The following is a 56,388-nucleotide window of genomic DNA, read 5'->3' as shown; positions in this document are numbered from 1 at the left end:
CTGCGATTCCACCGAGGGATGGTGTTCCACGGGAAGGGCCTGCAATGCCTCCAGATAGGCCTGCTCCAATGCCCGCCGTCGCCACAAGTCGACCACCAGCCCACGCGCCACGGTCGTCAAATAGCCGCGCGGTTCGCGCAGCCCGGCGGCCAGCCGCGACTGCATGAGACGCACAAAAGTGTCCTGCGCCAAGTCAGCCGCGTCATGCTGATTGCCCAGCTTGCGGCGTAACCAACCCGTCAACCAGGCGTGATGCGCTTGGTAGAGCGAGCCGACGCAGTCCGACTCGGCCGAAGTGGGTCGCATGGGAGCGGTGGACGCGGGCATGAAAGGGTCGAAACAAATGTTAATGAGAATAACTATGATTACCGATTATAGGGGCAACTGGGATTTTGTTGTTTCGATTAAAGAGTCTGAGGACGTGGCGAAGCGGCCCCAGCTTTGCTCCGCCGAGTTTGCGGCGGCTCGGACGTAACCCTGTCACGCGATGGGGCATTTGCAAGCGCAAGCACCGCAGACTGGCACAATTACGGATATGCACTAGGCCACGGGCGCTTTTCTTCATGCGCTCGCGCTGCGCTAGCCCATTAATTCTGTTGGAAGAGTCCATGTCGTCAGCATTGTTTACGCCGTTCAAGCTCAAAGACGTTACGCTGCGTAATCGGGTGGCGGTCGCGCCCATGTGTCAGTATCGCGCCGAAGATGGCTTCACGAACTTGTGGCACGAGGTGCATTACCCGGCCTTGGCCCGCGGCGGCTCGGGGCTGGTGATCGTCGAGGCGACCGCGGTGTCGCCAGAGGGCCGGATCACCCCAGGATGCACCGGTTTGTGGAGCGACCAGCAGGCCGAGGGCATGGCTCGTATTGCCGCCAGCATAAAAGAGGCCGGCGCGGTACCTGGGATTCAGCTTGGACACGCGGGACGCAAGGCCAGCGCGAATCGTCCATGGGAGGGCGATGACCATATCCCGGCGGGCGAGCCGGGTAGCTGGCAACCGATCGCTCCGTCGGCAATTGCGTTTGGCGCCGGGTTGCCGCGCGTGCCGAGCGAGATGACGCTGGACGACATTGCACGGGTCAAGGCGGATTTTGTGGCGGCGGCGCGTAGAGCGCGCGATGCCGGTTTCGAATGGCTGGAGCTGCATTTCGCGCACGGCTATCTGGGTCAGAGCTTTTTCTCCGCGCATTCGAACCAGCGTACGGATCAATACGGCGGCAATGCCGAGGGGCGCAGCCGCTTTTTGCTGGAAACGCTGCAAGCCGTGCGCGAGGTTTGGCCGGAAAACCTGCCCTTGACCGCGCGGTTCGGCGTGATCGAGTTCGATGGCCGTGACGAAGAAACGTTGGCGGAATCGATTGTCTTAACCCGTGAAATGCGTCGTAGTGGCCTGGACCTGCTCAATGTGAGCATCGGTTTTACGATCCCCCAGGTGAATATTCCATGGAAGACGCCCGCCTTGCTCGGCCCCATCGCCGAACGCGTGCGCCGCGAGGCGGAGCTGCCGGTCGCCGCGGCCTGGGGCCTGGACGCGCCGCAGATCGCGGAAGGCTTGATTGCCAATCAGCAGACGGACCTGGTGATGATGGCGCGCGCGCATTTGGCCAATCCGCATTACACGTATCACTTGGCGCAGGTGTTGGACGTTCCCAAGGCCGATTGGATTTTGCCGGCGCCGTACGCGCATTGGCTGGAGCGTTATAAAGGCGCGGGCAAATCGAAGGCCTGATCGCCAGGAGAACGGCATGACCGCTGGAGAGCGTGACCGGCCGCGCCTGGGGCGCTGGGCGCGCAGACTGTACTGGGCGCTAGGCATGTTGATGCTGGCCCTGGCAGTCATTGGCGCGGTGCTGCCGGTCATGCCCACGACGATTTTTGTCATCCTCGCGGCCGCGTGTTTCGGCCGGGCCTCGCCCCGGTGGGAGGCATACCTGCTGCAGCATCCGCGGTTCGGCCCCTCGTTGGTCGCCTGGCGAGAAGAGGGGGCAATTTCGGCGCGTGGGAAGTGTTTTGCTTGCGCGGGTATCGCCGCCGGGCTGGCGATTTTCTGGTGGAGCGCCGATCCGCCATTGTGGCTGGGTGGCCTGGTGAGCGTCTTTATGGTGGGATGCGCGCTATGGATACTCACCCGGCCAAGACCCCGGGATACACGTCGGCCGCCTCGCGCGCCCCGCACTTGAAGCGTTTTCCTCTCCAGCGATAGAGGGGAATTCGGTTCCGGCCTCTGGCTAACGTCGGCTTGACTATTTCCCGTGAGGGCCAGCCTTCGGTTTCTCATTCAACATGCGCTCGACCGAACCCACACCCAGGCCGCCATAAAATGCAGAATTCGCACCAATGATCATTGAGGCACCGGCTCGGGTGGCCGTCGACCCAATTGGTCCCGCGAAAAATCCAGTCACCGCACCAATGCTGGCTGCAGTCGCCAGATCTTTCATGTTGGCCTCGTTACCAGATGCCATTCTTTCCGCCGCATATCCGATAGAGGCCTGAGCCGCACCAAAAGCTGCGCCGGGAGGTCCAAAACCGCCGTGTGCACGATGTAGGTAAAAATTGGGGACGTTCTGCATATAGCACTCTCGCTTATTCGGAAAAAAGAAATCGGCCGACGTTATCGGACAGCGTGACCGTCAGCGTGATGAACAGAGCAAGACTTATTGGATCGAGCTGTTTCTGAACCCCCCTCCTCAGCAGAATGTGAATCAGTTGAATGAGTCCATACGCTAGGACTGCAGTCACGACCGTTGCAATCGATCCCGCTCCTATTGCATTGATGCGCTCTTCCGTCAGTGTTATTTCCAGAAAGTGGAGATCTCCGGTCACAAAAGGAAGGCGTGACATTGCCATGAGATGGGTCGATCCTGTACGAAAGAATGAGTGTGCAAGGGGCAGCCGAGCCGCCTGAAAAACAATTGTCGAATTGATTCTATGGGTCGGGCGTGCGTCGACCGCCCATTCGCCTGAAGCGTCGCACTTAAATCAGACGGAGCGAAGGTCAATTTGTTTATGATGACCATTCATGTGGCGGGGCAGCGCACGCGCGGCCTTGCTGGCTCGCGCTATATTCCTTCTACCGTCTTCCGACTCAGGTTCCACAATGAAGTCTATCTCTCACCTCGATACGCCCGCTGCGCTCGTCGATGTCGCGCGCATGCAGCGCAATATTCAACGCATGCAGAACCGCATGAACGCGCTGGGCGTGCGCTTTCGCCCGCATGTCAAGACGGCAAAAAGCGTGGATGTGACCCGGGCGCAGATCGAGGCCGGTGCGCAGGGCATCACGGTATCCACGTTGAAAGAGGCCGAGCAGTTTTACGCGGCGGGTATTGGCGACATTCTGTATGCCGTGGGCATTGTGCCCACCAAACTGCCGCAGGTGTTAGCCCTGCGAGAGCGCGGCTGCGACCTGAAGATCATTACCGACAACGTGACGTCGGCAATCGCCATCGGCGATTTTGCGAAAGCGCATCACACCGAGTTCGAGGTCTGGATCGAAATCGATACCGATGGGCATCGCTCGGGCATCAAACCGGAAGACCCCGTGCTATTGGATGTGGCGCGCGTGCTCGAGGACGGTGGCTTGCGCGTGGGTGGGGTGATGACGCACGCGGGTTCGAGCTATGAGTTCGACCAGCATGATGCGCTGGTTGCCATTGCCGAGCAGGAGCGTGCGGGTGCCGTCCGCGCGGCAGAGCGGTTGCGCGCGGCGGGTTTTGATTGCCCGGTGGTCAGTGTCGGGTCGACGCCAACGGCGCTTTCGGCAGAGCACCTCGAGGGCGTGACCGAGGTGCGTGCCGGGGTGTATGTGTTCTTTGATCTTGTCATGCGAAATGTGGGCGTTTGCACGGCTGATGACATCGCCTTGAGCGTGCTGACCACCGTGATCGGCCATCAGGAAGAGAAAGGCTGGGCCATTGTGGATGCGGGTTGGATGGCGATGAGTCGCGATCGCGGTACGCAGAAGCAGAAACAGGACTTCGGTTACGGCCAGGTGTGCGCGGAAGACGGCACGCTGCTCGATGGCTACATCATGAGCGGCGCGAATCAGGAGCACGGAATCGTTTCGCGCCTGGGCGAGGCAGACGCGGATATTGCTCGGCGCTTTCCGGTCGGGACGCGGCTGCGCATTTTGCCAAATCATGCCTGTGCGACAGCGGCGCAGCATCCGGAGTATCAGGCCGTGCTAAAGGATAGCGAACTTCAGATATGGCCGCGCTTTTACGGCTGGTAGGGCGGTGCGCTATGCCGCTCGCACCGCGGCGAACCCCGTAATCTTCGCGTCAGGGGGGGTGCGCTACAATTAGTTGACCAATCATCTAATTGTATGCTTTCTTCTTCGCCCCAATCGGGTAGCCCGGACGCCGCGCCGTCCCCGGCGGCTGCCCCTCGTACGCCCCGTCTACCCCATGTTCCGTTGTGGTTGCTGGCGCTGTTCACGTTTAGTGGCACGCTGGCGATGCACATTTTTGTTCCTGCGTTGCCGATGGCGGGCCAAGACCTGCACGCCGGCAGTGCGGCGATGCAACTGACGGTCAGTCTATACATCCTCGGCCTGGCGGGAGGGCAGTTGATATACGGGCCCCTGTCGGATCGATTCGGACGCCGGCCCGTGTTGATGGTGGGCCTTGTCATCTATACCGTCGCCGGGCTGGCGGCTGCGCTGGCGCCCCAGGTCTATGCGCTCATTGCTGCCCGTTTGTTCCAGGCGCTCGGCGGATGCGCGGGCCTGGTACTGGGGCGCGCGATCGTACGCGATACGGCTACCAGTGCCGAAGCGGCCAAGCGGCTCGCGATGATGAGCCTGATGGTGACCATTGCGCCCGGGCTGGCCCCGATTGTGGGGGGCGCGTTGGCAGGCTGGCTAGGGTGGCGGGCGGTGCTGTTTAGCCTATGCCTGCTCGGAGCGGCGAACTTTATCCTGGCGTGGCGCATGTTGCCTGAGACGTGTGGCGGTTTAGCGCGCATTTCGATGGGAACGTTGTGGCGCCACTATCGTCAGCTGCTGACGACCAGGGCTTTCGTCGGATATGCCGTCGGCGGGGCATGCGCGACAACTTCGATGTATGCATTTGTGGCCACGGCGCCCTATATCTTCGTGGGCCAGTTGCAACGGCCGCCTGACGAAGTCGGTTTCTATCTGGCGGTGTTGGTGTCGGGCGTGTGGCTAGGCAGCATGGTGACCTCACGGCTGATCGGCAAAATGCAGATGCAGCGGCTCATGCAGGCAGGAAATTTGCTGAGCGCGGTGTCGGCGTTGATCTATTTGGGTGTGGTGGTGTCGGGATCTCTCGCGGTAGCCCCGATTGTGGCTTGCATGTTCTTTTTCACGCTGGGCTGCGGCATGGCAGGACCGATCGCGCTGACCTTGTCCGTGGGCGTGAACCCGCTCATTATTGGATCGGCATCGGGGCTTTATGGCGCTATCCAGATGGTGGTCGGTGCTCTATGCGCCGCATTGCCCGGGTTAGGGTCGTCACCGGCATTGGCTTCCGCGCTGGTCATGGCGGGCGCAGGTGTGCTGGGGCAGCTTATGTTTCGCATTGCATGCAGGCCGCGTGCGACCTGAGATAATGCCCCTGAGGGCGCGATGCGTGGCCCGGTTTGAATGCATACGCACGGAGCGTGCATAAGGAGTGTCGTGGCGATGGAATCTGCAAACCCCACTGAACGTCGATTGACCGATCTCGAGATCAAGCTCGCGATGGCCGAAGACATGCTCGATCAGTTGAATCAAACTGTGTTTCGTCAGCAGCAGTTGATCGAACGGTTGGGGCGCGAAATCGTCGCGCTGCGCGATCAGGTCCCCGATAGTGCGCAAGGTGCTTTCCGTAGCCTGCGCGACGAAATCCCACCGCACTACTAAGCGCGCATGCGTATCCTCTGGAGCTATCTGCGACCGCATGCCCGCCTCGGTGTACTGGCTTTGATGCTGGCGGCGGCCAGTCAGGTATTGGCCCTGATCGACCCCATCATTTTTGGGAAGATCATCGACGAATACGCGATAAACCGCGCGAGCAAAGCCGACGATGAACTTGTCACGGGGGTATTGCAGTTACTGGGATTAGCCATTCTGATCGCAGTACTGTCACGCCTAGCCAAAGCGCTGCAGGAATATGTGACCCGTCTGATGGTGCAGAAATTCGGCACGCAGCTGTTTAATGACGGCCTTCGTCAGGCGATGCGGCTGAAGTTCCAGGAATTTGAAGACCTGCGTAGCGGCGAGACGCTATCGCTCTTGCAAAAAGTGCGCGGTGATAGCGAACGATTCATCAATACCTTCATCAACACGGTATTCGCCGCCATCGTGGGCATCGGATTCCTGATCTGGTATGCGGTCACGCGCCACTGGTTGCTGGTGCCCGTGTTCCTGATTGGCGTACTGGTGCTGGGCGGATTAACGGGCCTGCTGAGTCGGGAAATCAAAGTCCAGCAGCGTTCTATCGTGCGCGAGACGAATCGCAGCTCGGGTTTTATCTCGGAGTCGCTGCGCAATATTGAATTGATAAAAAGCCTGGGCTTGACGTTCCCAGAGATACGCCGATTGCAAGCGCAGACAGTGCGTATCTTTGAGCTGGAGATGCAGAAGGTCAAGCGCATACGGCTGCTGTCTTTCTTGCAGGGCGTGACGCTCAGTATGCTCAAACTCGGCATTCTGTTTGCGCTGCTGTGGCTGATTTTTCATGATGTGCTGAGCACCGGGGAACTGATCGCCATGCAGTTCATCTCGGTCGCCATATTCGCGCCGCTGCAAGAGCTGGGAAACATCATTCTCGCGTATCGCGAGGCCGATGCGTCCTTGTCGAACTTCGATGCGTTGATGAAAAAGCCTATCGACCGGCGACCGGAGGGTGCCCAAGATTGTGGCCCGATCACGCATGTGCGGTTCGATGGTGTGACGTTTCGCCATCGGGGCGCGCAGGACAACGCCTTGGATGGGATCTCTTTTTCGGCGGCGCTAGGCGACACGGTGGCGTTTGTCGGGCCCTCTGGGTCGGGCAAATCCACGTTGGTAAAACTGCTGCTAGGCTTATATACGCCTGCTGCGGGCGAGGTCTTCTATAACGATATCTCGACCAAAAGGCTGCGATATAACCGTGCCCGTCGCCAGGTCGGACTGGTGACGCAAGAGCCGTATCTGTTCGCCGGTACGCTGCGCGACAATATCCGGCTGGCGCGCGCCGACGCCACGGACGCGGAGATTGTCCATGCCATGGAACAAGCCGCCTGTGCATATCTGCTGGCGAAGTCGCCTGACGGCTTGGACACCACGATAGGCGAGATGGGGTTGAAACTGTCCGGCGGCGAAAAGCAACGCTTGTCCATTGCTCGCGCGCTGATACGCGAACCTAGACTATTGATTTTCGATGAGGCCACCTCGGCCCTGGATTCGCTGACCGAGGAACAGATAACCGATACGGTGCGCGGCATCTCGGCGAGTCGGCACCAGATTACGATCCTGATCGCGCATCGGCTATCGACCATCATGCACGCCGACAAGATCTGCGTATTGGAAAAAGGCAGACTCGTGGAAGAGGGCACGCACACCGATTTGTTGACCCGTCGCGGGCTGTATTACGCCATGTGGCGGCAACAGATTGGCGAGCGACCGGTTACAGAGTCGAGCTTGCCGGATACGGTGCTCGATATGACCGAGGATAGCGCCCCATAGAAAGCGAAGGCCGCCCTGCGGGCGGCCGGATCGGTCGTCACTGTGCGCTCTCATGGTCGCACGCTAGGACAATGCTATTGGCGAGCGCCCGAGGCAGCCGGGGCGTTTTTCTGCGCCAGTTCGATCACGCGTTGGCGCAATTGTGGGTCCTGTTCGACCGCCTGGCCTATGCCGTTGAACTCGTCTACCGTGAGTCCGTCGGCTTGAACGGCCTTGACCATTTTCTCGTCGGCTTCACGATATACCTTTTCGCGCGCGGGCTCGTCCTTGGCGGCGTTGAGCTTGGGACGATACTCGTCCGCGACCACGGCGACCTTTTGCGAGGCTGAGGCAAACTTTTGCAGCTGCGCCTCGCTGGGTTTTATAGCGGGCTGCGTTTGGGCAGGCGGCTGCGCGGCGGGGGCCGTTTGCGCCATGGACACGGCGGGCGACAGGCTGGCGGCAACGATGGCGGCGGCTAGCAAAGCGTGGGTGGAACGGGGCATTAAGTCCTCCTTCAAAGATTGAAATTCCAGCCCCCTCATGGTGACAAGGATCGGTCGTGGGGATCAAGTTATCGGATGTTTGAGCATGTGACATCGCCCGGGGAGGGTCACGTTACGGGCCGTTTCTAACGGGATCAGAATCGCAACGTCCCGGCAATGTTCTAATGGCAGCGCAGTGATAATCATCCGGCGTACTTGTCATGACATCCATTCAGATCAACGAAGAATTACGGACTTATATCGAGCCGCTCACCCCCGACGAGCTGGAGGCGCTTGAGCGCAGTCTCTTGGACGAGGGCTGTCGCGATGCGCTGGTGTTGTGGGGCGATGTGTTGGTCGATGGTCATAACCGATATGCGATCTGCACCAAACATGGAATTCCGTTCAAGACTGTACAAAATCCGCGCTTTAAATCGATGGACGATGTGCGACTGTGGATGATCGAGAACCATTTGGGTCGTCGCAGCGTGTCTGACTTCCAGCGCGGCGTGTTGGCATTGCGCAAGAAGGAAATCCTCGAGCAGCGCGCACGCGAGGCGCAGGAGCAGGCGAACGCCCTGGCCGCGCAAGCAGAGGCTGAGTCATCCTTGCCACCAGCCAATATCGAACCCGTGACGATCCCCAATCGCCAGACACTCGCGCGTGCAGCGCGCTTGAGCAGTAATACCCTGGGCCAGATCGAAAGAATCCAAAAGGCAGCCGCGCCCGAGGTGGTGCGTGCCGTGCAATCGGGCGAGATTTCCATCAACGCGGCGGCGGCCGTGGCGGCCTTGCCGGTAGATCAGCAGGTCAGCGCCGCGGCCGAGGGACGCAAAGCGCTCAAAGAACTCGCTCGCCAGGCCCGCGAGGCCAAGCTGCGTGCAAAACCCACGCCAGAGGGCGAGCAAACGCCGGAGCCGCCGGTGGAAGAGATCGAGGACTATCCCGCCGAGGTCCTACGCCTGCGCGAGCTGGTCAAAGCCTTGACCCACGAGCGCGACGCCTTGAAGAAAAAGGTCATGCAGCTGACCGTGGCGTTGTCAGAAGCCCGTCGCGACTAACCCGCGCGACGAAACGTCAAGTTCACCCGGACAGCTCCCAAACTGGGGTGGGTCGCGTCTTTAAGGGGCGCCACACCGTGATAGCGCAGCCGATCCGCGCCGCCCCAGACGGCGACATCGCCGTGTTGTAACGCCACACGCTGCACCGCGTCGCTGCGTTTCATGCCGCCAAATAAAAATATGGCGGGAATGCCGAGAGAAACGGAGACGATGGGAAACTTGAAATCCCTTTCGTTTTTGTCCTGATGCAGACTCATGCGCGCCCCGGGCAAATACCGGTTGATCAGACACGCATCGGGCTGAAAATCAGGAAACCCGGCCGCTTGCGCGGCCCGTTGTGCGAGCGCCAAAAACGACGCGGGCAGGGCGGGCCACGGTTGCCCGGTCAAAGGGTCAAGGCGCGTGTAACGATAGCCGCGTTCGTCGGTTGTCCAGCCCAGTGTGCCGCAATTGGTCAGCGCCGCTGACATCCGATAGCCGCCCGGCGTCACCATATGTCGGGCAGGCGCTTGCCCCCAAACCCGCGCCAGTTCACGCAGTAGCCGTCCTTCTTCAGGCAGCGCGAAGCCGCGCAGCACGACCGCCTGAGGTGCCAAACGGACATTGGCTGGTGTCAGATCGTCTGGCGCGAACAGGTCCAGGTTCATGAGACAGTGTCGGCGCGGCGGGAGCTCACGCGTTCAGCAGGGTCACCGAGCAGCGCGCGCCGCGCTCAACCGCAACGCAGTGCGCTGATCGAACCGTCTTTTTCGACAATGACGTTCAGGCGCACAGGGTTATATTCCAGCGTCATGACCTGTCCCGGCTTCAGGACGCGCAGCTGACTAGCACCGGCCTTGGATTGCAATTCGCGGTCCAGAGACTGCGAATATGGTTTGCCGACCAGTTGCTGCACCGCTTGCGAGTCGCATTCGCCGCCTGCCGACGTACCGGTAAAGGACGCGCTACCGGCCGAGCTGGATGAGGTCGTATCGGAGGAGGCGTTCTGGGTTCCGGAGGACGCGCACGCGGTCAGGCCCGCGACGAGAAAGAGGGGAAGCAGTTTACGGATCATGGCAACTCCTACTTGCGTTGGGCTCTTAATGATAGACCAGCTTGGCGGCGTGCTTTCAACGTACACGGCGGGCGCGCACGGCTTGGGCCAGCTCGGTCAAGACGGGCTCGGTTTGCGGCCAGCTCAGGCAGGCGTCGGTGATCGACACGCCGTGACGCAAGGGAACGCCAGGCTTGAGGTCCTGGCGACCGGCTTCGAGGTGGCTTTCGATCATGACCCCCATGATGCGCCGTTCGCCATTGGCGAGCTGCGCGGCGATGTCGCGCGCCACATCGACCTGGCGTTCGTGCGACTTGTTGGAATTGGCGTGTGAACAGTCGATCATGACCTGTTCGCGCTGGCCGGCCGCCTGCAGCGCGGCGCAGGCCTCTTGCACGCTGGCGGCATCGTAATTGGGGCCTTTCTTGCCACCGCGCAGGATGACGTGGGTGTCGTCATTGCCGCGCGTCTCGAAGATTGCGGCCGTGCCCATCTTGGTCATGCCCATGAAGGCATGTTTGGCGCGGGCCGCGACAATCGCGTCGGCGGCGACTTGCATGCTGCCATCGGTGCCATTTTTAAAACCCAGCGGGCAGCTCAGGCCCGAGGCCAGCTGGCGATGGCTGGGGCTTTCCGTCGTGCGCGCGCCAATCGCGCCCCAGGCGACGAGGTCGGCGATGTATTGCGGGCTCAACAGATCTAGGAACTCGGTCGCGATCGGCAAGCCAAGCTCGCTGATTTCCAGCAAGAGCTGACGCGCGCGGCGCAGGCCTTCGTTGATGCGGAAACTGCCGTCTAAGCGCGGATCGTTGATGTATCCCTTCCAGCCCACGGTGGTGCGCGGCTTCTCGAAATACACCCGCATGACGATGAGCAGATCGTTCTTGAGCGCCTCGGCGGCGGTTTTCAGATGGCGCGCGTATTCCAGCGCCTGTTCATGGTCATGAATGGAGCAGGGACCCACCACGACGACCAGACGATCATCGCGGCCGTGCAGCACGTCGGCGATGCGCGCGCGGGCGTCCTCGACCAGCGCCAGCGTAGCGGGCGGAATAGGCAATTCGTCTTGCAGTAACGCGGGTGAAATCAGCGGGCGCACCGCGCCGATGCGCACGTCGTCGATGCGAGTGGTGTCCAGGGTGGAATCGGCGGAGACAACTTCGCGGTCGCGCGTCGTCGGTTCAATAGGGGTCATACGTTTCTCGATGTAGGGGCGTGACGAGGCTGGCGCCGTGTTCAATCTTGCAGGGGCGTGCGCATGGTGACGAATTCCTCGGCGGCCGTGGGGTGGATGCCGATGGTGTCGTCAAACACTTGCTTGGTGGCACCCGCCTTGAGCGCGACGGCCAGCCCTTGCACGATCTCGCCTGCATCCGGGCCCACCATATGGCAGCCCAGCACACGATCCGTGTCGGCGTCGACAATCAGTTTCATCAGGGTTTTTTCCTGCGCCTCGGTGAGGGTGAGCTTCATCGGGCGGAAGCGGCTCTCGTAGCGCTTGATGCGATGGCCGGCGGCCAGCGCGGCCTCGGTGGTCATGCCCACGGTGCCGATGTTCGGCAGGCTGAAGACGGCGGTGGGAATCAGGTCGTAATCGACCTTGCGGTATTGCTCCGGCTTGAAGAGCCGACGCGACACGGCCATGCCTTCGGCGAGCGCGACGGGGGTAAGCGCCGGGCCGCCGATCACGTCACCGATGGCCAGGATGGACGGCTCCGTGCTGCGATATTCCTCATCGACTTGCACGAATCCGTCGTCGTTCAATTGCACGCCGGTGTTTTCCAGACCCAGATTGTCCAGCATCGGGCGGCGGCCGGTGGCATAGAACACGCAGTCGGTTTCGATCACATCGCCGTTTTTCAGCGTGGCAAGCAGGGCGCCGTCCTCGCGCTTGTCGATGCGGGCGATGTCGGCGTTAAAGCGCAGGTCCAGGCCTTTCTTGACCAGCTCATCACGCAGGTGTTCGCGCACGCTGCCATCAAAGCCGCGCAGGAACAGTTCGCCACGGTATAACTGGGTCGTCTGCGCGCCCAGCCCGTTAAAAATCGAGGCGAACTCCACCGCGATATAGCCGCCACCCACGACAATGATGCGGCGCGGCAGTTCGGGCAGGTAAAACGCCTCGTTCGAAGTGATCGCGTGTTCCTTGCCGGGAATGTCCGGGATCTGCGGCCAGCCGCCGGTGGCGATCAGAATGTGCTCGGCCGTGTGGCGTTCTCCATTGATCTCCACCGTATGCGCATCGAGCAGGCGCGCATGGCCTTCGTGCAGCGTGACGCCGCTATGGACGAGCAGATTGCGATAGATGCCATTCAGGCGCTCGATCTCGCGGTTTTTGTTGGCGATCAGCGTGGGCCAGTCGAACGTCGGGGTGCCAACGGTCCAGCCGAAACCCGAAGCCTGTTCGAACTCTTCGTGATAGTGCGCACCGTACACCAGCAGTTTCTTGGGCACGCATCCGACGTTCACGCAGGTACCCCCAAGATAGCGGCTTTCCGCTACCGCGACGCGTGCGCCGAAGCCCGCGGCAAAGCGCGAAGCTCGCACGCCGCCCGAGCCCGCGCCTATCACGTATAAGTCGAAATCGAATGCCATGGTGAATCCTTATTCTGAGGCGGCCAGCCGGCGAAAAACGACGCCAGGCTGCCCGGAAGTATCTTTCAACCCGTAATCTTAAACCGGCGCGCGCGGGGCAGATGCGATACATTCTTGCGAAAGCAGGCGGCCGCGATGGCTCCCTGGAGAAGCGTTGGGCAAAAACTATGCAGAATGAGAGCGGATTCTTTGGTTCGGCAGGCGCGGTTCTGGGCGAAGTGATTCGCGCCATCGTCTCGGGTATACGCTACGTGTTTGGCGGCCTGGGATCGGCGATCGGGGATTTTTTCTCCGGCTTGGCGGGCGCGCTGGACATGAGCCCGTCGGTATTTAATTTCGCTTTGCTTATTCTTGGGTTGCTGCTGCTCTGGGCCGCGATCAAGTCATTTGCCCGCCGCGGCATTATTGCGGGTATCTTTTGGTTGTTTCTGGCCACGCTGCTGCTAAGTGGTCTGATTGGATAGCTCCTCGGTATAAGCCCACGCCAAACCGGCCCCTCTCCTCAGGACTTCACTATGTCGTCTGTGCGTTCTCTGACCCAGCAACCCGTTGGTTTTCCCATGCCCGACTGGCAGCCGCGCTCGTGGCCGCCGCAAGAGGCGATGTCTGGCCGTTATTGCCGGCTGGAACCCTTGGATGCGCAGCGCCACGGTGCACAGTTGCATGCCGCCTTTGCGCTCACGCCGGACGAATCAGACTGGACGTATATGGCAGTGGGGCCTTTTGCTACCGAGGCCGCCTATCTGGACTATGTGCGCGGAGTACAAGACCGCCAGGACCCACAGCATTTTGCCGTCATTGATCTGGCCACCGGTCAGGCTGTCGGCACCCTGGCCGCCATGCGGATTGACCCCGTCAACGGCGTCATGGAGGTCGGCAGTGTGACGTTTTCGGAAAAGCTTAAACGCACGCCCGCCGCCACCGAGGCGCAGTTTTTGATGATGCGCCGCGCGTTTGACGAGCTGGGTTACCGCCGCTACGAATGGAAGTGCGACAGCCTGAACGCACCCTCCCGGGCGGCGGCGCTGCGGCTGGGGTTTCAGTTCGAGGGGATATTCCGTCAGGCCGTGGTCTATAAAGGGCGCAACCGGGACACCGCCTGGTATTCCATCATCGATAGCGAGTGGCCGGCGTTGAAGACGGCTTTCGCGCAATGGCTGGCGGAGGACAATTTCGATGATCAAGGCCACCAGCGTCGTCGTTTAAGCGAGCTGATCGCCGCCTGCCGTCAGGGCAGTTCGGCCGGGTAGCTGTCTAGCGCCAGACTGATTTGCTGGCGCACATCCCATTCGGACAATGAGGCATTGACGGGGCCGTAAAACGCCCCGTCGCGCGCCACGAAGAGCGCGGGCAAGTGAAAGACTTCGTACCTTTCGACTAAGCCGCCGTTCTCACCCGCGTCGATCCAGCAGATGCGCTCGACTGGCAGCGCCATCTGGGGCAATTGCTCGCGAGCCACGCGGCACGTTCCGCAGGTGCGGCTGTGGAACGCGATCAGGGTCAGTCCCGGGGCGTCGAGCAGGTATCGGTCGGCGCTGCTGTCGTTCAAGTCGATCTGCTGCATGGCGTCTGTATAGAGTGGTTGCATACATCATATCGCTTATTGGGGATTACCCTGGAAATGCATTCCATGACCTTGTGAATCCAGTACGCTCCCATTCTTTCGATCTCGCGGCACAGTTGCGTTCGCGGTTGCACCTGCAAATTTGTGTTGCATTCCTGAGGCCAAATGCCGCAATCGCGCGTTGGATGCAAGTAATATGGCGGGGTCGGCGGGTCCTTGAGGCCCGCATTGCTTTTTTACTACTAGGAGAAGTTCCAGATGGATAAACCGTTCGACGGAGATCTCGCGTCGCTTAACGTGCCCGAGTACGTCAAGCATCAGCGATTGGTCGAGTGGGTGGGGCGCGTGGCAGCGCTGACCAAGCCTGAACGCGTGGTGTGGTGCGATGGGTCTCAAGAAGAATACGATCGTCTGTGCGAACAGATGGTGCAAGCCGGCACGCTGCGTCGCCTGAACCCCGAAAAGCGTCCGAATTCCTATCTGGCCTGGTCGGATCCGTCCGATGTGGCGCGTGTTGAAGACCGTACGTTCATCTGTTCGGAACGTGCCGAGGATGCCGGCCCCACCAACAACTGGTCGGATCCCGCCGAAATGCGCGACCGCTTGAATGGTCTGTTTGACGGCAGCATGCGCGGTCGCACGATGTATGTGGTGCCGTTCTCGATGGGCCCGTTGGGCTCGAACATCGCCCACATCGGCGTGGAGTTGTCCGATAGCCCCTACGTCGTGGTGAACATGCGCATCATGACGCGCATGGGCCGTGGCGTGTTCGACGTGCTGGGCACCGACGGCGAGTTCGTGCCCTGCGTGCATAGCGTGGGCAAACCGTTGGCCGCCGGCGAAGCCGATGTGGCCTGGCCGTGCAACCCGACCAAGTACATCGTTCACTACCCCGAAACGCGCGAAATCTGGAGCTTCGGCTCGGGTTATGGCGGTAATGCGCTCCTGGGCAAGAAGTGCTTCGCGCTGCGTATTGCATCGACGATGGGCCGCGATCAAGGCTGGCTGGCCGAACACATGCTGATCCTGGGCGTGACCTCGCCCAAGGGCCGCAAATACCACGTCGCCGCCGCGTTCCCGTCGGCTTGCGGCAAGACCAACTTCGCCATGCTGATTCCGCCCGAGGGCATGGACGGCTGGAAGGTCACCACCATTGGTGACGACATCGCCTGGATCAAGCCCGATGCGGATGGCCGCCTGCGCGCGATCAACCCCGAGGCGGGTTATTTCGGTGTGGCCCCTGGCACCAGCGAGAAGACCAACTTCAACGCCATGGCTACCTTGCGCTCGAACGTGATCTTCACGAACGTGGCGCTGACCGATGACGGCGACGTCTGGTGGGAAGGCATGACCGACACGCCGCCGGCGCACCTGATCGACTGGCAGGGCAAGGACTGGACCCCGGAAACGGCCAAGGAAACCGGTCGCAAGGCCGCGCACCCGAATGCCCGCTTTACCGCCCCGGCTTCGCAGTGTCCGTCCATCGATCCGGAATGGGAAAACCCGCAAGGCGTGGTCATCGACGCGTTTATCTTCGGTGGCCGCCGTTCGACCACCGTGCCGCTGGTGACCGAGGCCCGCAACTGGGTCGAAGGCGTCTACATGGCCGCCACCATGGGTTCCGAAACCACCGCTGCCGCGACTGGTCAGCAAGGCGTGGTGCGCCGTGATCCGTTCGCCATGCTGCCGTTCTGCGGCTACAACATGAGCGACTATTTCGCGCACTGGCTGAAGATGGGCAAGCGTCTGCAAGACGCGGGCGCCACGCTGCCGCGCATCTACTGCGTCAACTGGTTCCGCAAGGGCCCGGATGGCAAGTTCGTGTGGCCCGGCTTTGGCGAGAACATGCGCGTTCTGAAATGGATGCTGGCTCGTATCGATGGCACGGCCAATGGTGTCGATCAGGTGTTCGGTGTGTCGCCGACCTACCAGGACATCGACTGGACCGGTCTGGAATTCAGCCCGGATCAGTTCGAACAAGTCATCTCGGTAGACGCCGATTCGTGGCGCGATGAGCTGGCGCTGCATGACAGCCTGTTCGAACAGCTGGCTACGCGCCTGCCGGGCGAATTGCCGGATGTGAAGTCGTCTATCGCGACTCGCCTGGCGGCCTGAGCGGTCGTCGCGCCCCAGCGTTAAAAGCGCGGTAACCGGAGTAAAAGACGGTTGCCGCGTTTTTCCTTTGGGATGTTTATTTCGTTGGAACGAGTTGTTATGGCCACGTGTGCCCGCGTGATGGGGTTCGCGCCGCTGGTCAGCCCGTGTGCCCGAGTCCTCGTGCTGGGCACGATGCCAGGCGTTAAGTCGTTGCGGGAGCAACAGTATTACGCGCATCCGCGTAATGCTTTTTGGCCCATCGCGGCGCAAGTATTGGAATTTGATGCGCACGCCGATTATGCCGCGCGCTGCATGGCGTTGACCAACGCCGGCATCGCGTTGTGGGACGTGTTGCAGGCGTGCGAGCGTCAGGGCAGCCTTGACGCCAACATACAGGCAGAAACCGCCGTGCCCAATGATTTCCAGGCCTTTCTGCATGCCTACCCGGATATTGAACGCGTTTGCTTTAACGGCGGCAAAGCCGCGGCTCTTTATCGACGTCATGTATTGCCCACCCTGGCTGTCACGCGCGAGTTGCAATACTTTGATCTGCCATCCACCAGTCCCGCCCATGCCGCGATGAGCCAGCAGGAAAAATTGGCGCGCTGGCAGCGCGCCTTGTTGGCTTGATGGCGCGAGTCCTGCTCAACGTAAGCTGGTTGGAGTGCGGTTTTCCGCGCGTCGCCCTCAATCTCGCGAGATCAGGCGTGGGCGGGATGCGTTCGAATATGATCCTACCTCGACGCGCGTCCCGCGTATATCCGGCGGCTAATCCTCGGATTTCGCGGCCGGCACGCTGCCGCGGTTCTCGGTCGCGCGCAGGAAATCGAAGTCCACGCCTTTGTCCGCTTGGGTCACGCTTTGCATGTAGAGCTTGCGATAGCCTCGATCGCCACTGGGGCGCTCGATAGGTTGTTCGGCCGCGCGGCGGGCGAGCTCTTCATCGCTGATCAACAATGCGATCTCGCGGTTCTTGACCGACAACCGAATCCGGTCGCCCGTGCGTACATAGGCTAGAGGCCCCCCTACTGCCGCCTCGGGCGTGACATGCAAAACGATGGTGCCCGCGGCGGTACCGCTCATGCGCCCGTCGGAGATACGCACCATGTCCTTGATGCCCGCGCGTGCGAGCTTTCTGGGGATGGGCATGTAGCCGGCCTCGGGCATGCCAGGGCCACCGGTGGGTCCAATGCGTTTGAGCACGAGCACATCGTGCGCGGCCACATCCAGGGCTTCGTCATCGATGCGGTTCGCCATATCCTCGGCGTCTTCGAACACCACGGCACGGCCTTCGTGTTCCATCAGCTCGGGATTGGCGGCGGACTGTTTGATAATGGCGCCGCCCGGTGCGAGGTTGCCGCGCAAGACTGCCAGACCGCCAACCGGATAGATCGGCGAGTCGAACGGGCGTATCACATCCTGCACGAAAGGCGGAGGGGCGGCGTCGAGCTCTTCGCCCAGCGTACGGCCCGACACCGTCAAGGCGTCCAGATGCAAGAGCGGGCGCAGTTCGCGCAGCAAGGCAGGCATACCGCCAGCCTTGTGGAAGTCTTCCATGTAGTGCTGACCCGAAGGTTTCAGATCAACCAGCACCGGCGTGTCGCGGCTCATGTGATCCAGCCCGGCGAGGTCGATGTTGAAGCCCAGACGCCCGGCCATCGCGGTCAAATGCACGATGCCATTGGTCGAGCCGCCGATGGCCAACAACACGCGCATCGCGTTTTCAAAGGCTTTCTGGGTCAGGATCTTGTCGGGCGTCAAGCCACTGGTTGCCATGGCAACGGCCGTCGCGCCGGTGCGTTCGGCCACGCGCATGCGATCTGCCGTGACCGCGGGCGCGGACGCACCGCCCGACACCATGATGCCCAACGCTTCGGCGATGCATGCCATGGTGCTGGCCGTGCCCATCACCGAGCACGTGCCTACGCTGGCCACGAGTTGGTTATTAACGTCGGTGATCTCTTGATCGTCGATTTCCTCGGCGCGATAGCGGCCCCAATAGCGGCGGCAATCCGTGCAGGCGCCCACGCGTTCGCCACGATGCGCGCCCGTCAACATCGCGCCGGTGACCAGTTGAATCGCGGGCACGCCCGCCGAGGCTGCGCCCATGAGCTGCGCGGGAACCGTCTTGTCGCAACCCCCAATCAGCACGACGGCATCCATCGGCTGCGCGCGTATCATTTCCTCGGTGTCCATCGACATGAGGTTGCGCAAATACATACTGGTGGGCTGCGAGAAACTCTCGTGCACCGAGATCGTCGGGAAGTCGACCGGCAAACCCCCCGCGAGCATCACGCCCCGCTTGACCGCCTCGACGAGCTGCGGCGCGTTGCCATGACAGGGGTTATAACTACTGCCGGTGTTGACGATGCCGATCACCGGGCGCGACAGCGCGTCCTCGGTGTAGCCAGCACCTTTGATAAAGGCTTTTCGCAGGAATAAAGAGAAGCCAGTGTCGCCATAATTGGTCAGCCCCTTGCGCAGACCGGTCGGGGGTGTTGCGGGTTTCTTCGGATCGGGCACTGTTATTCCAATAATATTATTGATAATCTGCCCAGATAATATCCGGCCCCTATGACTCACGCAAGCGCGTGCCTGGCACGCGCCTAATGTTCATGACTTCTACACCACGCGCGTAATCACCTCGCCACGTTGGAACCAGCTATCCAGGTTGTTGATCACCAGATCCGCCATGGCTTGACGGGTTTCTTCGGTGCCGCTGGCCAGGTGGGGCAATAGCACCACTTGATCCATTTCCATCAGCGCCTGCGGCACCTGCGGTTCTTCTTCGAACACGTCCAGACCAGCGCCCGCGATGCGATGTTCTTGCAGTGCCTTGACCAAGGCGGCTTCATCGACGACGGTGCCGCGCGCGACGTTGATAAGGTAACCACGCGGACCTAACGCGTCGAGCACGGCATCATTAATCAAATGCCGGGTCTGCGCGCCACCGGGGACGACCACCACCAGAAAGTCGCTGTCTTGCGCCAGCGTGATCAAATTGTCGTAGTAGCGATAGTGTGCCGGCACGTCGTTGCGGGCACGGCGGTTGTAGTAGGCCACGCTCATGTCGAAGGCTTCGGCGCGCTTGGCGACATCCAGGCCAATGTTGCCCAGGCCGACGACGCCGCAGCGCTTGCCACTGGGCTTGGTGGTCAGCGGAAAGGCTTCCTTTGCCCAGCGACCCGCGCGCACGAACCGATCTGCCTCGCAGTATCGGCGCGAGACATTCAGAATCAAGGCCAGTGCCGTATCCGCCACGCAGGCGTTCAAGACGCCGGGCGTATTGGCCACTGCGACTTCACGCGCGCGTGCTGCGTCAATATCGATGGAGTCATAGCCCACGCCTTGGCTAGAGATGACCTCCAGATTCGGCAGGCTTTCCATCAGCTGGCGCGTGGCGCCATGGCGTCCACTGGTCACAATGCCGCGCACGGTGCGCCCTTGGGTTTTCAAGAAGTTCGCCTGATCTTTGATTTCCCACCAGCGATGCAGGCGATAGTGGCGCTCGACGTGTTCCGTGATGATGGCGGGCATGGGGCCCACCATCAGTACATCGATGGGATCCGTGGCGGCAGTGTGAGTCATGACTAAATTTCCAGCCTGTTTAAAGAGGTCGCGTTATTGCGCTTGCAGTCCGCGCGCCTTGATGATTTCGCCATAGCGGGCACGTTCGCGGGCGGCCAGATCCGCCAACTCTTGAGGCGTGGAGGCCTTCGCGCCCGCGCCTTGGGCCACCAGCTTTTGCTTGATGCCTTCGTCGTCGGCCACGGTGCGGATTGCTTTGGCGAGCTTGTCGATGATGGGCTGCGGCGTGCCTTTGGGCACCAGCACGGCGGTCCACGAGCCGCCTTGGGCGTTCTTCACCCCGGCTTCATCGATGGTGGGGACATCAGGCATAGCGGGCGAGCGTTTGTCGCCCGTGACCGCCAATGCGCGGAGCTTGCCGGCTTGCACGAACGAGTTGGTCTCCAAGACCGAGGCGAACAGCATGTCCACGCGTCCGCCCATCAGATCGCCCATGGCCGGGCCGCCGCCCTTGTAGGGCACGTGCAGCAAGTCGGTGTCAGTGGCAATCTGGAAGATTTCCGCCGTCAGGTGAGGCGCGCCACCCACGCCGGAACTTGCGTAAGTGCGCTTGCCGGGCTCGGCTTTGGCCAGCTCGACCAGTTCTTGCACGGTCTTGGCGGGCAACGAGGGCGGCACCACCAGCACGAAAGGCAGATCAGAGAACATCGACACTGGCTCGAACGCGACGGCGGGGTCGGTGTTCAGCTTGTAAATCCACGGATTGATGGCGAGCATGCCCGAGTTCGCGAACAGCAACGTGTAGCCGTCAGGATCCGCGCGCGCAACGAGATCGGCTGCGATTTGTCCGCCCGCGCCGGCTTTGTTGTCGACCACAACGGTTTGACCCAGGGTCTGACCGAGTTTCTCGGCCAAAATCCGCGCCGAGATGTCGGTACCACCGCCGGGCGCGAAAGGCACGACCAAATTCACCGGTCGCGTGGGATAGTTGTCGGCGGCGTTAGGCGCTGCTTGGCTGCAAGTGGCGATGGCCAGGGCCATTGCGCCCAGAATGTGGGCGCGAACGCGAGATAAGGGATTGGTTTTCATGCTCGTGGTGTCTCCGCAATACAGATTTTGAATAAATCGTTTGGGCCCGTTTGAACTAGCGTCACGGGGCCAGAGTTATGGATAGCGCTTGCGATACGCTGCGGCGAAAGTATAGGGTCGCCACCCCACGGCGATACCAATTAAGCTATAAATAACATTGCCCGATACCAATATTGAATGGATAGAAACGCGGATGGAATTGCGTCAACTAGAGTGTTTTGTGGCCGTGGCTGAAGAGCTGCATTTCGGTCGCGCGGCAGCGCGATTGCGCATGACGCAGCCGCCACTGAGCCGTCAGGTGCAAATGCTAGAACAGGATCTGGGCGTGACATTGCTGGAGCGTCATAGCCGGGTCGTCAAACTGACTGCGGCGGGTCACCGGCTGCTGCAGGACGCGCGGCATTTGCTCGACTACGCCGCGCGCGCCGCTTTGGCCGCGCGTCGTGCGGCCAATGGAGAAGCCGGGCATCTGACCCTGGGCTATACCGCGGTGGCGGCCTACCGATTGATGCCCGCGTTGCTGATGCGAGCGCAGGCGGTGTTGCCCGAGGTGGATATTCAGTTGCGCGAGATGGTGTCGGCTGACCTGGCGAGGTTGCTGCAAGCGGGCGAGCTCGACGTGGTGCTCACGCGGCATGTGCCCATGCATCAGGGGCTGCAAAAGCGGCTCATCGATCGGGAAGCGTTGATTCTGGCACTACCGGCCGGATCGCCCTTGACGGCGATGGAGTCAGTGCCATTGCGAGCGTTGCACCAGCAACCCTTGATTCTGTATTCGCCTTCTGACAGCCGCTATTTTCACGACCGTATCGTGGGGGCAATGGGTCTGGCCAATATCTCGCCCCGCTACGTGCAACGCGCCAGTCAGACGCATACGTTGGTGGCGTTGGTGAGAGCAGGGCTGGGGTATGGCATCGTGCCAGACTCGGCGCGCGAACTGCATTTCGAGGGTGTCGAATATCGCCCGATCTCGCAAAAGAACTTCTACGCGGATATTTATCTGGCCTGGCGTCAGCAATCGGATAACCCGGCAGTGGAGGCGTTCTTGGATCGGGTAGCGGGTCGCAAGGATCAAACCGAGGATGCGGAGGCCTTGTTCGAGTGAACTGCCCTCGCGAACCCATGGATGGCGTTCGCGCGATGTGAAATCACGCGAACGCCATCGCGTCAGGCCTTGGGCGCCTGTGGCGTGCCATCGACCAGGCGCCACAGGTTCAACGGATTGCTCTGTTGCAATGCTTCGGGCAACAACGCATCGGGCACGTCTTGATAGCACACCGGACGCAAGAAGCGATCGATAGCGCTGGCGCCAACCGAGGTCGTCATGGCGTTCGAGGTGGACGGGAAGGGGCCGCCGTGCACCATGGCATGGCAGACCTCCACGCCGGTCGGAAAGCCATTGGCCAGGATGCGGCCGGCCTTGCGTTCCAGCGTAGGCAACAGCGCGCGGGCCGCAACGATGTCGCTGGCCTCGATCTGCAAGGTGCTGGTCAATTGACCTTCAAGATGCTCGGCGATCTCGCGCATTTGCTCGACATCACGTACACGCACCAGCAAAGATGCGGGACCAAACACCTCGGATTCGAGGGCGGAATCGGCGAGGAACCGTTCGGCGTCAGTGCTGTACAGCGCAGCCTGGGCGCAATTCGGGCGGCCGTCGGCGGACAGTCCCTGCGCGATGCACGCAACGCCTTCCACGCCGCTGAGCTGCGCGATGCCGGATTGATAGGCGTCGGCGATGCCCGGCGTCAACATGGTGCCGGCCGGCACGCTTTGCAATGCCTCTTTAGCGGCATCCTCGAAACGCTGGAGATCGGGGCCGTCGATAGCGATGATGAGGCCCGGATTCGTGCACAGCTGGCCGACACTGCCGGTTAACGAAGTCGCGAAACCTTGGGCGATGCTTTCGGCGCGTGCGGCCAGCGCGCCCGGGAACAGGAACACGGGGTTGATGCTCGCCATCTCGGCGTAGACGGGGATGGGCTCCGGACGCGCGTTCGCGGTGCGTACCAGCGCCAGGCCGCCTTGGCGGGAACCGGTGAAGCCGACGGCCTTGATCGCGGGGTGCGACACCAGCGCATCGCCCAGCGTGCGGCCCGCGCCAAACAGCAGCGAGAACACGCCTTCGGGCAGGCCGTTGTCCTTGACCGCTTGTTGAATCGCGCGACCCACCAGCTCGGACAGACCTGGGTGGCCGCTATGCGCTTTCACGATCACGGGGCAGCCAGCGGCGAGGGCCGAGGCGGTATCGCCGCCGGCGACCGAGAACGCCAGCGGGAAATTACTCGCGCCAAACACGGCGACGGGTCCCAGCGGCACGCGCGCCAGGCGCAGGTCGGAACGCGGCATGGGTTTGCGATCCGGTTGCGCCGGATCGATGGTGGCGTTCAGAAACAAGCCATCGCGTACCACCCGGGCAAACAGGCGCAGCTGGCCGACGGTGCGCGCGCGTTCGCCTTGCAGGCGTGCTTCGGGCAATCCGCTTTCGGCCATGCCGCGCGCGATCAGCTCGTCGCCCAGCGCCATGATGTTGTCCGCGATGCTTTCGAGCAAGGCGGCGCGCTGGGTCAGGGGCGCGTTACGGTATTCGTCGAACGCCGCCGCCGCGAGTTCGCAAGCGCGATCGACCTCGGCTTGGCCACCGAGACCGAATTCCGGTTCGATATATTCGTTGCGGGCGGGATCGAAAGCGCGTTGCGCGCCCTGGGTTCCGCGCACCGCGCTGGCGCCGATGAGCATGTCGCCGGTAATGGGCATGAGTCGTCTCCTGATGCTTGAACGGATTCCTCGCGGAATCTGATTAAAAAAGCAGTATAGGAAAGAACTCGCCCCGACTAGTGGGTCTTTTCGATTTGAACCAAAAAGAACATCAAACGATACAAATTCTGTATTGCTCTCAAGCGGAAGCTGCTTGCCGGCTAAGATGGCTGCGACGGTCCATTGCCATCGATATCATCCATAGTACAAAGCCGCCCAGGGCAAGCAACGCGCCTACCCAGCCCGGGGCGTGCCAGCCATAGCCGTGCGAAAGCGCCAGCCCGCCCAGGAATGGACCCAGAGCATTCGCGGTATTGAAAGCGGAATGATTCAACGCCGCGGCCAGCCCTTGAGCGTGGTGGGCCACATCCATCAGCCGTGTCTGTAAGACGGTACCCAACGCGCCGCCCACACCGACCAGGAATACCACCGGGGTGATGGTCCAGACGCTCTCGATACTGAAGGAAAACAGCAGAAGCGACGCGACGCTAAACAGCAACAGCCCGCCGGCTGTCGGCATCAATGCACGATCCGCGAACTTCGGAATGACCAGATTACCTGCGGTCATGCCCACACCAAACACACCCAGCACCAACGGCACCACCTCGGGCGAGACATGGGTGACCTCCAGCAGAATGTCCGCCAAATAGGTGTAAACCGCGAACAGCCCCCCGAATCCGATGGCCCCGATAGCCAGCGTCATCCAGACCTGAGCATGGCGCAGCGCGCTTAGCTCGCGCAGCGGGCTGGCCTTGGGATCGGCGGGTGTAGAAGGCGCAAACAGCGCGATCAAAATCACGGTGAGAATGCTGGTGGCCGCGACCAGGGCGAACCCCCAGCGCCAACCGACCGCATGGCCCAGCCAGTTCGCCATGGGCACGCCAATGATCGTGGCCACGGTCAAACCCAGGAACATGCGTCCCACGGCCTGTGTACGCCGATTTTCCGGCACCAGCGATACCGCAACCAGCGCCGCGATACCGAAATACGCCCCATGCGGCAGCCCGCTCAAAAAGCGCAGCACCATCATCCATCCGTAGCTGGGCGCAAACGCACACAGCCCGTTGAACAGCGCGAAGCTACCCATCAACCACAGCAGCAGCGCGCGGCGTGGCATACGGGCAGCCGCGACGGTGATCAACGGCGCGCCCACAACCACGCCCAGCGCGTACGCACTGATGACATGCCCGGCCGTTGGCGCATCGATGCCCAGCTCGGGAGCAAAATACGGCAGCAGGCTCATGGTGGCGAATTCGGTGGTGCCGATCGCAAAAGCGCCAATTGCGAGCGCGAATAGCACTAGACCGGGAGAAACAGGCCCGGAGGAAGATTGCGTCATGGGGATTCAATCAGAAACAGTGAGAGGCCAGCGGGCAAGTCAGCCCGTCGCCGGTGAACCGCAATTGTAATGCCCGCGGGGCGCGCACCGGATCAAGCAACTGTCCGGCTAGTCATTGACCAGCGCGATATCGATCCCGCCCATCTGACGTTCCAATAAGCGCCGATATACGCCGTCGGGACGCTGCGCCAGTTGATCATGACTGCCTTGCTCGACGACACGACCGCGATCCATGACCAGCAGGCGATCCATTGCGCGTACGGTAGACAGCCGGTGCGCCACGACGAGGGTGGTGCGCCCGGCCATCAAGCGTTCCATGGCTTCCTGGATCAGCGCTTCGCTTTCGCTGTCGAGACTGGATGTGGCCTCGTCCAGAATCAGGATCTGCGCATCGGCCAGAAAGGCGCGGGCGATGGCGACGCGTTGGCGTTCCCCGCCGGAGAGTTTTACCCCGCGTTCTCCCACCACGGTGTCGTAGCCCTTGGGCAAGGCGGCGATGAACGCATGCGCGCTGGCTTGGCGCGCGGCGAATTCGATTTCGGCCTGCGTGGCGTTGGGACGCGCATAGGCGATGTTCTCGGCCAGGGTCCGGTGAAACAACACAGGATCCTGCTGCACGATGGCGATCTGGGCGCGTAGCGATGCTTGCTTTACATGCGCAATGTCCTGGCCGTCGATGGTGATGCGGCCGGCTTGGACGTCGTAAAGTCGCTGAATCAACTTGATCAAGGTGGTTTTGCCCGAGCCGGAATGCCCGACCAGCCCGACGCGTTCGCCCGCGCGAATACAGACCGAAAAATCACGATAAAGCGGTGTCTCGTGACCGCCATACTGGAACGTGACATGTTCGAAACGGATCTCGCCCGCGTGCACGCGCAGTGGCGGCGCGCCGGGCGGGTCTTCCACGCCCAGGGGCTGCGCATCCAGCACGACCAGCTCCTCCATATCATTGACCGAGCGCTGAACGTGGCGCACATGCATGCCGATATCGCGCAAATAGCCCTGCAGAATAAAAAACATCGTCAGGGCGAACGTCATATCGCCCACGCTGGCCCGTCCCGCCGCCCATAGCTGCAGTGCCGAGCCGATGATCGCGATCTGCATGGCTGCCAGGATGATGCCTTGTACGCCGCCATTGACCGAGGCGCGTATCCAGCCGCGGCGCGTGCGGTCGCGCCATTTTGTCAGGGTATGGGCGAACCGCGCCTCTTCGCGCGCCTCGGCGCCAAAGGCCTTGACGACGGCATTACAGGTCACGGCGTCGGCCAGCACACCGCCCAAGCGCGTATCCCACCGATTGCTCAAGCGCGCCGCCGGCGCCACATAGCCCAATGAAATCGCGATTGTCACCGCGATGTACACCACCGATCCCAATCCGACGACAAGACCCATGATCGGCCATTGCCAGCTGAGCGCAACCGTCGCCCCCACCAATATCGTGAACGAGGGCAATAACGACGTCAGCACCGTATCGTTGAGCAAGTCCATCGCCCACATGCCGCGCGTGATCTTGCGCACCGTGGACCCCGCAAAGCTATTCGCGTGCCAATCGCTCGACAGGCGCTGTACCCGATGAAAGGCCCGCGAGGCAATCGCCGTCATCATCTTGAGCGTCAGCGTGACGATGTGCAGATAACTTAATTCCAGCACCAACGCGCCACCGAGCGCCAAGGTGGTGAGAACCCAAAAGGCGTTCATCGCCTGGGCCCAGGCGGCATCCGGATCGGTGATTCCCATGGCGACCGCGTCGACCAGGCGCCCGGCAAACCAGGGCGTCAGCACATCGGCCAGCGCGGCGAGCAAAATCAAAGCAATGATGAAAAATAAGCGCGCGGGCTGCTCGCGCCAATGTCGATAGGTGAAACCGAGCGCGCCTTTAAAGGTGCGTGCCCGAGGGGTGACGTTAAGGTGATCCATGTGGCGTAGCCCGGCGCGGGCGCTAATTCAGTGTTTCATGCTATCAGCGCGATGCGTCTGGCGGAACTTCAATGGGTCTGAGAATGCAGCACGCGTGCGCGTACCCCGCCATAAGCGACGGCCCGTCCAGTGGTGGGTGGCGGTGGGGGTGGCGAAGTCTGGCTAGCGTTTAATCAGGCTCACGCCGGCAATGACAGGCGTGCCGGAGTGCGGATCCTGCATCAACGTGCAGCGCACGCCATACAGCGTTTCGACGAGGTCCGAGGTGACGATGGCCGCGGGCGGGCCTTGGTCCACGATCTTGCCTTGTTTCATGGCGATCACATGGTCAGCGTAACGGCAGGCGCTAGACAGATCATGGACCACCATGACCACGGTTTTCCCAGCTTGCGCCAGCTGCCGGATCAATTCGAACACCTCGATCTGATGCCCCAAATCCAGCGCCGAGGTGGGCTCGTCGAGGAGCAGCAGCGGCGTGTCTTGCGCAATCGCCATGGCGATCCAGGCGCGTTGGCGCTGACCGCCCGACATGGATTCCAACGGGCGATCCGCCAGCTCGACCAGGTCCGCGACCTCGAGCGCCGCCTGGACGATGGCCTGATCGTGCGCGCTCCATTGGCGCAATAGTCCTTGATGAGGCTGGCGACCGAAACGAATCAGCTCGGACACCGTCAGCCCATCGGGAGCGGTCGCGTCCTGCGGCAATAATGCCAATAGCCGCGCGACCTCGCGGCTGGGCAAGGAATTGATGGCCTGACCATTGAGCAGCACGGCGCCGCCCAGGGGTTTTTGCAGACGCGACAGACCGGCCAGCAGTGTGGATTTACCGCAGCCGTTAGGCCCCACGATCGCCGTCACCTGACCTCGCGGGATGCTTAGATCCAGCGATTCGATGATGATCCGTTGGCCGTAACCCATGCGCAGGGTCTGGGTACCCAGCGTAGCGGTGGTATGGGCGGACTCGGTCAGCAGGGAAGGGATCTTGGCGGTCATGACTTAAAGGCTTTTACGCGCGGATTGGCGCAAGATGATCCACAGCAGGTAGGGGCCACCGATGATAGCGAGGATAATGCCCACCGGAATCTCGATCGGCGCGAGGACGCTGCGGCCCACCCAGTCGGCGAACACGGTCAGGATCGCGCCCGTGAGCGCGGCGTTTAGCACCGGCACACCGTGTTGACCGCCCAAATACCGCGCGGCCTCGGGCGCGATCAGCGCAATCAGACCGACCGGTCCGCACACGGACACGGCGAGTCCCGTCAGACACACGGTGACAATCAGCGTGCCGATGCGCATGGCTTGCAGCCGCACCCCCAGACCAATCGCGACGCTGTCGTTGAAGCGCATCGCAGCCAGACCTCGGGTCAGAAAAAGGCTCAGGATCAGCAGCACCGGAAGGCTATAGCCCAGCAACATGACAGAGGCCTTGGGCCGGGCATTCAGACTGCCCACGGTCCATGGATAGGCCGCGTTCGCCGCGTCGATGGCAGCTCGCGCCAACATCAAATTGGTCAGCGCGCCAAAGATCGCGCCCACGGCGATTCCGACCACGATAAAGCGATAGCCGCGCGCACCCGCGCCGGCCGCGAGTAAAAAGGTCAACGCCGCGGCCGTCGCTGCCCCCGGCAAGGCCAAACTCGATGGCGCCAGGCTGGTGGCCAGACCGACGATGGAGGCGACGGCGAAGGCCGTGGCGCCACTATCGATCCCGATAATGCCAGGCGTGGCCAGGCGGTTACGCGCCAGCGTCTGCATCAAGCAGCCTGCCGCGCCCAGCGCGGCGCCGCTGTAGAGTCCGGCCAGAATCCGCGGCACGCGCAGTTCCATGATGAGCAGGCGCTGCATGGGTGTGCCGCTACCGAATAGCGTCGCCACGGTGTCGGCAAATGGCATGGGCCGCGGGCCGCCCACGCTCAGGCAAAACACGCAGACCAAGGCGAGCAGGGCGCACAGCGATAGAAAAACCCACGTCGTGCGCCGGTGCAGCAGCAGTGACATCCCCCCTGCACGCAGCAGCAAATAGCCGGATGGGCGAGAGACAGAGGCAGCGTTGGACATCGGCATCAAAGCGTAGGTAAGCGATGCGTGCGCACCACCGCGATCAGAATCGGCGCGCCAATAAAGGCCGTCAGCACACCCACCGGCAGTTCATAGGGGCGAACGATCAGACGCGAAACGATATCCGCTAATAGCAACACGCAGGGACCAAGCACCAGACACAGGCCCAACAACCGGCGGATATCCGTGCCAACCAGGCGGCGCGCAATATAAGGTACGATCAGACCCAGAAACGCGATCGGCCCGGCGGCCGCATTCGCCGTCCCCACCAGCAACGCGACCGACAGCAGTGTCGCCAGCCGGACCAAATGAGGATGGTGGCCCAAGCCCCGTGCAACATGCTCGCCTAGGGCCAGCGCCGCCAAAGGGCGTATCAACGGCAGCGCGATCAAAAGACCCAGAATCAACCCCGGCAGGGTCCAGGAAAACGTTTCCAGCGGCCGACCAGCGACACCGCCCACGACCCAGAAACGAATCTCATCGGCCGTACGCTGGTCCGCCAGCAGAATCATGCTGCTGCCTGCTTGCAACAGACCCGTGAACGCGGCGCCGGCCAGGACCAGGCGGATGGGATCGTCGCCCACGCCGCGCATGCGCATTACGAGCATCACCATGCCGCAGCCCGCCATGGCTCCCACAAAGGCGGCTGACAGGTAGGTGGTTGCGGCCGACGCGCCCAGCAGGATGGCAAGCACCACGGCGAAAGAAGAACCGGCGCTCACGCCCAGCAGACCCGGCTCGGCCAGCGGGTTGCGGGTCACCGATTGCATCAGCAGACCCGCTACGCCTAATGCCGCGCCCACCAAGAGCGCGAGTTCAGTACGCGTGCCGCGCAATTCGAATACGGTAAAGCGCGCGTCGTCGTCCCCGCCGCCCATGAGCGCGTGCAGGCTTGCCACGGGGCCGACATCGCCCGCACCCACCAGCAAGCTGAGCACGCACAACATAATCAGGCAAAGGACCGACAGGCCCAGTGCCTTGGAGGGCAAGAAAAATCGGGGGGAGGACATCACACCGCCATTACTTCGCGAGCGTCTTCTCCACATCGTCCAGGATGCGTTGAGCGGCCAGATAACCGGAGCTGCTGCTCCAGATTAGGCCATCGACGCTGACGACTTGATCGGCTTGAGCAGCTTTCAGGCGTTTGAATGCGGGTTGCTTGCTGGCGTCTTCCAGGGCCTTCTTGCCCTCGGGATTCAAGGTCGCGAGGAACATCCAGTCGCCGTCGGCCTTGTTCAGGTTTTCCAGGCTGAGGATGTCGCTGTGCGGACGGTCTTTGATGGTGTCGGCCAGCGCGTTGGGTTTCAGGCCCAGCGATTTCAGCAATGCGCCCACAAACAGATGGCTCGACATGATTTGCGGGCCTTGCGGATTCCAGCGTACGACCGAAACGGTCGTGTCGGCGGGCATGCGCTTGGCCAGCTCGGTGATGCGAGCGTCGACCTCGGCGATACGCTTGTCGGCTTCCTCGGTCTTGTTCAGGGCCTGGGCGTAGCTGCGCAGCGTGTCCTGCCACGGCGCGAAGGAGTCGCCGACGGGTACGATGGTGGGCGCGATCAGGCTCAGCTTTTCGTACATTTCCTTCGTCAGGCCCGTGGCGGCCAGAATCACGTCGGGTTGCTGGGCGAGAATGGCCTCCAGGTTGGGCTCGCGCACGGTGCCTACCAGGGCGATCGTGCCGGTTTTGTCCTTGAGGTAGGCGGGGATATCGGTGCCACCACGGCTAGCCAGGGCGCCAACGGGCTTTAGGCCGAGCGAGGCGGTTGCGTCCAACGCGTTTTCCCCGAGCGTCACCACGCGCGAGGGGGTGCCGTCGATCTTCACATCGCCAAAAGCAGTCTGCACCGTCCGCTCTGCGGCAAGCGTCGTGGCGCTGAATGCCAGGCCGGCCACCAGCGCGGCGGCAAACGTGGTCAGGCGGCGAGCGGGGAATGATGGAGCAAAACGCATGGGGCTTCCTTCTACAGCTAGACGGTGACCGGGGCGCGATCGCCATTATGAATGGCGGTGGCTACGAGCCTGGTCGGGAATAAGTCTTATTCCCTAAGTTTACATTCATTACGGATGGTGAATGGGAGGGCGGGGTATCACATTGATTTCATTCAGTTTCGGGGCAGGTCGTGACTCAGCATGGCGGATGGGTGATCGCAATTCAACCAATCGCAGCTGCCGGAGCCCGAACATGGATACTGCTATACTACTGGTTATACATACAGTATCGATATGGAACTCTCGACCAAACTCGAAATCCTCGCCGATGCAGCGAAGTACGACGCCTCATGCGCCAGTAGCGGTGCACCGAAGCGGGATTCGCGCGGGCGCGATGGGCTGGGCGCGAGCACCGGCGCGGGCATCTGCCATAGCTTCACGCCAGACGGACGCTGCGTTTCGCTGCTAAAGATTCTGCTCACCAATTTCTGTCAGTACGATTGCCAGTACTGCGTGAATCGCCGTTCGAGCAATGTGCCCCGGGCGCGCTTCCGTCCCCGCGAAGTGGTCGATCTGACGCTGGATTTCTACCGACGCAACTATATAGACGGGCTTTTTCTCAGCTCGGGCATTATCCGCAGCGCGAACTACACGATGGAGCAGCTGGTCGAGGTCGCGCGTACGCTGCGCGAGACGCATCAGTTTCGGGGCTACATCCATTTAAAGACCATCCCGGACGCCGATCCGGAGTTGATCACGCTCGCTGGGCGGTACGCCGATAGACTGAGCGTCAATATCGAGCTGCCCACCGACGGCGGGCTGAGCCGGCTGGCGCCGGAAAAAAGCGCGCCGACCATCAAACGAGCGATGGGCGTGATCCGGCTGGCGCGCGAAGAGGCATTGGAAGAGCGGCGCAACAAGGTGCCAGCCGGCCAGAGCACACAGATGATCGTGGGCGCGGACGAGGCCGATGACCGCACGATTCTGCAGACGGCGCAGACTTTGTATGGTGCGTATCAGCTCAAGCGGGTGTATTACTCGGCTTTCAGTCCCATTCCCGACAGCCCCTCGGGGTTGCCTGCCCAGCCGCCGCCGTTGTTGCGCGAGCACCGGCTATATCAGGCGGATTTTCTGATGCGAGGGTATGGGTTTCAGGCTGACGAGCTATTTCAGGATGCGGGCGAGCTGCCTTTGGATATCGACCCGAAGCTCGCCTGGGCGCTGGCTCACCGCGAGTTATTTCCCGTGGATTTGAATCGCGCCCCGTTGCGGCTGATCGCCCGGGTGCCGGGCATAGGCATGCGTAATGCCCAGCGGCTGGTGGAGCTGCGCCGGCTGCGTGTCATCCGCTATCAGGACCTGATTCGTCTGCGCTGTTCGATGGACAAGGTCAAACCCTTTATCGCGGTGCAAGACTATCGGCCCGGGCTGGGAGAGGCGTCATCGGCTCGCTTGCGACGCGCGCTCGCGCCGCAAGCGGCGCAGCAGTTGTCCCTGCTGTGAAATTGCGTCAGCCTTTAATGGACGACAATTGGAGGCCACCCGACCGTGGATGAAATGCATACCTTGGTGGTGAACGGCGGCTATGCGGCGTGGCGTTTGCAGGCCTTGCGCGCGTTGCGGGCGGGCTGGCCGCCGTCGCGGGTGACTTGGGTGGAAAAGGTCAGTCGCGTGGGCAGTGGCTCCGCACAGATGTCACTGGATTACGCGGCGCAGCCGGTATCGTCGGCCGGGATGGGCGATGGCGGTGGTGGCGATTGCGGCCGCGCTGCGGGCCACGACCGCGACGCCGCCCACGACTCCGACCCACATCCCGCCCAGATTCGCATTTCCCGAGAGCTCGCTACCTTGTTGCAAGATGCGGCCTTGTATCGGTCGCCGCAGCGCTGGGCATTGTTGTATCGGGTGCTTTGGCGGTGGGAACAGGGTGATCGTGCCGTGGTGTCGGCGGCGGACGAGGACGGCGCGACCCTGCATTCGATGGCCAAGGCCGTGCGGCGCGCCAAACATGATATGCAGGCCTATGTGCGTTTTCATCAGCGCGAAGCGGGCGATGGGCCTGAGTATCTGGCCTGGTATGAGCCCGAGCATGACGTGTTGGCGTGGGCCGCCGAGCATTTCGCCCGACGCATGGGGGCCACGTCCTGGTGTATTGCGACGCCGCAAGGCGCGGCGTTTTGGGATGGCCACGAAATCACATTATCGGAAGGGCCCTTGGATGCCGATGCGATCCGCGCGTCCATCGCGGCGGATCAGATCGAGCCGCTTTGGAAAATCTATTACCAAAGCATTTTCAACCCCGCGCGCTTGAACGAAAGCGCGTTGCATCAGCGCATGCCCGTGCGCTTTTGGAAAAATCTGCCAGAAGGACCGCTGATCCCGGGCATGATCGCCGACGCCCGCAGTGGCGCGCAACGTGTCGGGCAGGCTCGCACGGTAGGCCAACGGCCGGGGCGGCAAATCGCCATGGACGCGCAACAGGCGCAGCCCCAGCGTGCGATGCCAACGACCCTGGAGGCCTGCCGGCGGTGCGAGCTGTGGCGCAATGCCACACATGTGGTGCCAGGCCAGGGGCCAAACACGGCGCGCATCATGCTGGTTGGCGAGCAGCCGGGGGATCAGGAAGACCTCGCTGGCCGCGTGTTCGTGGGGCCTGCGGGTCAAGTGCTAAACGAAACATTGCACCGCGCGGGGCTCGCGCGCGAGTCCTTATTCCTCACCAACGCGGTTAAACACTTTAAATGGATCGCGCGGGGCAAACGACGTCTGCATCAGACCCCGGCGCAGCGCGAGGTGGATGCCTGCGCGCATTGGCTGCATGAAGAAATCGAACGAGTGCGGCCCGCCGTCATCGTGACGCTGGGGGCGACGGCGCTGAATGCGGTGCTGGGGCGCAAGGTCAGCCTGCAGCAGTATCGCGGACGACCCCAGCGGGTGGGCGAGGCGTGGCTGGTGGCAACGTGGCATCCCTCCTATGCGCTGCGGGTCGACGATGCCGCCAAGCGTGAAGCTGTCATCGCGGGTATGGTCGATGCGGTAGAGCAGGCATCGCGTCTTGCCGGTGAGAGGCGGGCATAGCCAAAGACAGCATTGTTCGAGGCCGTACGCGGTATAACGAGATAGCTGTCACGTCTGCTATGCCAGTCGTTCGCGCTGGGATGAGTGGTCCGCATCTTGGTAAGTAGTCCGTACTTGGATAAATCGTCTGCTCCTGGAGAACTCGATGTCCGACCTGTTGCAGTTGCGTCCCGAGGGGCTGTATTGCCCCGCTGGCCGGTTCTATGTAGATCCATGGCGGCCCGTGGACACGGCGGTGATCACGCATGGTCATAGCGATCACGCGCGCAGCGGCATGGGCTGCTATCACACCACGGTCGAGGGGCTGCCGATTCTGCGCTGGCGTCTAGGCGATCAGCCTTATCGGGTTCATGACTATGGCGAGGCCTTTACCCTGGGCGATGCGCGTGTGTCATTGCATCCCGCGGGCCATGTATTGGGATCGGCGCAAGTCCGTATCGAAGTCCAAGGCGAAGTGTGGGTGGTGTCCGGCGACTACAAGCGTCAGTCAGACCCGACATGTAGCCCGTTTGAGGTGGTTCCTTGCGATACCTTCATCACGGAGGCGACCTTCGGTTTGCCGATTTATCGCTGGCCGTCAACCCGGGACGTGGCGCAGGAATTGGTGCAGTGGCGTGATCAGTGTGCAGCACGGGGCGAGGCGGCGATTCTTTATTGTTATGCGCTCGGTAAAGCGCAACGCGTGCTGGCTGAACTGGCCCCTTTCGTAGACCGACCGGTGTATCTCCATGGCGCGATCGCGGCGGGCGTGGACGTGTACCGAGAGGCGGGCGTGACGTTGCCGCCGACCCGGCTCGTCAGTGAGATCGAAGCCCCCAAGCGCGAAAGCGGTACGGCGTTTGCGGGGGAACTGATTATCGCGCCGCCTTCCGCGGCGGGCAGCGCCTGGCTGCGCCGGTTTCGCCGGGCGCAGCATGGGTTTGCGTCGGGATGGATGCGACTGCGCGGCAACCGGCGGCGACGCAATATGGATCGCGGCTTTGTGGTCTCTGACCATGTGGATTGGCCGGGCTTGTTGCGCACCATCCGGGAAACCGGCGCGTCGCGCGTGATCGCCACGCATGGCGATACGCAAGCGCTGGTGCGCACCTTGAATGAAGCCGGCGTGGTGGCCGAAACGCTGGTCACCCAGTTTGGCGACGAAGAAGAGGGGACGATCTAGCGTATGAAGCGATTTGCAGCGCTCTATCAAGAACTGGACCGTTCCACGGCGACCCTGGACAAACGCGCGGCGCTGGTCGCGTATTTCCGTGATGCGCCGCCGCGTGACGCGGCCTGGGCGCTGTTTCTGCTGGCCGGCGGCAAAATCACCAGCGCCCGCAGCAAAATCGCAGCCGTCGGCGAGATGCGTGCCTGGGTGGCGGACGCCTCGAACACCCCTACCTGGTTGGTGGAAGCCAGCTACGATCAGGTGGGCGATCTGGCCGAGACCTTGGCCTTATTGATTCCCGACCCCGAACACCCGGCACCCGAGCGCAGTCTGGCCGATTGGATCGAGCACGTGCTGGTGCCGGTGGCCAATAGCGACGAGGCGCAGCGGCGCGAAGTGATTGTGTCGGCGTGGCTGGGCTTGCCCTTCAATGAACGTTTAGTGTTCAACAAAATGCTGACCGGCTCTCTGCGCGTGGGCGTTTCACAGCGCATGGTGCAACAGGCCCTGGCCGAAATGTCGGGTATACCGATAGCGCGCATCGCGCAGCGCATGATGGGCACATGGGCGCCAAGTCCCGAGTTCTTGACGAAGTTGTTGAGCGATGAGGAACTGCCCGAGGACAGGCAACAACCGTATCCGTTTTTTCTCGCCTCGCCTCTGGAAGTGGAGGCACATACGCTCGGCGCGATCGACGAATGGATGTTGGAATGGAAATGGGACGGCATCCGCGCGCAGCTGATCCGGCGTCGGGGCGAGGTCGCGCTCTGGTCGCGGGGCGAGGAACGCCTGGACGGACGTTTTCCTGAAGTCGAAGACGCCGCGCGAGCTTTACCCGTGGATTGCGTGTTGGATGGCGAACTCCTGGCCTGGCAGGGCGACGCCGATGCGCCGATGCCGTTCTCTGCCTTGCAAACGCGCATTCAGCGGCTCAAGCCCGGGCCCAAATGGTTGAACGAGGCGCCCGTGCGCATGCTGGTCTACGATCTGCTGGAGTTAAACGGCGAGGACCTGCGCGAGCTTTCCCAGCTGGAGCGACGACAGCGCCTGGAGGCCTTGCTGCGGGAGCATCCGGACCCGCGTTTGAGCCTGTCGCCCATTGTTCGGCCCACCGATTGGAATGATGCGGCGCGCTTACGCGAGGAATCCCGCGCGCGCGGGGTCGAGGGTTTTATGCTCAAGCGCGCGAGTGCCCCCTATCAAGGCGGTCGCAGGCGGGGCGACTGGTGGAAATGGAAAGTGGATCCGCTCACGATCGATGCGGTGCTGCTCTATGCGCAGGCGGGCCACGGCCGTCGCAGTACGCTCTATACGGACTACACATTTGGCGTGTGGCATGAAGATACGTTGGTCCCGGTGGCCAAGGCGTATTCAGGCCTGGACGACAAAGAAATTCTCGCTTTGGACCGTTGGGTGCGCGCGCATACGCGCGAGCGGTTTGGCCCGGTTCGCTCGGTCGATGCAGTGCAGGTGTTCGAACTGGGATTCGAGGGCGTCAATATCTCTAAACGCCATAAATCCGGTGTCGCGGTGCGCTTTCCTCGTATCTTGCGCTGGCGCCATGACAAGCCGGCCGCCGAGGCCGACCGGCTCGATACGCTCAAGGCCATGGCTCGATGACCTCGAAAGGCAAGCTAGAGCGGGCCAGATCCCGCAGCACGTCGGGCTCGATGAACTCCACGGCTAGCACAGCCGGGGATGCGCCGCTCGCCGCCTGGTTCGCGACGCGAGGCTGGAAGCCTGCCGCGTTTCAGCGCGAGGTGTGGCAACGTTACCTCGCCGGTCAGTCCGGCTTGTTGCATACACCGACCGGTAGCGGCAAGACGCTGGCGGCTTTCGGTGGGCCCTTGCTGCAGGCGCTGACCCAAGACGAGACTGGGAGGAAGCGCGAGGTGGGGCAGGGGCCGCGCGTACTGTGGGTGACGCCGTTGCGGGCATTGGCCGCCGACACGACACAGGCGTTGACCCAGGTGGTGCAGGAAACCGGTCTGAGCTGGACCGTGGCATTGCGAACGGGCGACGCGAGTGCGCGCGACAAGCGTCTGGCGCGCCAAGGCAAGGCCGAAGTGCTTGTCATCACTCCGGAATCCTTGGCTTTATTGCTGTCGTACGCCGATGCCTCCGCGCGCTTTCGCGCGCTGCAATGTGTCATCGTGGATGAATGGCACGAGCTGCTGGGCAACAAGCGGGGAGTGTTGCTACAGCTTTGTCTGGCGCGTTTGCGGCGCTTGTCACCCGGGCATCGCACATGGGGCCTGTCGGCCACGCTTGGCAACCTGGAACAAGCGCGCGACGTGTTGCTGCCGCATGTGCCCGATAGCGCGTTGGTCTCTGGGGTAAAGCCTCGCAAGGTGACACTCACGACTCTGCTGCCGGAGGCCGATCGCGGTTTGCCTTGGGCGGGGCACCTGGGCTTGTCGCAACTGATGACCGTGTACAAGCGCATATTCAAGGTGCGCGCGACTTTACTTTTTACCAACACCCGGGCGCAGGCTGAACTCTGGCATAAGGCGTTGGAATCCATCTGGCTGGATGACCCCGCTACCTTGGCACTGCATCACGGTTCCCTGGACCCAAAGCTGCGCGCACAAGTCGAGCAGGGCTTGCGCGATGGATCGCTGCGCTGTGTCGTCGCAACGTCCAGCCTGGACTTGGGCGTGGACTTTCCGGCGGTGGACCAAGTGCTCCAGATCGGCAGCGCGAAGGGGGTGGCCCGAATGCTGCAACGCGCCGGGCGTGCCAAACACCGCCCAGGCACGGCTGGCCATGTGATTTGCGTCCCGACACAGGCGTTGGAACTGGTTGAATATGCCGCCGCTCGTCAGGCCATCGCGCGCAGTGAAATCGAATCGCGCACGCCATTGACACTGTGCCTGGATGTGCTGGCGCAGCATGCTGTCACGCTCGCGCTGGGTGGCGGCTTCGAGGCGCAGGCGCTTTACGAGGAAGTGCGCGACACTCATGCGTATGCGGCGCTTGACCGCGAGACGTGGCAGGGAGTCTTGGATTTCATTGAACAAGGCGGACGCGCGCTGGCCAACTATCCCGAGTTTCGCCGAGTCCAGCGTGACGACGATGCATGCTATCGCGTGCATGACAGGCGCATCGCGTTGCGCCACCGCTTGTCGATCGGAACAATTACTTCTGATGGCGCGGTCTCGGTGAAATTTTTACGCGGTGGCGGGTTAGGTTCGGTCGAGGAAAGTTTTCTGTCGCGGCTGCGGCCCGGCGATCGCTTTCAGTTCGCCGGGCGCACGCTTGAACTGGTGCGTCTGGAAGGCATGACCGCCTACGTGCGACGTGCCAAATCGGGCGGTGGCCCAGTGGCGACTTGGCTGGGTGGGCGCATGCCGCTGTCGACGGAGCTGGGACGCGAAGTCGAGCGCGTGTTCGCGCAGCCCGGCGAGCATCCCGAAATGCAGACGGCCGCGCCGCTATTGAGGATTCAAGAGACGGCCAGCGCGCTGCCGCATCCCTCGCGGCTGGTGGCCGAGCGGATAAATACACGTCGCGGCATGCACCTGTTTGTCTTTCCGTTTGCCGGGCGCGCGGTGCATGAAGGTATGGCGGCGATGATGGCGTTGCGCTGGGGGCGCGAGCAACCGAACACCTTTTCCTTTACCGTCAATGACTATGGCTTCATGTTGACGCTGGCCGCGCCCGCGGCGCTAGATGATGCGCTGTTGCGGCGGCTGCTCAGGCCCGAGCGGTTGGAGGACGATTTGCGCGCTGGCGTGAATCTGGGGGAAATGGCGCGTCGCCAATTTCGCGAAATCGCACGCGTGGCCGGTTTGCTCACGCCTTCGCTACCTGGACGTGAAGTGCGGTCGTTGCGGCAGGTGCAAGCATCCAGCGGCCTGCTTTACGATGTACTGCGGCGCTACGATCCTGACCACTTGTTGTTGGCGCAGGCCGAACGCGAAGTGTTCGAGGTGCAGTTACAAGCGCCGCGTCTGGCAGAAGCCTTGCACGACTGTGCGGCGCGGACCTTGGCACTGCATGAGCCACCGTCGCTTACGCCCTTGTCGTTCCCGCTATGGACCGAGAGCCTGCGCGGACAGCTCAGTACCGAGTCGTGGCAGGATCGCGTGCGCCGGGCCGCGAAACAACTGGAGGAACGCTATGCTCGCGTGGCGGGATAAGTCGGTAACGCTTACGCTGGCCGGTGAAACCGTGGTGCTGCTAGGTCAACGCGCGCTTTATTGGCCGGCGCGCGAAAGATTGGTGATCGCGGATCTGCACTTGGGCAAGGGCCATGTATTCCGACGCTCGGGCATCGCGGTGCCGCGTGGCGCGACGGAAGACGATTTACAGCGGCTTGGGTCGCTGGTGGCGATGACAGGGGCGAAATCGCTGTGGATCGTGGGCGATGTCTTGCATGGTCCGGCTTCCGGGGTTGGCTGGCGAGATAGCTGGATGCGATGGCGACGCGCTCACGCCACGCTGCAGGTCGCGGCGCTGGTAGGGAATCACGACCGGGCGTTAGGCAGGGCTGACCTGCATATCGAAGCCTTGGGCGAGGTGGCGGCTGATGGGCCGTTTGTATTCCAGCATATGCCAGACTGGGATGCACATGATCGGCACGTTATTGCCGGCCATGTGCATCCGCAGGCGCGCGTGCCCGGTGTGCCGCGCAGTTGGCCGGTGTACTGGCTGCGCCCCGGGCTGACCGTCTTGCCTGCGTTTTCCGCGTTTACTGGCGGCTACGATGTAAGAGGCCTGCGAGACGGTCAGCTGATTGCTTGCGTCGATGACGAAGCAATCCCTATTTATTCACCCGATAGGACGCGCTTCATGCGAACGTAATCCTGCAAATATTGCTCGGCTAAGCGTGCCTTTTGCGCGTCGTTTAAAATCCTGCCGGAGATCTGGAAGAATTTCTTTTCTTCTTCGTCCAGGTGGTGAAAGACCTCATCGGACAATTTTTTCGCCTTGGATAACCAGCTACCGCCTCGGGCTTCGGCAGAGGCCAGGTCTTCCACATACTCGTCGATCTCATGATGCTCGGCCATGGCATGGCGCGAGGGGTCCAGGCCCATATCGTCGAGCATCATCGGCGAATAAAAGTCTCGTTCTTCGGCCGCTGCATGCGCGGCCAGCTCGATGCGTAATGTTTTGAAGATTTCATCGCGCTCGTCGCCTTCTGGCGACGCGTTCAGCAAGCTGCGGCACAGAGCGCGCTGAATCTCATGGCTTTCCCGTAGCGCCTCATAGATATTGATATCGGGCACATCTTCTCCTTTTCCAGCTATCCGGTAGCTGGCGATAAAAGTATTAGCCGGGCGTTCGCACGCCCGGCTTTAAGCAGATCTAACTCCGCCGTGTTGTAAGTAGGTATCAGCGGTCGCGCGCGCGGCCGCCTATCGTGGCGCTGAAGCTGGCAACAAAGGCGCCGACCAGCATTGCGGCAAAGGCCCACAGGGCAAAGCCGGCAGCGGCTTTACGCGCGGCGTCGGCGGCCTCGCGGGTTTTTTGCTCAGCTTGTTCTGCCGTTTGCTTGGCCTGTTCCTGCACTTGCGTCAAGCGTTGACGCGCAGTGGCCTCGTCTACACCCGATTCGCGTGCCACCAGCTTGACCAAATAGTCTTGATCGGCTTGAGACACTTCGCCCTTGACCAGGCTGCGGCCCAGAATTCGGGACGCTTGATTACGGGCATCTGTTTGCGGGCTCAGCGACGTAGCCGGATCGTTGGGTCGCATCAACGCATCCGTGAAATAGTCGAGCGAAAGTTTGTCGTCACTGCCTTGCGCGGCCTGACCTGCAGCCGCGGTCGCCGCGCCTGCGCCGGCACCGACCATCGTCGCGCCGGCCTTGGCCGTGCCCGAGATGACGGACGCCATGGTCGAGCCCAACATCAGCAGCGCCACGACGGTGCTCAATGCCCAGACCAGAAAACCATGCGCCGTATCACGAAAATAAATTTCGTCTACCGCTGCATCGGTCCACTTGGTGCGCAAGCGCCCAGCGACATAGCCAGCGATGCCGTAAGCAATGATATGTGTCACAAAGAGCCAGACCAGCGTGCCGATGGCCAGGGTTTTGCCCGAGGCCCCTTCATCCTCCCAGGGTGACATTGAAAGAAAGCCTAGACCTGATCCGCCGATCACCAGCATGGAGGATACGGCGGAAGCGATGACGGCGCCGGCGATCACCGCTCCCCACGAAACCGCGGAGCGAGATGGCTCGACGCCGATGGTGCTGCCGGGATAGGGCGCGGCGGGCTGTACGTGTTGCATGACGATTCCTTTAATCAATTTGGGGCGGTTGCACCGCCTGCATCAGTGCCAGAACAGTGCCAGCAAGATGATCACGGGGATGGGAACGCCCAGTAACCACAAAAGTATGGATCGCATAGTGCCTCCGCGTTGAGAGTGACGAGTCGGCGCGCATCACGCCGACTCCTCGTACGAGGGCCCACGGACTGCGGGCCGCTCCGATGGCGTGATTAGCGCGCCGATTCCTGAATTTTCTGACCGCCGCGCTCGATGTCCTCGCCGGCACCTTCCATGGTGTTGCAGCCCGCGAGAATCGTTGCCGCCAGCATGGCGAGCATCAGTTTGAATTTGTGGCTTTTCATGGCCTCTCCTTTGAAAGTGGGACGGTTTTACTTACCAAAGCGGGCTTTTACGTCAGCCTGGCATTTGTCTTTGGCATCACCGGATTGCTCATCGCACTTCTTCATGGCGACGTCGTAGTCAGCCTCTTTTTCAGCCTTCGCGACATCGCGATTGGCTTCGGCCTTTTCCTTGGCGGCCTTGGCTTGGGCTTCGGCCTTGTCCTTGTCCGCGTCGGCACGCTTGATACACGTGTCGCGCTGATCGCCTTGCATCGAGTCGCACTGCTTCTTGGCTGCGTCGTAGCGCGCATCGATCTGATCGGACGTCATGGGCGTGCCGTTCTGATCAGACTTCATGCCGGCGGTGTTGTTGGCATGAGCAGGCAGCGTGGCGGCACCAAAAGCCAGGGTCAGGGCGGCCAGAAGGGTCGAGGTCTTTTTCATCATTGCTTCTCCCAAAAAGGTATGACACGCAGCGTGTCGTTATGAAGTGATATTGCGCCCCGCGGCGCGATCACGTTCGCACCATGCTTAGCAAGCTGCGTGCCCGCGCATGATGGGTATACCGTTGATGGGAGGTGGAGCAGAACCGCACCAGGCCAGCGTTCACGCTTGCTCGAGGTGGACGCGGGGCTGGAGGTGTGAGACGGACATGGGACGCTAGTCCGTGAGCTTGTGACTGAAGTTACGCTTGTGACGGCGCGCGCTCCGCCAGCTCAATTTATTGAGCACGTTCGCGCGGCGACCTTTCATCAAACGCTTATGAAAGATGATGGTGAGATAGCAACTTGCGCCGTCGCACCCTAACGTCCGGCATATTTGGAGAAGCGGAATGGCCGCGGATCGACCGCCGGTGTGTTGCCCAGGACAAGATCGGCCATCAAAGCGCCCGCCACCGTGCCTTTCTCCAACACTGCGACTATCGCGCCGGCCTTGGCCAGGGCCCAGGCAGTGCTTATACCAATAATGCCGTCGCCGATGATGGCAACGTCGACGCGCTCGGGTAAGGGGTTCGCCATGAATGAACAAAAAAATGAAATAAGGATGTGGCCGTACGCTGCTGCCTGAATTGATGCGTGCGCGCCGTCAGACGTAGAAGTGGGCGCTATTGACGACGAGGAATACGGTTGGCTGATCCCAGGCATTTTCCCAGCGGTAGCGGCGCGTGCCGGTGAACCCATAGGTATCGCCGGCTTGCAGCAACAGCGTTTCGTCGCCTATAAAGACGCGCAGCTTGCCCGAGATGATGTAGCCGACCTTGTCCCCCGTTTGCATGAGCAGATTGGGATCCGAGGCCGCGCCGGGTTCCAGCTCCATCAGGAATGCTTCCAGCGAGGCGCAGTTCGCGGGGGTGACCCGATATTTGGTGACACCTGAATCGGCCAGTCGCAGCGCCTTGCGCTGACTGGCCCATACGGCGAACTCATTCGCGCTATCGGCGCCGTCACTGTCGTCGCTATTGCTGAAAAGCGTGGCGCCGTCGATGCCCAGCGCTGCACAGAGGCTACGTAAAGAACGCATGGACGGTGAGCTGACCCCGCGCTCGACCTGGCTTAGCATGCCGATAGACATATCCGTGCGCGCCGCCAGTTCCTGCAGGGTGAAGCCTTTCGCCTTACGCATTGCACGCAACCGCCTGCCCAAGTCTTGGTCGCTGGAGTCGGCAGAGCCTGGCGTTGGGTATTCCTGGTCAGGGGCGGTCGTGGATTGGCGCTTTTTGGCGCGGGACGGCGTCTTCACGGATAGGATGTCCGGCTGAGAGAGCGGACCGTCGGCGGACGACGGGCGGATTTCAATCACACTTCAAAAAGTGTAGGAACCTTTCACGCACCCGTCAATGCAGATCATGGAAGGCTTCCAGCTGCGCATTGTCATCGCCACGGCCCGTTCCAATTCATCGTGTGCAAAACGTGAAGGCAGGGGTGGAATCGGGTAAACGAAACGCCGGCAAGCCGGCGTCGTGCAGGTAACGGCCGAGTCGGCCGATACCTGGAGATGGACAGATGCTTACTTCACACGATGGCGGCTGGCGTGCAGCCCCAAGAGCGCGGCCGCGGCGATCACAACGATGTAGTACGCGGGGGCCATGATGCTGCCCGATTGCGCCACGAGAAAGCCCACGACCAGAGGCGTCACGCCACCGAAGAAGGTCTGGGCGATGACATAGGCGATGGACACGCCGGTCGTGCGGCACGATGTTGGAAACAGTTGCGCCAGCAACGATCCCACCGGTGAAAAATAGAAGCTATAGAACACCGTGGACAGGGTGCACTGGAAAACGATCAGGGTCAGTAATGAGGGGGCGCTGGTAAGCATGTAGAACAGGGGGAACACCAGGATGACGCCCAATACCAATGCAATGCGCATGACTTTGATCACGCCGAATCGATCGGCGCAAATGCCCCCCACCATCGGCAAGAATGTACACACCAAACCGCTGCATATCGAGGCCGTGAATGCCGAATCCTTGGAAATACCCAGGTTGTTGATGGCGAAAGTCGGCATATAGATATTGAGGAAACTCGCCACGACACCCGCCGCGGTGATGACGGCGCCGATCAGCACGTAACGGGTGTGAAACTTGAACGTCTCGCCCAGCGGGCTTTTCGCGGTGCCCTGTTGCTTCAATTCCTCAAAGTCCTGGGTTTCGTCGATCTTGGCGCGGATATACAGACCTACCGGTCCGATCAAGCAGCCGAAGATGAATGGCAAACGCCAACCCCAGGAGTTGACTTGTTCCGGGGTAAGAAAATGATTGACGACCAGCGCGAACAGGGAGGCTGTCATCACTGCCAGCCCGGAAGTCGAGAACTGCAGACTGGCGAAGAACGCTTTCTTCGAGGGGCTCTGTTCAGTGAGGTAGGAGTTGGCGGTGCCAAACTCGCCGCCGACCGAAAAGCCCTGCAGCAAACGCCCCGTGACCAAGATGATGGGCGCCCATACGCCTATCGTTTCGTACGTCGGCGCTACCGCAATCAAGGCCGTGCCGGCTAGCATCGTCATCGCGGCGATGCTAAGTGTCGTGCGTCGGCCCAGCTTATCGGCCATGATCCCCAGTACGACCGCGCCGACCGGGCGGATCAGGAACGAACTCGCGAACGTCATCAGGCTAAAGAGCAGGGCCGATTGTTCGTCTTCCTGGGGAAAGAACAGTTTCGAGATGGTGATCGCGAACATCGCATACACCAAGAGGTCGAACCACTCAAAGAACGTGCCGAAGTTTGCCGCGATGACGTCTCGAGTCCTGTGACGACGGCGAGTGTCAGGGCGTGGCGTACTGCCGAGGTGGGTGGTTGTCATTTACGTCCTTCAAAGGCAAAGCGCTTGAAACAGGGCTAACGATGCGTCAGCGAGTTATGCGGGATCGAGAGTGACTGAGGCTCGCCGTCATGGAGCGTCCGTCTGTCAGCGGGCAGTCATTGCGGCGCCGCGCGGGACATGCCGGTCTCAGTCGGACGCAATTCTCTTCTCACCCGACCCGACCGGATATTAGAGATTTCACTTAGATGAAAAATCGCCCTGGTTTTTTTATCAGGAGTGAAAAATCGGTGCCAGGCTCCGTGTGCTTTTCGAAGCGGCACCCTGCACGGGCGGGCAGGATGGCCGACGAGCAACAGCCGTGATCCCGCTCACAAAACCGACAGGGGCCCAAATGTGTGCAGAGATCGTGCTCTGCTGATGCTTTTTTCGCATTCCGCACCATATTGGGGCAATGCCATGCTCCAAGATTGACTACAATTCCGTCCGGCCTGGATTATGTGACAGGTCGCGGCGCGAAAAAATGGCATGGATATTGCTTGATTCCGGGCGACCTCAACCCTGACTGTTGCGTCACGAACCCCAGTTGTCACGCTACGTCGCCCGTATGTCTGCAGACTTCCCTCGTTGTCTCATCACCTGTCCGACTTTCCGCACGGGTGTGTCAGGCCGTCTGCCGCCATGCCATTCATCTCGCCTAGGAGCCTGCCACCATGAAGTTTGAAAATCTCCCGTCCTTCGCCGGACTCGCCCGCCGTCGCGTGCTGACACTCGGTGTGGCCGCCGCGGGCATGTTTGTGATGTCTGGCTGGGCGCAGGCGCAGGACGCGGCCAAACTCAAGGTGGCCGCTGTCTACACCGTGCCTGTCGAACAGCAATGGGTGTCGCGCATTCACAAGGCGTTGACCGCCGCGCGCGACAAGGGCGAAATCGAATACGTCTTCTCCGAGAACGTCAACAACGCTGACTACGAACGCGTGTTGCGTCAATACGCCGAGCAGGGCAACAAGCTGATTCTGGGCGAAGCCTTCGCCGTCGAATCCGCCGCGCGCAAAGTCGCCAAAGACTATCCCGAAACCGCCTTCCTCATGGGTTCGTCGGGCAAGCCGCAAAAGCCGAACTTCTCGGTGTTCGACAACTACATCCAGGAACCCGCATACCTGACTGGCATGATCGCGGCAGGCATGAGCCAGTCCGGCAAAATCGGCCTGGTCGGTGGCTATCCCATTCCTGAAGTCAACCGCCTGATGCATGCCTTCATGGCGGGCGCGCAGGAAATCAACCCGAACGTCACCTTCACCGTGTCCTTCATCGGTTCGTGGTTTGATCCCCCAAAAGCCAAGGAAGCCGCGTTCGCCATGATCGACAAGGGCGTGGACGTGCTGTATGCCGAGCGCTTTGGCGTGTCTGACGCCGCCAAGGAGCGCGGCAAGGTCGCGATTGGCAACGTGGTCGATACGCAGCCGCAGTATCCCGAAACCGTCGTGGCCTCCGCGCTGTGGAACATGGAGCCCACCATTGAACACGCGCTTTCCGCCGTGAAGGCCGGTAACTTCAGCGCCGAGGATTATGGCCAATACTCGCTGATGAAGTACAAGGGTTCCGAGCTCGCCCCGCTGGGCACGTTCGAATCGAAGGTACCCGAGGACATCAAGGCCAAAGTCCAAGCCAAGCAGCAGGCGATCCTGGATGGCAGCTTCGTCGTCAAAGTCAACGACAGCGAACCCAAGTCCAGCGCGAAATGAGCGAGTCCCTGGCCCTGCAACTGCAGGGCATCACCAAACGCTTTGGCAGCCTGATCGCGAATGACGCGGTCTCGCTGAGTGTGAAGCAGGGCGAGGTGCTGGCCCTCTTGGGCGAGAACGGCGCGGGCAAGTCCACGCTGGTGTCGATCCTGTTCGGCCACTACGTGGCCGACGCAGGGCACATCCACGTCTATGGTCAGCCGCTGCCGCCCGGCCGCCCCGATGCGGCGCTCGCCGCCGGGGTGGGCATGGTCCATCAGCATTTCACGCTGGCGGACAACATGAGCGTGCTGGACAACGTGATGGTCGGCACGCAGTCGCTGTGGCGTCTTGCTTCGGGCCGCGCCAAAGCGCGCGCGCGCCTGGTGGAGCTGGGACAACGCTTTGGCCTGGGCGTCAATCCCGATGCGCGTGTCGGTACTTTGTCCGTGGGCGAAAAACAGCGCGTCGAAATCCTGAAGGCCTTGTATCGCGGCGCGCGTATCCTGATTTTGGATGAGCCGACCGCGGTGCTCACGCCGCAAGAGGTCGATGGCTTGTTCGCGACCTTGCGCGGCTTTGTCGCGGAAGGCATGGCCGTCATTTTTATTTCGCACAAACTCGATGAGGTCATGGCTGTCTCGCATCGCGTGGCGGTGTTGCGTCAAGGCAAGCTCGTGGCAGAGCGCGATACCGGATCGACCAACGCCGCCGAGCTCGCCGAGCTGATGGTCGGCCGCAAAGTCGTCATGCCGCGCGCGCAAAGCGCCGAGCCGCGTGCGCAAGCCGCGCCGGTCGTGACGCTGTCGCAGGTCAGCGTCCGCGATGAGCGGGGCGGTGCGCCGTTGCTCGATAGCGCCGACTTGACGGTGCACACGCATGAAATCGTCGCGATTGCCGGGGTAGCCGGTAATGGCCAACAAGCGTTGGTCTCCGTATTGAATGGCCTGCGTCAGCCTGACGACGGCACGGTCAGACTCGGCCCCGAACATACCGCGGCGCCCCGTACGCCCGCTGGCATGACCGCTGCGGGCGTAGGCCGCATTCCCGAGGATCGCCACCACGAAGGCATGATCGGCGACAGCCCGCTTTGGGAAAACGCGATCATCGAGGACTTACGCGACAAGCGCTTTGCTCGCTGGGGCATGGTGCGCGCCGGCGCGGCACGCGCTTATGCTCGCGATCTCGGCCAGCAGTTCGATGTACGCGCCGCCTCGCTGGACGTGCGTACGCGCAGTCTGTCCGGCGGCAATATGCAAAAGCTGATCCTTGGCCGAACGCTGGCGCGCAAACCGCGCCTGATCGTGGCTGACCAGCCCACGTGGGGCCTGGACATCGGCGCTGTCGCCTACGTGCGTGAACAGTTGCTCGCCGCACGCGAACGGGGCGCGGGCATCCTGCTCGTCTCCGAGGACCTCGAAGAAATTTTCGCGCTTGCCGACCGGATCGCAGTCATGTGCGGCGGCAAGATCATCGCCGTCAAGCCCGTGTCCGAATGGACGCCTGCGTCCGTGGGCCTGGCCATGACCGGCACCGTGCCGGCCTGACGAACGACTCCTGACATCATGAACCTGTATCTGGAACGCCGTACGGAACCCAGCCGTCTTGCGTTATTGCTGGCCCCGCTGGCGGCGATTGCTTTTACCTTATTGATTTGTGCGTTGCTGGTCGCATGGGCGGGTGCGCCGGTGGGACGCACGTACGCGCTGCTATTCGACGGTGCATTCGCCTCGCGCTTTGCTTTCTCGGAAACCTTGACCCGCGCCACACCGTTGATGCTCACCGGTCTGGCTTGTGCCGTGGCGTTCCGGGCGCGCTTCTACAACATTGGCGCGGAAGGCCAGCTGTATCTGGGCGCGCTCGCCGCCGTGATGGTCGGGGGCATGCACGATGGCGTTGGCCTGGACCTGCCGGTGCCCGTGTTGTTCGGAGGCATGATGCTGGCCGCCGCGCTGGCGGGGGCGTTGCTGCTGCTGGTGCCCGCCATTCTCAAAACCCGACTTGGCGTGGACGAGGTGGTGACCACGCTATTGGGCAACTTCATCGTGCTGTTGTTCGTCTCCATGATGCTCGATGGTGTCATGAAAGACCCCATGGCCATGGGCTGGCCGCAGTCGGTCGCGTTGAATCCCGATCTGGAATTCGACAAGCTGCTGGCAAAAACGCGGGCCCATACGGGCCTGCTCTGGGCGCTGGGTCTGGCGGTCGCCATGTGGCTGATCAATCGCTATACGGTGTTTGGTCTGCAAATGCGTGCCGTTGGCGCGAACGCCCATGCCGCGCGATTTCTTGGTCTGCCCGTCACGCGCGTGATGCTGGGCACCGCCATGCTCTCCGGCGCATTGGCAGGCCTGGCAGGCGCGATCGAAGTAGCCGGCCGCACGAGTTATGTGACGCTCGATATGTCGCCCGGTTACGGTTATACCGGCGTCGTGGTTGCCATGCTCGCGGGCCTGCATCCCCTGGGCGTGATCGTGGCAAGCCTATTCGTGGCTGGCATGCTGGTCGGCGCCGACAGCATGAGCCGCGCGATCGCGGTGCCCAACTACATTGCCGACGTGATCGTCGCGGCATCGCTATTGTCGATGCTCGTGGCCACCTTGTTCTCGCAATACCGTTTGCGTCGCAAACACGCCTAGGAGACGCATATGGAATGGATGGATTTGTTAAGCTCCAGCGCCTTTTGGGTCGCGGTGCTGCGCGTGGCCACGCCGTTGATCCTGGGCACGCTGGGCGTGCTGCTATGCGAACGCGCAGGGGTTTTGAACCTGGGCATCGAGGGCATCATGGTCGCGGGTGCGTTCGCCGGCTGGCTGGTCGTATACCTGGGCGCTCCGCTTTATGTGGGCGTACTGGCTGCCGCATTGGCCGGGATGGTGTTTGGACTGTTGCACGCGATTCTCACAGTGCCGCTTGGTTTATCTCAACATGTGTCGGGTTTGGGCGTCACCATGCTGGCGACCAGTCTGAGCTATTTTGCCTATCGCGTCACGTTTCCTAGCGTCAATACGCCGCCCACCATCACCCCGTTTGCCGAGATGACTTATTTGCAAGGCATCCCTGTGATTGGTCCTGTGCTGGCTGGGCAAACGGTCATGACCCTGATTGCCTTGGCGGCGGTGCCCATCATTGCCTGGGTGCTTAACCGCACCCCGCTCGGCCTCGCCGTGCGTATGGTCGGGGAAAACCCGGCCGCCGCAGAAGGGCAGGGCCTGTCGGTCACCCGTTTGCGCATGGGCGCCATCGTCGCAGGCTCCGCGCTGATGGGCATCGCGGGCAGCTTTTTGACACTGGCGGCGTTCAATGCGTTTTTCTTTAATATGGTTAACGGGCGCGGCTGGGTGTGTGTCGCGCTCGTGGTCTTCGCATCGTGGCGGCCGGGCAAAGCCCTGTTGGGCGCGTTGATTTTCGCTTTCTTTGACGCGCTGCAGCTGCGTCTGCAGCAGGGCGGCACGAGTCTCCCGGGTCTGCCCGAGCTGCCGTATCAAGTCTATCTGATGCTGCCCTATGTGCTGTCCATTCTGGCGCTGGTGGTGATGGCGCGTCGCGCTGCCTACCCGCAGGCGTTGATGAAGCCCTACCGCAAAGGCGAACGCTGAGCGAGCGCCATGCTGGACAACGTCCGGCGGATTTATTGAATAAGGTTTACCCATGCTCGATTTACTGATCAAAAACTGCAACCTCGCTGACGGCCGCTCGGGCGTGGACGTTGGTGTGCAGGATGGCCGCATTGTCGCGATTCAGCCAGCGTTGCAAGCCCAAGCGCACGAGACGCTGGACGCACAAGGACAATTGCTAAGCGCGCCCTTTATCGATGCGCACTTTCACATGGACTCGACCTTGTCATTCGGTCTGCCGCGCATCAATCAGTCCGGCACGCTGCTCGAAGGCATTGCGTTATGGGGCGAGCTCAAGCCGCTGCTCACGCAGGAGGCCTTGGTCGAACGGGCGCTTGCCTACTGCGACTGGGCCGTGGCCAACGGGCTGCTGGCCATACGCTCGCATGTGGACGTGTGCGACTCCCGTCTGCTGGCCACCGAAGCGCTGTTGCACGTGCGCGAGCGGGTGAAACCCTACCTGGACCTGCAACTGGTCGCCTTTCCGCAAGACGGGCTGCTGCGCGCGCCGGGCGCGATGGAAAATCTGAAGCGTGCGCTGGACATGGGCCTGGACGTGGTCGGCGGTATTCCGCATTTCGAGCGCACCATGGCCGATGGCGCGGAATCCGTCCGCATCCTGTGCGAACTCGCCGCCGAACGCGGCTTGCGCGTGGACATGCATTGCGATGAAACGGACGACCCCATGTCGCGCCATATCGAAACCCTGGCCTATCACACGCAGCGCCTTGGGCTGCAGGGCAGGGTGAATGGTTCGCACCTGACGTCCATGCATTCCATGGACAACTACTATGTATCCAAACTAATTCCGCTCATCCGCGAAGCCGGTGTGTCGGCCATCGCGAATCCGCTGATCAACATCACGATCCAAGGCCGCCACGATACGTATCCCAAGCGTCGCGGCATGACGCGCGTGCCCGAATTGCTCGCGGCCGGCGTCACGGTGGCCTTCGGTCACGACTGCGTCATGGACCCTTGGTACAGCCTGGGTTCGGGTGACATGCTCGAAGTCGCCCACATGGGTCTGCACGTGGCGCAAATGACGGGCCAAGACGGCATGCGTGCATGTTTCGAAGCCGTCACGACGGCGCCCGCAAAAATCATGGGCCTGGACGAACTCGGAATCGAGGTCGGCAAGCGTGCTGACATGGTGCTGCTGCAAGCCGGTGATCCGGTGGAGGCGCTACGTCTGCGAGCCACCCGTCTGCACGTTTGGCGCGGCGGTAAACGCATTGCCAGCACGCCCGCGCGCACGGCGACATTGCAGCTCGAGGGCCGTCCTGCACAGGTTGACTTCAGGAAATAATTACGCGCCGCGGCAGTATTTACTGGGGCCAGTCGGTATTCACTGAGGCGAGGCGGTATTCAGTATGATGAACACCCGTCCGCCGTGTCTGTGGCACGGTGGGTCAGGTGTGCGCCGCCACGACAAGGAGACTTCCATGACCCGCCTTACCGCGCGCGATTTCGCGCCCGAGTTGCTCGAGTTATACGATGGTTATGTGCATGGCCGTATCACCCGCCGCGACTTTCTTGACCGCGCGGCAAAGTACGCCGTCGGCGGGCTGACCGCGGCCAGTATCCTCGCCTCGTTAAGCCCCGACTACGCGATGGCGCAACAGGTGTCGTTTACCGATCCAGACATCATTGCGGAGTACATCGAGTACCCGTCTCCGAATGGTCACGGCAAGGTTCGCGGTTATCTAGTCCGGCCCAAGGCCGCCACCGGGCCTTTGCCCGGTATCGTCGTCGTACACGAGAATCGCGGTTTAAATCCGTATATCGAGGACGTCGCCCGGCGCGCCGCGAAAGCCGGCTTTGTGGCGCTCGCGCCAGATGGTCTGAGTTCCGTCGGCGGTTATCCCGGCAATGATGACAAGGGTCGCGAACTGCAATTGCGTGTCGATCCGCAGAAACTGATGAACGACTTTTTCGCTGCGATCGATTATCTGCGCGCGAGCGATCTGACCACCGACAAGATCGGCATCACGGGATTTTGCTACGGGGGTGGGGTGTCCAATGCAGCGTCAGTCGCGTATCCGGAACTGGCGGCAGCCGTGCCTTTCTACGGACGGCAAGCAAAACCAGAGGACGTCGCCCGCATCCAGGCGCCATTGTTGTTTCACTTCGCTGAAACCGACCCCAACGTCAACGCCACCTGGCCGGCATACGAAGCGGCCTTAAAAGCGAATGGCAAGACCTACGAGGCCTATATCTACCCCGGTACGCAGCATGGCTTCCATAACGATTCGACCCCTCGTTACGATGAGGCTGCTGCAAAACTAGCCTGGGACAGGACCTTGGCCTGGTTTACCAAGTATCTCAATTGACCCCTGCGGGATCCCCGCATCGATACGGCGAAATAATAAGGGTGGATGGCGCCACAACCCCGCGCCATCCTTTACCGTCAGCTTCCGTGCCTGGCTGGACGGATGGAACGGCACATGGGCTGACAATAATCGGACCGCCTGGTATCAATGCAAACGCGCCGCCGGCAACAAATAGCGTAGGCCATCCGCGGACCCATCGCGGCGTACGATGCGATGAATATCGCGGATCTGAATGCGCGGATCCACACCCGGCAAGCGGGGGTCTTGCCCCTCGGGTAGTGCCGGAATAGGCGGCAGGGGTGGCATAGGACGATTGAAATCCGGCAGCGGGGGGCGCGCCGGGATAGGGGGCAATTCAAACATTGCAGAAAGCGGGATCGCGTGCTGGCGACCCGGCATGCTGCGTGTTCTGACGCGGCAAGAGAAACCTGCGGCGGCGATACGGCTTTGCGTGCATTTCCACGACATCGAAGGTGTGTAGGGGCTGTTCAAGGTTGTCATCCTGGCTCCATGTGGATTTCATACGAATGGATAGGCACGGACTCAGCCGTACGAGCTGCAAGCGCCGCCACAGCCCGTGACATGGGCTTGGTCATTCCGTGCCGACTATGCCTGAAGGCTGCACTCTTCAGACCCCGAGATTTTTAGCGTTCTTCGGTCGCCGTACGATTGAAACCCTCTGAAAAGCCGAATATCGGACAGGTCTGCACTGCAAAGAGGGCGGATCTATCTGCTGAACTGCAAAATTGTTTCATCGATACAATAAAAATCATAATAAAAACCGCTAAATATTGAAATCGACGTAACTATACGTGCCTTGAGTTGCTTCCTCAGCTTTGCTGCACCGTGCCGGGCGAGACGCAGCGCGTCAGCGTACTCGCTCGCCTTCGCACCGTTGCGGCTCCGTTCACGCAGTGCTTCGTCCAGGATGATCCTCACATGGCAACTTCTTTGCGCTATCGTCTGCCGCCGCTAACGCTATTGGCCGCCTCGATTGCAAGCGCCCTCTGGGCTAGCACCAGTGCCGCTCAGTCATCCGATCCATGCAGTGTGAGTCCAGCGGGCAATATCGACTGCAATATCACGGGAACCTACGCAAAGCCGGTCGATGTGTTTCTCGAGTCGGAGCCCGATGACGCTTTGCCGCCGGTTTTTGTACGCTCCAACGCCGTGATTGACGCGCGAGCTTATCCAGAATTAGTGGGGGGCTTGTTAATACAGGCGAAGGGGAAAGACGGAGGCGATGCTCGGCCCAATGGCGAAGACGCCCTGGGTCTGACGGTCGAAAACACAGGCGACATCAAGCTACAGGCCGCTGAAAACGCGGCCGGCAATGTGCCCGTGTTCGGATTGCTCGCGCAGCTCAGGGGTGGGGACGCCACGAGCAACGGGGGCAATGGTGGCGCGGCGGGCGGGACTGGCGTATCACTCGTCAACTCGGGCTCGATCGATATGTCGGGACTCAGCTCTGATCGGATTAATGGAGGCGCGGGCGTGGCGGGTATCGCCCTCGGGGGCGACGGCGCGGGGTCGTCGGGCTCCGCCGTGGGTAACGGAGCGGGCGGCGGTTCAAGTGCGATTAACCTCTTTAATCACGGGGACGTGACGGCTTCGGTGCGGGGGGACGGGCTTTTCTCTGGCGTGTTGGCAGCCAGCAGAGGAGGGACCGGCGCCGATTTCGTCGATGGTGGTCGTAACAGTGGCGGAGATGCCGACGGCGCCAACCTGTTGAACGAAGCGGACATTGTTGTCGACAGGACATGGATTGACCTGGGTGCGAGCGAGACCAGCGCCTTGTTTGGCGTTCTTGCTCAATCGCAGGGTGGCAACGGGGGAGCTTCATCAGGCCAGCACCACGCGGGCGAGGGGGGATGGGCGATCAGTGCTTCGGTCGATGTGCGTCCCGGTGCATCTGTGCACGTCACGCAGCGCATCGCTGATAGCGATGCGAGCGCCAACGCGATACGTCCTCACGGAGCCGGTGTGGCCGTTTTATTGACGGGGGGAGACGGTGGCGACATCGCGGGCCATGGCGGCGCTTTTAGTGCTGGCAACGGCGGGGAGGCCGGTTTTATCGGCGCATTGACTGCCAGCTTGCAAATTGAAGATGCGGATGTGGTGACGTCTGGCTTAGGCTTGCCGGCGCTTCTTTTGCGAGTACGTGGCGGGTCGGGAGGAGAAGCGCTCCCGGACGATGGTTCACCAGGCGGGTCCTTCAATCACGGTGGCCATGGGGGGAACGCTGGTGACGCGAACGTCCTGGTGATGACGAAACAGGCAGGCCTGCAATTATCGACCGACGGTGCCAGCGCATCGGCGATAGAAACGTTGCAGCAGGGCGGGGCGGGTGGAGATGGCGCCGGATACCTTAACGACATTGCCGCGGGTCGGTCAGGTGATGGCGGCTCGGGAGGCAGCGCGGGCGCCTTGTGGGTCAGCCTGGATGCGTCGCCGGCGTTGCCTGTGACGATCACTACGACGGGGACTGAATCGCATGGTCTTTACGCCAGACAGCTCGGCGGTGAAGGCGGAGACGCAGGCGCCACCGACGAATTGGCCCGGGCGGCCGGCACCCCTATGAGCACTGGGGGCGCTGGCGGATCCACCAACACGATGAAAATTACGGTGAAGAACACAGCTATCTCCACCTCCGGTAGCAGGGCTTTCGGTATTTTCGCTCAGAGTCGCGCGGCGGATGGGGGTCGCGGCGCGGTCAGTATCACCACCGGGAAAACTCTCGGCGCGGGCGGGGCGGGTGGTAGCACCGGCAATCTGACAGTTTCCCTTGATGCTGCATCCAGCCTACTTACACGAGGAACGGGCGCCGTCGGACTTTTCGCGCAGACGGCCAGTGGCGCCGGAGGCAATCCGGTGGGAAATTCCGCGAACAGCCAAGTCCAGGACGGCGCTGGCGGCAACACGGGCGACATCGAGGTTCTGAACCACGGCTCCATCACCACCCAAGGCGTAGATGCCATAGGCATTCTGGCGCAAGCCTTAGCGGGCTCGGCGGGCGGGGCGGACACAGACGACGGACTGTTCGGTAGCGCTCCGCAGTCGGGCAGCTCGGTCGGTCGGGCAGGTTGGGTATACCTCACGCATAGCGGCACCCTCACTACGGAGGGCGATACGGCCCACGGTGTCGTGGCGCAGTCGTTAGGCGGAGGAGGGGGAGTCGCACTCGGACGGCGTGTTGCCGCTTTGGGAGGCACCTCTACCACCACAGCGCTACGTTCGGACGCTAGAGGCGCCCAGGTTAACGCTGATTCCTCGGGCTCGCTCAGGACGCAGGGCACTTCGGCAATCGGAATCTTGGCCCAATCCATTGGCGGTGGCGGCGGACTTGCGAGTGGCATAGAGGGCGTCGTGAAAGTCGGGTCGCAAGGAGGCGGAGGAGGCCGCGCCGATTTAACCCGTGCGGACTTGAACGAGTTTCTACTGTCGACTACGGCTGATAGCGCGCATGGGGTGGTGGCGCAATCAATCGGTGGCGGCGGGGGAGTGCTTAGCAACGCCCACGCACAAGGATGGTTCGAGTCCATCGAGCTGGGGCAGACGGGTGGCGAAGGCGGGGTG

The 56,388-nt window shown here is 61.8% G+C and carries 51 protein-coding genes and 1 pseudogene (1 of these 52 only partly in view); 25 read left to right on the top strand and 27 right to left on the bottom strand.

Annotated elements, in window-relative coordinates:
* Positions 1-327: the 5' portion of a sigma-70 family RNA polymerase sigma factor gene (locus tag GOQ25_RS11075; protein WP_202109413.1), read on the bottom strand. Its footprint begins 198 nt before the window's first position; only the first 327 of its 525 coding nucleotides appear in the window; the start codon lies at positions 325-327; the stop codon falls past the left edge of the window.
* 281 nt (positions 328-608) lie between these two features.
* Here GOQ25_RS11075 and GOQ25_RS11070 point away from each other — a divergent pair, with 281 nt between their 5' ends.
* Positions 609-1,727: an NADH:flavin oxidoreductase/NADH oxidase gene (locus GOQ25_RS11070; RefSeq protein ID WP_160350525.1), complete on the top strand. Its 1,119-nt coding sequence runs from the start codon at positions 609-611 to the stop codon at positions 1,725-1,727.
* Between the two features lie 16 nt (positions 1,728-1,743).
* On the top strand, positions 1,744-2,178 hold the full coding sequence (locus GOQ25_RS11065; RefSeq protein ID WP_160350524.1) for a YbaN family protein: 435 nt from the start codon (positions 1,744-1,746) through the stop codon (positions 2,176-2,178).
* 63 nt (positions 2,179-2,241) lie between these two features.
* Here GOQ25_RS11065 and GOQ25_RS11060 read toward each other — a convergent pair whose 3' ends face one another.
* Both GOQ25_RS11060 and GOQ25_RS11055 read right to left on the bottom strand, forming a co-directional pair.
* Positions 2,242-2,568, bottom strand: a complete 327-nt coding sequence (locus GOQ25_RS11060; RefSeq protein WP_160350523.1) for a hypothetical protein — start codon at positions 2,566-2,568, stop codon at positions 2,242-2,244.
* A 13-nt stretch (positions 2,569-2,581) separates the two neighbouring features.
* Positions 2,582-2,845 (bottom strand): hypothetical protein, encoded by a 264-nt coding sequence (locus tag GOQ25_RS11055; protein ID WP_160350522.1) that lies wholly within the window; start codon positions 2,843-2,845, stop codon positions 2,582-2,584.
* Between the two features lie 250 nt (positions 2,846-3,095).
* Here GOQ25_RS11055 and GOQ25_RS11050 point away from each other — a divergent pair, with 250 nt between their 5' ends.
* The 4 genes from GOQ25_RS11050 to GOQ25_RS11035 all read left to right on the top strand — a co-directional run bounded on the left by GOQ25_RS11050 (position 3,096) and on the right by GOQ25_RS11035 (position 7,667).
* Entirely contained in the window at positions 3,096-4,229 is a 1,134-nt protein-coding gene (locus GOQ25_RS11050) for a DSD1 family PLP-dependent enzyme (RefSeq protein ID WP_160350521.1), read from the top strand.
* A 93-nt stretch (positions 4,230-4,322) separates the two neighbouring features.
* Positions 4,323-5,564: a multidrug effflux MFS transporter gene (locus tag GOQ25_RS11045; protein WP_160350520.1), complete on the top strand. Its 1,242-nt coding sequence runs from the start codon at positions 4,323-4,325 to the stop codon at positions 5,562-5,564.
* 78 nt (positions 5,565-5,642) lie between these two features.
* The gene (locus tag GOQ25_RS11040) at positions 5,643-5,861 is read left to right on the top strand and encodes a SlyX family protein (protein WP_160350519.1); all 219 of its coding nucleotides are present in this window, start codon (positions 5,643-5,645) and stop codon (positions 5,859-5,861) included.
* 6 nt (positions 5,862-5,867) lie between these two features.
* Positions 5,868-7,667 carry an ABC transporter ATP-binding protein gene (locus GOQ25_RS11035; protein ID WP_160350518.1) on the top strand — a complete coding sequence of 600 codons (1,800 nt, stop codon included), beginning with the start codon at positions 5,868-5,870 and terminating at the stop codon, positions 7,665-7,667.
* A 74-nt stretch (positions 7,668-7,741) separates the two neighbouring features.
* Here GOQ25_RS11035 and GOQ25_RS11030 read toward each other — a convergent pair whose 3' ends face one another.
* Positions 7,742-8,152, bottom strand: a complete 411-nt coding sequence (locus GOQ25_RS11030) for a DUF4168 domain-containing protein (protein WP_160350517.1) — start codon at positions 8,150-8,152, stop codon at positions 7,742-7,744.
* A 200-nt stretch (positions 8,153-8,352) separates the two neighbouring features.
* Here GOQ25_RS11030 and GOQ25_RS11025 point away from each other — a divergent pair, with 200 nt between their 5' ends.
* Positions 8,353-9,192, top strand: coding sequence for a hypothetical protein (locus GOQ25_RS11025; protein WP_160350516.1), 840 nt, complete (start codon positions 8,353-8,355; stop codon positions 9,190-9,192).
* Here the strand turns inward: GOQ25_RS11025 and alkB are convergent.
* The 4 genes from alkB to gorA form a co-directional block, all read right to left on the bottom strand.
* On the bottom strand, positions 9,189-9,839 hold the full coding sequence (alkB, locus tag GOQ25_RS11020; RefSeq protein WP_160350515.1) for a DNA oxidative demethylase AlkB: 651 nt from the start codon (positions 9,837-9,839) through the stop codon (positions 9,189-9,191). The genes GOQ25_RS11025 and alkB overlap by 4 nt on opposite strands.
* Positions 9,840-9,904: 65 nt before the next feature.
* Positions 9,905-10,246: an I78 family peptidase inhibitor gene (locus tag GOQ25_RS11015; RefSeq protein WP_160350514.1), complete on the bottom strand. Its 342-nt coding sequence runs from the start codon at positions 10,244-10,246 to the stop codon at positions 9,905-9,907.
* A 55-nt stretch (positions 10,247-10,301) separates the two neighbouring features.
* A complete protein-coding gene (locus GOQ25_RS11010; RefSeq protein WP_160350513.1) occupies positions 10,302-11,420 on the bottom strand; it encodes a 3-deoxy-7-phosphoheptulonate synthase in 1,119 nt (372 codons plus the stop codon).
* A 41-nt stretch (positions 11,421-11,461) separates the two neighbouring features.
* Positions 11,462-12,820, bottom strand: a complete 1,359-nt coding sequence (gene gorA, locus GOQ25_RS11005; protein ID WP_160350512.1) for a glutathione-disulfide reductase — start codon at positions 12,818-12,820, stop codon at positions 11,462-11,464.
* Positions 12,821-12,987: 167 nt separating this feature from the next.
* Between gorA and GOQ25_RS11000 the strand changes: the two genes are divergently transcribed.
* Together GOQ25_RS11000 and GOQ25_RS10995 are read left to right on the top strand one after the other, a co-directional pair.
* A complete protein-coding gene (locus tag GOQ25_RS11000; protein WP_160350511.1) occupies positions 12,988-13,284 on the top strand; it encodes a hypothetical protein in 297 nt (98 codons plus the stop codon).
* A gap of 51 nt (positions 13,285-13,335) precedes the next feature.
* Positions 13,336-14,070, top strand: coding sequence for a GNAT family N-acetyltransferase (locus GOQ25_RS10995; RefSeq protein ID WP_160350510.1), 735 nt, complete (start codon positions 13,336-13,338; stop codon positions 14,068-14,070).
* Here GOQ25_RS10995 and GOQ25_RS10990 read toward each other — a convergent pair.
* Complete coding sequence (locus tag GOQ25_RS10990; protein WP_160350821.1) at positions 14,049-14,384, bottom strand: co-chaperone YbbN; 336 nt, start codon at positions 14,382-14,384, stop codon at positions 14,049-14,051. The two genes, GOQ25_RS10995 and GOQ25_RS10990, sit on opposite strands and share 22 nt — an antisense overlap.
* Before the next feature lie 258 nt (positions 14,385-14,642).
* Between GOQ25_RS10990 and GOQ25_RS10985 the strand changes: the two genes are divergently transcribed.
* Both GOQ25_RS10985 and GOQ25_RS10980 read left to right on the top strand, forming a co-directional pair.
* Positions 14,643-16,499, top strand: coding sequence for a phosphoenolpyruvate carboxykinase (GTP) (locus tag GOQ25_RS10985; protein ID WP_160350509.1), 1,857 nt, complete (start codon positions 14,643-14,645; stop codon positions 16,497-16,499).
* A gap of 99 nt (positions 16,500-16,598) precedes the next feature.
* Complete coding sequence (locus GOQ25_RS10980) at positions 16,599-17,111, top strand: DNA-deoxyinosine glycosylase (RefSeq protein WP_160350508.1); 513 nt, start codon at positions 16,599-16,601, stop codon at positions 17,109-17,111.
* A 138-nt stretch (positions 17,112-17,249) separates the two neighbouring features.
* Here GOQ25_RS10980 and GOQ25_RS10975 read toward each other — a convergent pair whose 3' ends face one another.
* From GOQ25_RS10975 to GOQ25_RS10965, 3 genes are all read right to left on the bottom strand, one after another.
* The gene (locus GOQ25_RS10975) at positions 17,250-19,004 is read right to left on the bottom strand and encodes an IlvD/Edd family dehydratase (protein WP_160350507.1); all 1,755 of its coding nucleotides are present in this window, start codon (positions 19,002-19,004) and stop codon (positions 17,250-17,252) included.
* Positions 19,005-19,103: 99 nt separating this feature from the next.
* Positions 19,104-20,069 carry a 2-hydroxyacid dehydrogenase gene (locus GOQ25_RS10970; RefSeq protein ID WP_160350506.1) on the bottom strand — a complete coding sequence of 322 codons (966 nt, stop codon included), beginning with the start codon at positions 20,067-20,069 and terminating at the stop codon, positions 19,104-19,106.
* A gap of 33 nt (positions 20,070-20,102) precedes the next feature.
* The gene (locus tag GOQ25_RS10965) at positions 20,103-21,098 is read right to left on the bottom strand and encodes a tripartite tricarboxylate transporter substrate binding protein (RefSeq protein WP_160350505.1); all 996 of its coding nucleotides are present in this window, start codon (positions 21,096-21,098) and stop codon (positions 20,103-20,105) included.
* Positions 21,099-21,291: 193 nt separating this feature from the next.
* Here GOQ25_RS10965 and GOQ25_RS10960 point away from each other — a divergent pair, with 193 nt between their 5' ends.
* Entirely contained in the window at positions 21,292-22,203 is a 912-nt protein-coding gene (locus tag GOQ25_RS10960) for a LysR family transcriptional regulator (protein ID WP_160350504.1), read from the top strand.
* Between the two features lie 62 nt (positions 22,204-22,265).
* On the opposite strand, the gene GOQ25_RS10955 is transcribed toward GOQ25_RS10960, so the two are convergent.
* The 7 genes from GOQ25_RS10955 to GOQ25_RS10925 form a co-directional block, all read right to left on the bottom strand.
* Positions 22,266-23,855 (bottom strand): aldehyde dehydrogenase (NADP(+)), encoded by a 1,590-nt coding sequence (locus GOQ25_RS10955; protein WP_160350503.1) that lies wholly within the window; start codon positions 23,853-23,855, stop codon positions 22,266-22,268.
* A gap of 139 nt (positions 23,856-23,994) precedes the next feature.
* Positions 23,995-25,194: an MFS transporter gene (locus GOQ25_RS10950; RefSeq protein WP_160350502.1), complete on the bottom strand. Its 1,200-nt coding sequence runs from the start codon at positions 25,192-25,194 to the stop codon at positions 23,995-23,997.
* A gap of 108 nt (positions 25,195-25,302) precedes the next feature.
* Positions 25,303-27,111 carry an ABC transporter ATP-binding protein gene (locus GOQ25_RS10945; RefSeq protein WP_160350501.1) on the bottom strand — a complete coding sequence of 603 codons (1,809 nt, stop codon included), beginning with the start codon at positions 27,109-27,111 and terminating at the stop codon, positions 25,303-25,305.
* A 162-nt stretch (positions 27,112-27,273) separates the two neighbouring features.
* Entirely contained in the window at positions 27,274-28,104 is an 831-nt protein-coding gene (locus GOQ25_RS10940) for an ABC transporter ATP-binding protein (protein WP_160350500.1), read from the bottom strand.
* Between the two features lie 3 nt (positions 28,105-28,107).
* On the bottom strand, positions 28,108-29,169 hold the full coding sequence (locus GOQ25_RS10935) for an iron chelate uptake ABC transporter family permease subunit (RefSeq protein WP_202109412.1): 1,062 nt from the start codon (positions 29,167-29,169) through the stop codon (positions 28,108-28,110).
* 5 nt (positions 29,170-29,174) lie between these two features.
* Positions 29,175-30,179, bottom strand: coding sequence for an iron ABC transporter permease (locus GOQ25_RS10930; protein WP_160350498.1), 1,005 nt, complete (start codon positions 30,177-30,179; stop codon positions 29,175-29,177).
* Positions 30,180-30,189: 10 nt separating this feature from the next.
* Complete coding sequence (locus tag GOQ25_RS10925) at positions 30,190-31,119, bottom strand: ABC transporter substrate-binding protein (protein WP_160350497.1); 930 nt, start codon at positions 31,117-31,119, stop codon at positions 30,190-30,192.
* A gap of 273 nt (positions 31,120-31,392) precedes the next feature.
* Between GOQ25_RS10925 and GOQ25_RS10920 the strand changes: the two genes are divergently transcribed.
* From GOQ25_RS10920 to pdeM, 6 genes are all read left to right on the top strand, one after another.
* Positions 31,393-32,601, top strand: coding sequence for a putative DNA modification/repair radical SAM protein (locus GOQ25_RS10920; RefSeq protein WP_160350496.1), 1,209 nt, complete (start codon positions 31,393-31,395; stop codon positions 32,599-32,601).
* Between the two features lie 54 nt (positions 32,602-32,655).
* Positions 32,656-34,176, top strand: coding sequence for a UdgX family uracil-DNA binding protein (locus tag GOQ25_RS10915; protein WP_160350820.1), 1,521 nt, complete (start codon positions 32,656-32,658; stop codon positions 34,174-34,176).
* 145 nt (positions 34,177-34,321) lie between these two features.
* Positions 34,322-35,338, top strand: a complete 1,017-nt coding sequence (locus GOQ25_RS10910) for a ligase-associated DNA damage response exonuclease (protein WP_160350495.1) — start codon at positions 34,322-34,324, stop codon at positions 35,336-35,338.
* Between the two features lie 3 nt (positions 35,339-35,341).
* A complete protein-coding gene (locus GOQ25_RS10905) occupies positions 35,342-36,946 on the top strand; it encodes an ATP-dependent DNA ligase (protein WP_160350494.1) in 1,605 nt (534 codons plus the stop codon).
* Positions 36,947-36,996: 50 nt separating this feature from the next.
* On the top strand, positions 36,997-39,468 hold the full coding sequence (locus GOQ25_RS10900) for a ligase-associated DNA damage response DEXH box helicase (protein WP_160350819.1): 2,472 nt from the start codon (positions 36,997-36,999) through the stop codon (positions 39,466-39,468).
* Positions 39,449-40,132 (top strand): ligase-associated DNA damage response endonuclease PdeM, encoded by a 684-nt coding sequence (gene pdeM, locus GOQ25_RS10895; protein ID WP_160350493.1) that lies wholly within the window; start codon positions 39,449-39,451, stop codon positions 40,130-40,132. Before GOQ25_RS10900 ends, pdeM begins: the two co-directional genes overlap by 20 nt.
* Here the strand turns inward: pdeM and GOQ25_RS10890 are convergent.
* The 7 genes from GOQ25_RS10890 to GOQ25_RS10860 all read right to left on the bottom strand — a co-directional run bounded on the left by GOQ25_RS10890 (position 40,096) and on the right by GOQ25_RS10860 (position 45,183).
* Complete coding sequence (locus GOQ25_RS10890; RefSeq protein WP_370519938.1) at positions 40,096-40,557, bottom strand: hemerythrin domain-containing protein; 462 nt, start codon at positions 40,555-40,557, stop codon at positions 40,096-40,098. The two genes, pdeM and GOQ25_RS10890, sit on opposite strands and share 37 nt — an antisense overlap.
* Before the next feature lie 106 nt (positions 40,558-40,663).
* Complete coding sequence (locus GOQ25_RS10885) at positions 40,664-41,563, bottom strand: hypothetical protein (RefSeq protein ID WP_160350492.1); 900 nt, start codon at positions 41,561-41,563, stop codon at positions 40,664-40,666.
* Positions 41,564-41,772: 209 nt separating this feature from the next.
* Entirely contained in the window at positions 41,773-41,880 is a 108-nt protein-coding gene (locus GOQ25_RS10880) for an entericidin A/B family lipoprotein (protein ID WP_236844275.1), read from the bottom strand.
* 51 nt (positions 41,881-41,931) lie between these two features.
* Positions 41,932-42,330 (bottom strand): hypothetical protein, encoded by a 399-nt coding sequence (locus GOQ25_RS10875; RefSeq protein WP_160350490.1) that lies wholly within the window; start codon positions 42,328-42,330, stop codon positions 41,932-41,934.
* A gap of 356 nt (positions 42,331-42,686) precedes the next feature.
* A complete protein-coding gene (locus tag GOQ25_RS19770) occupies positions 42,687-42,902 on the bottom strand; it encodes an FAD-dependent oxidoreductase (RefSeq protein WP_160350489.1) in 216 nt (71 codons plus the stop codon).
* 67 nt (positions 42,903-42,969) lie between these two features.
* A complete protein-coding gene (locus tag GOQ25_RS10865) occupies positions 42,970-43,623 on the bottom strand; it encodes an XRE family transcriptional regulator (protein WP_160350488.1) in 654 nt (217 codons plus the stop codon).
* A gap of 267 nt (positions 43,624-43,890) precedes the next feature.
* The gene (locus tag GOQ25_RS10860; protein ID WP_160350487.1) at positions 43,891-45,183 is read right to left on the bottom strand and encodes an MFS transporter; all 1,293 of its coding nucleotides are present in this window, start codon (positions 45,181-45,183) and stop codon (positions 43,891-43,893) included.
* A gap of 671 nt (positions 45,184-45,854) precedes the next feature.
* Between GOQ25_RS10860 and GOQ25_RS10855 the strand changes: the two genes are divergently transcribed.
* From GOQ25_RS10855 to yghX, 6 genes are all read left to right on the top strand, one after another.
* On the top strand, positions 45,855-46,886 hold the full coding sequence (locus GOQ25_RS10855; protein WP_160350486.1) for a BMP family protein: 1,032 nt from the start codon (positions 45,855-45,857) through the stop codon (positions 46,884-46,886).
* Positions 46,883-48,412, top strand: a complete 1,530-nt coding sequence (locus GOQ25_RS10850; RefSeq protein ID WP_160350485.1) for an ABC transporter ATP-binding protein — start codon at positions 46,883-46,885, stop codon at positions 48,410-48,412. The genes GOQ25_RS10855 and GOQ25_RS10850 overlap by 4 nt, the downstream gene beginning before the upstream one ends.
* Positions 48,413-48,430: 18 nt before the next feature.
* A complete protein-coding gene (locus tag GOQ25_RS10845; RefSeq protein ID WP_160350484.1) occupies positions 48,431-49,504 on the top strand; it encodes an ABC transporter permease in 1,074 nt (357 codons plus the stop codon).
* 9 nt (positions 49,505-49,513) lie between these two features.
* A complete protein-coding gene (locus GOQ25_RS10840; RefSeq protein WP_160350483.1) occupies positions 49,514-50,464 on the top strand; it encodes an ABC transporter permease in 951 nt (316 codons plus the stop codon).
* A 52-nt stretch (positions 50,465-50,516) separates the two neighbouring features.
* Positions 50,517-51,788, top strand: a complete 1,272-nt coding sequence (locus GOQ25_RS10835; RefSeq protein ID WP_160350482.1) for an amidohydrolase family protein — start codon at positions 50,517-50,519, stop codon at positions 51,786-51,788.
* A 136-nt stretch (positions 51,789-51,924) separates the two neighbouring features.
* The gene (gene yghX / locus GOQ25_RS10830) at positions 51,925-52,812 is read left to right on the top strand and encodes a YghX family hydrolase (protein ID WP_160350481.1); all 888 of its coding nucleotides are present in this window, start codon (positions 51,925-51,927) and stop codon (positions 52,810-52,812) included.
* 144 nt (positions 52,813-52,956) lie between these two features.
* On the opposite strand, the gene GOQ25_RS10825 is transcribed toward yghX, so the two are convergent.
* Positions 52,957-53,313 carry a hypothetical protein gene (locus GOQ25_RS10825; RefSeq protein WP_160350480.1) on the bottom strand — a complete coding sequence of 119 codons (357 nt, stop codon included), beginning with the start codon at positions 53,311-53,313 and terminating at the stop codon, positions 52,957-52,959.
* Positions 53,314-53,751: 438 nt separating this feature from the next.
* Between GOQ25_RS10825 and GOQ25_RS10820 the strand changes: the two are divergent.
* Positions 53,752-56,388, top strand: a pseudogene (locus GOQ25_RS10820) (hypothetical protein); the annotation flags it as partial.

Origin of the sequence: Bordetella sp. 15P40C-2 (assembly GCF_009763235.1) — a bacterium.
In the GTDB taxonomy this organism is placed as follows: domain Bacteria; phylum Pseudomonadota; class Gammaproteobacteria; order Burkholderiales; family Burkholderiaceae_B; genus Bordetella_A.
This window is presented reverse-complemented; position numbering and strand designations above follow the sequence as displayed.

What these genes read in the sequence shown, in the direction of transcription:
- GOQ25_RS10950 (WP_160350502.1), bottom strand. Translation starts at nt 25,194, where the DNA reads ATGACGCAATCTTCCTCCGGGCCTGTTTCTCCCGGTCTAGTGCTATTC.
- GOQ25_RS11025 (WP_160350516.1), top strand. Translation starts at nt 8,353, where the DNA reads ATGACATCCATTCAGATCAACGAAGAATTACGGACTTATATCGAGCCG.
- GOQ25_RS10995 (WP_160350510.1), top strand. Translation starts at nt 13,336, where the DNA reads ATGTCGTCTGTGCGTTCTCTGACCCAGCAACCCGTTGGTTTTCCCATG.
- GOQ25_RS10885 (WP_160350492.1), bottom strand. Translation starts at nt 41,563, where the DNA reads ATGCAACACGTACAGCCCGCCGCGCCCTATCCCGGCAGCACCATCGGC.
- GOQ25_RS10860 (WP_160350487.1), bottom strand. Translation starts at nt 45,183, where the DNA reads ATGACAACCACCCACCTCGGCAGTACGCCACGCCCTGACACTCGCCGT.
- GOQ25_RS10850 (WP_160350485.1), top strand. Translation starts at nt 46,883, where the DNA reads ATGAGCGAGTCCCTGGCCCTGCAACTGCAGGGCATCACCAAACGCTTT.
- GOQ25_RS11015 (WP_160350514.1), bottom strand. Translation starts at nt 10,246, where the DNA reads ATGATCCGTAAACTGCTTCCCCTCTTTCTCGTCGCGGGCCTGACCGCG.
- GOQ25_RS10845 (WP_160350484.1), top strand. Translation starts at nt 48,431, where the DNA reads ATGAACCTGTATCTGGAACGCCGTACGGAACCCAGCCGTCTTGCGTTA.
- GOQ25_RS10940 (WP_160350500.1), bottom strand. Translation starts at nt 28,104, where the DNA reads ATGACCGCCAAGATCCCTTCCCTGCTGACCGAGTCCGCCCATACCACC.
- GOQ25_RS10930 (WP_160350498.1), bottom strand. Translation starts at nt 30,179, where the DNA reads ATGTCCTCCCCCCGATTTTTCTTGCCCTCCAAGGCACTGGGCCTGTCG.
- GOQ25_RS11010 (WP_160350513.1), bottom strand. Translation starts at nt 11,420, where the DNA reads ATGACCCCTATTGAACCGACGACGCGCGACCGCGAAGTTGTCTCCGCC.
- GOQ25_RS10935 (WP_202109412.1), bottom strand. Translation starts at nt 29,169, where the DNA reads ATGTCCAACGCTGCCTCTGTCTCTCGCCCATCCGGCTATTTGCTGCTG.
- GOQ25_RS10955 (WP_160350503.1), bottom strand. Translation starts at nt 23,855, where the DNA reads ATGCCCATTACCGGCGACATGCTCATCGGCGCCAGCGCGGTGCGCGGA.
- GOQ25_RS10985 (WP_160350509.1), top strand. Translation starts at nt 14,643, where the DNA reads ATGGATAAACCGTTCGACGGAGATCTCGCGTCGCTTAACGTGCCCGAG.
- GOQ25_RS11040 (WP_160350519.1), top strand. Translation starts at nt 5,643, where the DNA reads ATGGAATCTGCAAACCCCACTGAACGTCGATTGACCGATCTCGAGATC.
- GOQ25_RS10970 (WP_160350506.1), bottom strand. Translation starts at nt 20,069, where the DNA reads ATGACTCACACTGCCGCCACGGATCCCATCGATGTACTGATGGTGGGC.
- GOQ25_RS10915 (WP_160350820.1), top strand. Translation starts at nt 32,656, where the DNA reads ATGCATACCTTGGTGGTGAACGGCGGCTATGCGGCGTGGCGTTTGCAG.
- GOQ25_RS11060 (WP_160350523.1), bottom strand. Translation starts at nt 2,568, where the DNA reads ATGCAGAACGTCCCCAATTTTTACCTACATCGTGCACACGGCGGTTTT.
- GOQ25_RS10965 (WP_160350505.1), bottom strand. Translation starts at nt 21,098, where the DNA reads ATGAAAACCAATCCCTTATCTCGCGTTCGCGCCCACATTCTGGGCGCA.
- GOQ25_RS11045 (WP_160350520.1), top strand. Translation starts at nt 4,323, where the DNA reads ATGCTTTCTTCTTCGCCCCAATCGGGTAGCCCGGACGCCGCGCCGTCC.
- GOQ25_RS10980 (WP_160350508.1), top strand. Translation starts at nt 16,599, where the DNA reads ATGGCCACGTGTGCCCGCGTGATGGGGTTCGCGCCGCTGGTCAGCCCG.
- GOQ25_RS10945 (WP_160350501.1), bottom strand. Translation starts at nt 27,111, where the DNA reads ATGGATCACCTTAACGTCACCCCTCGGGCACGCACCTTTAAAGGCGCG.
- GOQ25_RS19770 (WP_160350489.1), bottom strand. Translation starts at nt 42,902, where the DNA reads ATGGCGAACCCCTTACCCGAGCGCGTCGACGTTGCCATCATCGGCGAC.
- GOQ25_RS10990 (WP_160350821.1), bottom strand. Translation starts at nt 14,384, where the DNA reads ATGCAGCAGATCGACTTGAACGACAGCAGCGCCGACCGATACCTGCTC.
- GOQ25_RS11055 (WP_160350522.1), bottom strand. Translation starts at nt 2,845, where the DNA reads ATGGCAATGTCACGCCTTCCTTTTGTGACCGGAGATCTCCACTTTCTG.
- GOQ25_RS10875 (WP_160350490.1), bottom strand. Translation starts at nt 42,330, where the DNA reads ATGATGAAAAAGACCTCGACCCTTCTGGCCGCCCTGACCCTGGCTTTT.
- GOQ25_RS10925 (WP_160350497.1), bottom strand. Translation starts at nt 31,119, where the DNA reads ATGCGTTTTGCTCCATCATTCCCCGCTCGCCGCCTGACCACGTTTGCC.
- gorA (WP_160350512.1), bottom strand. Translation starts at nt 12,820, where the DNA reads ATGGCATTCGATTTCGACTTATACGTGATAGGCGCGGGCTCGGGCGGC.
- GOQ25_RS10920 (WP_160350496.1), top strand. Translation starts at nt 31,393, where the DNA reads ATGGAACTCTCGACCAAACTCGAAATCCTCGCCGATGCAGCGAAGTAC.
- yghX (WP_160350481.1), top strand. Translation starts at nt 51,925, where the DNA reads ATGACCCGCCTTACCGCGCGCGATTTCGCGCCCGAGTTGCTCGAGTTA.
- GOQ25_RS11050 (WP_160350521.1), top strand. Translation starts at nt 3,096, where the DNA reads ATGAAGTCTATCTCTCACCTCGATACGCCCGCTGCGCTCGTCGATGTC.
- GOQ25_RS10855 (WP_160350486.1), top strand. Translation starts at nt 45,855, where the DNA reads ATGAAGTTTGAAAATCTCCCGTCCTTCGCCGGACTCGCCCGCCGTCGC.
- GOQ25_RS10910 (WP_160350495.1), top strand. Translation starts at nt 34,322, where the DNA reads ATGTCCGACCTGTTGCAGTTGCGTCCCGAGGGGCTGTATTGCCCCGCT.
- pdeM (WP_160350493.1), top strand. Translation starts at nt 39,449, where the DNA reads ATGCTCGCGTGGCGGGATAAGTCGGTAACGCTTACGCTGGCCGGTGAA.
- GOQ25_RS11030 (WP_160350517.1), bottom strand. Translation starts at nt 8,152, where the DNA reads ATGCCCCGTTCCACCCACGCTTTGCTAGCCGCCGCCATCGTTGCCGCC.
- GOQ25_RS10880 (WP_236844275.1), bottom strand. Translation starts at nt 41,880, where the DNA reads ATGCTCGCCATGCTGGCGGCAACGATTCTCGCGGGCTGCAACACCATG.
- GOQ25_RS10900 (WP_160350819.1), top strand. Translation starts at nt 36,997, where the DNA reads ATGAACTCCACGGCTAGCACAGCCGGGGATGCGCCGCTCGCCGCCTGG.
- alkB (WP_160350515.1), bottom strand. Translation starts at nt 9,839, where the DNA reads ATGAACCTGGACCTGTTCGCGCCAGACGATCTGACACCAGCCAATGTC.
- GOQ25_RS11070 (WP_160350525.1), top strand. Translation starts at nt 609, where the DNA reads ATGTCGTCAGCATTGTTTACGCCGTTCAAGCTCAAAGACGTTACGCTG.
- GOQ25_RS10825 (WP_160350480.1), bottom strand. Translation starts at nt 53,313, where the DNA reads ATGACAACCTTGAACAGCCCCTACACACCTTCGATGTCGTGGAAATGC.
- GOQ25_RS11065 (WP_160350524.1), top strand. Translation starts at nt 1,744, where the DNA reads ATGACCGCTGGAGAGCGTGACCGGCCGCGCCTGGGGCGCTGGGCGCGC.
- GOQ25_RS11000 (WP_160350511.1), top strand. Translation starts at nt 12,988, where the DNA reads ATGCAGAATGAGAGCGGATTCTTTGGTTCGGCAGGCGCGGTTCTGGGC.
- GOQ25_RS10835 (WP_160350482.1), top strand. Translation starts at nt 50,517, where the DNA reads ATGCTCGATTTACTGATCAAAAACTGCAACCTCGCTGACGGCCGCTCG.
- GOQ25_RS10960 (WP_160350504.1), top strand. Translation starts at nt 21,292, where the DNA reads ATGGAATTGCGTCAACTAGAGTGTTTTGTGGCCGTGGCTGAAGAGCTG.
- GOQ25_RS11035 (WP_160350518.1), top strand. Translation starts at nt 5,868, where the DNA reads ATGCGTATCCTCTGGAGCTATCTGCGACCGCATGCCCGCCTCGGTGTA.
- GOQ25_RS10840 (WP_160350483.1), top strand. Translation starts at nt 49,514, where the DNA reads ATGGAATGGATGGATTTGTTAAGCTCCAGCGCCTTTTGGGTCGCGGTG.
- GOQ25_RS10905 (WP_160350494.1), top strand. Translation starts at nt 35,342, where the DNA reads ATGAAGCGATTTGCAGCGCTCTATCAAGAACTGGACCGTTCCACGGCG.